At 70.2% G+C, this 54,585-nt stretch carries 57 protein-coding genes (1 of these 57 only partly in view); 25 read left to right on the forward strand and 32 right to left on the reverse strand.

Annotated elements, in window-relative coordinates; translation table 11 throughout:
• Window positions 1-66 precede the first annotated feature (66 nt).
• Entirely contained in the window at window positions 67-279 is a 213-nt protein-coding gene (locus AB0H84_RS24130) for a DUF397 domain-containing protein (RefSeq protein WP_344990835.1), read from the reverse strand.
• Window positions 269-1,096, reverse strand: coding sequence for a helix-turn-helix transcriptional regulator (locus tag AB0H84_RS24135; RefSeq protein WP_357608117.1), 828 nt, complete (start codon window positions 1,094-1,096; stop codon window positions 269-271). Before AB0H84_RS24135 ends, AB0H84_RS24130 begins: the two co-directional genes overlap by 11 nt.
• 195 nt (window positions 1,097-1,291) lie before the next feature.
• Between AB0H84_RS24135 and AB0H84_RS24140 the strand changes: the two genes are divergently transcribed.
• Window positions 1,292-1,741 (forward strand): ATP-binding protein, encoded by a 450-nt coding sequence (locus AB0H84_RS24140; protein WP_357608120.1) that lies wholly within the window; start codon window positions 1,292-1,294, stop codon window positions 1,739-1,741.
• A gap of 5 nt (window positions 1,742-1,746) precedes the next feature.
• Here AB0H84_RS24140 and AB0H84_RS24145 read toward each other — a convergent pair whose 3' ends face one another.
• From AB0H84_RS24145 to AB0H84_RS24195, 11 genes are all read right to left on the reverse strand, one after another.
• Window positions 1,747-2,961: a DUF418 domain-containing protein gene (locus AB0H84_RS24145; protein WP_357608123.1), complete on the reverse strand. Its 1,215-nt coding sequence runs from the start codon at window positions 2,959-2,961 to the stop codon at window positions 1,747-1,749.
• A 71-nt stretch (window positions 2,962-3,032) separates the two neighbouring features.
• Window positions 3,033-5,399 carry a hypothetical protein gene (locus tag AB0H84_RS24150; protein ID WP_357608126.1) on the reverse strand — a complete coding sequence of 789 codons (2,367 nt, stop codon included), beginning with the start codon at window positions 5,397-5,399 and terminating at the stop codon, window positions 3,033-3,035.
• A gap of 8 nt (window positions 5,400-5,407) precedes the next feature.
• Window positions 5,408-6,724 (reverse strand): hypothetical protein, encoded by a 1,317-nt coding sequence (locus AB0H84_RS24155; protein ID WP_357608129.1) that lies wholly within the window; start codon window positions 6,722-6,724, stop codon window positions 5,408-5,410.
• Window positions 6,717-7,520 carry a polysaccharide deacetylase family protein gene (locus AB0H84_RS24160; RefSeq protein ID WP_357608132.1) on the reverse strand — a complete coding sequence of 268 codons (804 nt, stop codon included), beginning with the start codon at window positions 7,518-7,520 and terminating at the stop codon, window positions 6,717-6,719. The genes AB0H84_RS24155 and AB0H84_RS24160 overlap by 8 nt, the downstream gene beginning before the upstream one ends.
• Complete coding sequence (locus AB0H84_RS24165) at window positions 7,517-8,458, reverse strand: glycosyltransferase family 2 protein (RefSeq protein WP_357608133.1); 942 nt, start codon at window positions 8,456-8,458, stop codon at window positions 7,517-7,519. Before AB0H84_RS24165 ends, AB0H84_RS24160 begins: the two co-directional genes overlap by 4 nt.
• A 12-nt stretch (window positions 8,459-8,470) precedes the next feature.
• On the reverse strand, window positions 8,471-9,304 hold the full coding sequence (locus tag AB0H84_RS24170; RefSeq protein WP_357608136.1) for a glycosyltransferase family 2 protein: 834 nt from the start codon (window positions 9,302-9,304) through the stop codon (window positions 8,471-8,473).
• 143 nt (window positions 9,305-9,447) lie between these two features.
• A complete protein-coding gene (locus tag AB0H84_RS24175; protein WP_357608139.1) occupies window positions 9,448-10,578 on the reverse strand; it encodes a GNAT family N-acetyltransferase in 1,131 nt (376 codons plus the stop codon).
• Entirely contained in the window at window positions 10,575-10,940 is a 366-nt protein-coding gene (locus AB0H84_RS24180; RefSeq protein ID WP_357608142.1) for a hypothetical protein, read from the reverse strand. Before AB0H84_RS24180 ends, AB0H84_RS24175 begins: the two co-directional genes overlap by 4 nt.
• 276 nt (window positions 10,941-11,216) lie before the next feature.
• Window positions 11,217-12,767, reverse strand: a complete 1,551-nt coding sequence (locus AB0H84_RS24185; protein WP_357608145.1) for a sigma-70 family RNA polymerase sigma factor — start codon at window positions 12,765-12,767, stop codon at window positions 11,217-11,219.
• Window positions 12,768-12,862: 95 nt separating this feature from the next.
• Window positions 12,863-14,635 carry a substrate-binding domain-containing protein gene (locus AB0H84_RS24190; protein ID WP_357608148.1) on the reverse strand — a complete coding sequence of 591 codons (1,773 nt, stop codon included), beginning with the start codon at window positions 14,633-14,635 and terminating at the stop codon, window positions 12,863-12,865.
• Between the two features lie 195 nt (window positions 14,636-14,830).
• The gene (locus AB0H84_RS24195) at window positions 14,831-15,469 is read right to left on the reverse strand and encodes a hypothetical protein (protein WP_357608151.1); all 639 of its coding nucleotides are present in this window, start codon (window positions 15,467-15,469) and stop codon (window positions 14,831-14,833) included.
• 111 nt (window positions 15,470-15,580) lie between these two features.
• Here AB0H84_RS24195 and AB0H84_RS24200 point away from each other — a divergent pair, with 111 nt between their 5' ends.
• On the forward strand, window positions 15,581-16,384 hold the full coding sequence (locus AB0H84_RS24200) for a DUF4184 family protein (protein ID WP_357608152.1): 804 nt from the start codon (window positions 15,581-15,583) through the stop codon (window positions 16,382-16,384).
• Window positions 16,377-17,186: an RNA methyltransferase gene (locus AB0H84_RS24205; protein WP_357608155.1), complete on the forward strand. Its 810-nt coding sequence runs from the start codon at window positions 16,377-16,379 to the stop codon at window positions 17,184-17,186. The genes AB0H84_RS24200 and AB0H84_RS24205 overlap by 8 nt, the downstream gene beginning before the upstream one ends.
• Window positions 17,187-17,194: 8 nt before the next feature.
• Here the strand turns inward: AB0H84_RS24205 and AB0H84_RS24210 are convergent, their stop codons facing one another.
• Window positions 17,195-18,007: a hypothetical protein gene (locus AB0H84_RS24210; protein ID WP_357608158.1), complete on the reverse strand. Its 813-nt coding sequence runs from the start codon at window positions 18,005-18,007 to the stop codon at window positions 17,195-17,197.
• Between the two features lie 125 nt (window positions 18,008-18,132).
• Here AB0H84_RS24210 and AB0H84_RS24215 point away from each other — a divergent pair, with 125 nt between their 5' ends.
• Window positions 18,133-18,765: a GNAT family N-acetyltransferase gene (locus AB0H84_RS24215; RefSeq protein WP_357608161.1), complete on the forward strand. Its 633-nt coding sequence runs from the start codon at window positions 18,133-18,135 to the stop codon at window positions 18,763-18,765.
• Between the two features lie 60 nt (window positions 18,766-18,825).
• A complete protein-coding gene (locus AB0H84_RS24220; protein ID WP_357608164.1) occupies window positions 18,826-19,263 on the forward strand; it encodes a group II truncated hemoglobin in 438 nt (145 codons plus the stop codon).
• Between the two features lie 3 nt (window positions 19,264-19,266).
• On the opposite strand, the gene AB0H84_RS24225 is transcribed toward AB0H84_RS24220, so the two are convergent.
• Window positions 19,267-19,557: a hypothetical protein gene (locus tag AB0H84_RS24225; protein WP_357608167.1), complete on the reverse strand. Its 291-nt coding sequence runs from the start codon at window positions 19,555-19,557 to the stop codon at window positions 19,267-19,269.
• Between the two features lie 131 nt (window positions 19,558-19,688).
• Here AB0H84_RS24225 and AB0H84_RS24230 point away from each other — a divergent pair, with 131 nt between their 5' ends.
• Together AB0H84_RS24230 and AB0H84_RS24235 are read left to right on the forward strand one after the other, a co-directional pair.
• Window positions 19,689-20,537 (forward strand): patatin-like phospholipase family protein, encoded by an 849-nt coding sequence (locus AB0H84_RS24230; RefSeq protein ID WP_357608170.1) that lies wholly within the window; start codon window positions 19,689-19,691, stop codon window positions 20,535-20,537.
• A gap of 351 nt (window positions 20,538-20,888) precedes the next feature.
• Window positions 20,889-21,095, forward strand: a complete 207-nt coding sequence (locus AB0H84_RS24235) for a cold-shock protein (RefSeq protein WP_357608173.1) — start codon at window positions 20,889-20,891, stop codon at window positions 21,093-21,095.
• Between the two features lie 105 nt (window positions 21,096-21,200).
• Here the strand turns inward: AB0H84_RS24235 and AB0H84_RS24240 are convergent, their stop codons facing one another.
• Window positions 21,201-22,253, reverse strand: coding sequence for a LacI family DNA-binding transcriptional regulator (locus tag AB0H84_RS24240; protein ID WP_357608175.1), 1,053 nt, complete (start codon window positions 22,251-22,253; stop codon window positions 21,201-21,203).
• 72 nt (window positions 22,254-22,325) lie between these two features.
• Between AB0H84_RS24240 and AB0H84_RS24245 the strand changes: the two genes are divergently transcribed.
• Genes AB0H84_RS24245 through AB0H84_RS24260 form a run of 4 tightly spaced genes read left to right on the forward strand, consistent with a single transcriptional unit; the run spans window position 22,326 to window position 25,317 of the window.
• Complete coding sequence (locus AB0H84_RS24245; RefSeq protein ID WP_357608178.1) at window positions 22,326-22,505, forward strand: hypothetical protein; 180 nt, start codon at window positions 22,326-22,328, stop codon at window positions 22,503-22,505.
• A 43-nt stretch (window positions 22,506-22,548) separates the two neighbouring features.
• Window positions 22,549-23,316, forward strand: coding sequence for an alpha/beta hydrolase (locus AB0H84_RS24250; protein ID WP_357608181.1), 768 nt, complete (start codon window positions 22,549-22,551; stop codon window positions 23,314-23,316).
• The gene (locus AB0H84_RS24255; protein WP_357608184.1) at window positions 23,309-24,688 is read left to right on the forward strand and encodes a hypothetical protein; all 1,380 of its coding nucleotides are present in this window, start codon (window positions 23,309-23,311) and stop codon (window positions 24,686-24,688) included. The genes AB0H84_RS24250 and AB0H84_RS24255 overlap by 8 nt, the downstream gene beginning before the upstream one ends.
• The gene (locus AB0H84_RS24260) at window positions 24,685-25,317 is read left to right on the forward strand and encodes an MBL fold metallo-hydrolase (RefSeq protein WP_357608186.1); all 633 of its coding nucleotides are present in this window, start codon (window positions 24,685-24,687) and stop codon (window positions 25,315-25,317) included. Before AB0H84_RS24255 ends, AB0H84_RS24260 begins: the two co-directional genes overlap by 4 nt.
• Here the strand turns inward: AB0H84_RS24260 and AB0H84_RS24265 are convergent.
• Window positions 25,287-26,123 (reverse strand): serine hydrolase, encoded by an 837-nt coding sequence (locus AB0H84_RS24265; RefSeq protein ID WP_357608189.1) that lies wholly within the window; start codon window positions 26,121-26,123, stop codon window positions 25,287-25,289. The genes AB0H84_RS24260 and AB0H84_RS24265 overlap by 31 nt on opposite strands.
• Before the next feature lie 52 nt (window positions 26,124-26,175).
• Between AB0H84_RS24265 and AB0H84_RS24270 the strand changes: the two genes are divergently transcribed.
• On the forward strand, window positions 26,176-26,433 hold the full coding sequence (locus AB0H84_RS24270; protein ID WP_357608192.1) for a YegP family protein: 258 nt from the start codon (window positions 26,176-26,178) through the stop codon (window positions 26,431-26,433).
• Here AB0H84_RS24270 and AB0H84_RS24275 read toward each other — a convergent pair.
• Window positions 26,413-26,928: a VTT domain-containing protein gene (locus AB0H84_RS24275; protein ID WP_357608195.1), complete on the reverse strand. Its 516-nt coding sequence runs from the start codon at window positions 26,926-26,928 to the stop codon at window positions 26,413-26,415. The genes AB0H84_RS24270 and AB0H84_RS24275 overlap by 21 nt on opposite strands.
• A 149-nt stretch (window positions 26,929-27,077) precedes the next feature.
• Between AB0H84_RS24275 and AB0H84_RS24280 the strand changes: the two genes are divergently transcribed.
• Window positions 27,078-27,326, forward strand: a complete 249-nt coding sequence (locus tag AB0H84_RS24280; protein WP_357608198.1) for a hypothetical protein — start codon at window positions 27,078-27,080, stop codon at window positions 27,324-27,326.
• On the opposite strand, the gene AB0H84_RS24285 is transcribed toward AB0H84_RS24280, so the two are convergent.
• From AB0H84_RS24285 to AB0H84_RS24295, 3 genes are read right to left on the reverse strand one after another with little or no spacing between them, the layout of a single operon-like run.
• A complete protein-coding gene (locus AB0H84_RS24285) occupies window positions 27,303-30,710 on the reverse strand; it encodes a BTAD domain-containing putative transcriptional regulator (protein ID WP_357608201.1) in 3,408 nt (1,135 codons plus the stop codon). The two genes, AB0H84_RS24280 and AB0H84_RS24285, sit on opposite strands and share 24 nt — an antisense overlap.
• 54 nt (window positions 30,711-30,764) lie before the next feature.
• A complete protein-coding gene (locus AB0H84_RS24290) occupies window positions 30,765-31,823 on the reverse strand; it encodes a lysylphosphatidylglycerol synthase domain-containing protein (RefSeq protein ID WP_357608204.1) in 1,059 nt (352 codons plus the stop codon).
• A gap of 49 nt (window positions 31,824-31,872) precedes the next feature.
• Window positions 31,873-32,691 (reverse strand): PIG-L family deacetylase, encoded by an 819-nt coding sequence (locus AB0H84_RS24295; protein ID WP_357608206.1) that lies wholly within the window; start codon window positions 32,689-32,691, stop codon window positions 31,873-31,875.
• Between the two features lie 38 nt (window positions 32,692-32,729).
• Here AB0H84_RS24295 and AB0H84_RS24300 point away from each other — a divergent pair, with 38 nt between their 5' ends.
• Entirely contained in the window at window positions 32,730-33,827 is a 1,098-nt protein-coding gene (locus tag AB0H84_RS24300) for a glycosyltransferase family 4 protein (protein WP_357608210.1), read from the forward strand.
• Here the strand turns inward: AB0H84_RS24300 and AB0H84_RS24305 are convergent.
• Together AB0H84_RS24305 and AB0H84_RS24310 are read right to left on the reverse strand one after the other, a co-directional pair.
• Window positions 33,803-35,266: a DUF2079 domain-containing protein gene (locus AB0H84_RS24305; RefSeq protein ID WP_357608213.1), complete on the reverse strand. Its 1,464-nt coding sequence runs from the start codon at window positions 35,264-35,266 to the stop codon at window positions 33,803-33,805. The two genes, AB0H84_RS24300 and AB0H84_RS24305, sit on opposite strands and share 25 nt — an antisense overlap.
• A 93-nt stretch (window positions 35,267-35,359) precedes the next feature.
• Window positions 35,360-35,734, reverse strand: coding sequence for a hypothetical protein (locus AB0H84_RS24310; protein WP_357608217.1), 375 nt, complete (start codon window positions 35,732-35,734; stop codon window positions 35,360-35,362).
• Window positions 35,735-35,866: 132 nt separating this feature from the next.
• On the opposite strand from AB0H84_RS24310, the gene AB0H84_RS24315 reads away from it, so the two are divergent.
• Window positions 35,867-36,961 (forward strand): NAD(P)/FAD-dependent oxidoreductase, encoded by a 1,095-nt coding sequence (locus AB0H84_RS24315; RefSeq protein WP_357608219.1) that lies wholly within the window; start codon window positions 35,867-35,869, stop codon window positions 36,959-36,961.
• A gap of 85 nt (window positions 36,962-37,046) precedes the next feature.
• Complete coding sequence (locus tag AB0H84_RS24320) at window positions 37,047-38,138, forward strand: aromatic ring-hydroxylating dioxygenase subunit alpha (protein WP_357608433.1); 1,092 nt, start codon at window positions 37,047-37,049, stop codon at window positions 38,136-38,138.
• On the opposite strand, the gene AB0H84_RS24325 is transcribed toward AB0H84_RS24320, so the two are convergent.
• Window positions 38,108-38,662: a DUF1707 domain-containing protein gene (locus tag AB0H84_RS24325; protein WP_357608222.1), complete on the reverse strand. Its 555-nt coding sequence runs from the start codon at window positions 38,660-38,662 to the stop codon at window positions 38,108-38,110. The genes AB0H84_RS24320 and AB0H84_RS24325 overlap by 31 nt on opposite strands.
• A gap of 183 nt (window positions 38,663-38,845) precedes the next feature.
• Here AB0H84_RS24325 and AB0H84_RS24330 point away from each other — a divergent pair, with 183 nt between their 5' ends.
• On the forward strand, window positions 38,846-39,769 hold the full coding sequence (locus AB0H84_RS24330; RefSeq protein WP_357608224.1) for an anti-sigma factor RsbA family regulatory protein: 924 nt from the start codon (window positions 38,846-38,848) through the stop codon (window positions 39,767-39,769).
• A gap of 81 nt (window positions 39,770-39,850) precedes the next feature.
• On the opposite strand, the gene AB0H84_RS24335 is transcribed toward AB0H84_RS24330, so the two are convergent.
• Genes AB0H84_RS24335 through AB0H84_RS24345 form a run of 3 tightly spaced genes read right to left on the reverse strand, consistent with a single transcriptional unit; the run spans window position 39,851 to window position 42,328 of the window.
• Complete coding sequence (locus tag AB0H84_RS24335; RefSeq protein ID WP_357608227.1) at window positions 39,851-40,747, reverse strand: hypothetical protein; 897 nt, start codon at window positions 40,745-40,747, stop codon at window positions 39,851-39,853.
• Window positions 40,744-41,784, reverse strand: coding sequence for a hypothetical protein (locus AB0H84_RS24340; RefSeq protein ID WP_357608229.1), 1,041 nt, complete (start codon window positions 41,782-41,784; stop codon window positions 40,744-40,746). Before AB0H84_RS24340 ends, AB0H84_RS24335 begins: the two co-directional genes overlap by 4 nt.
• Window positions 41,777-42,328 carry an RNA polymerase sigma factor gene (locus tag AB0H84_RS24345; protein ID WP_357608231.1) on the reverse strand — a complete coding sequence of 184 codons (552 nt, stop codon included), beginning with the start codon at window positions 42,326-42,328 and terminating at the stop codon, window positions 41,777-41,779. The genes AB0H84_RS24340 and AB0H84_RS24345 overlap by 8 nt, the downstream gene beginning before the upstream one ends.
• A gap of 188 nt (window positions 42,329-42,516) precedes the next feature.
• On the opposite strand from AB0H84_RS24345, the gene AB0H84_RS24350 reads away from it, so the two are divergent.
• Entirely contained in the window at window positions 42,517-45,732 is a 3,216-nt protein-coding gene (locus AB0H84_RS24350; RefSeq protein ID WP_357608234.1) for a S8 family serine peptidase, read from the forward strand.
• Window positions 45,733-45,777: 45 nt separating this feature from the next.
• Here AB0H84_RS24350 and AB0H84_RS24355 read toward each other — a convergent pair whose 3' ends face one another.
• Together AB0H84_RS24355 and AB0H84_RS24360 are read right to left on the reverse strand one after the other, a co-directional pair.
• Window positions 45,778-46,752 carry an aldo/keto reductase gene (locus AB0H84_RS24355; protein ID WP_357608237.1) on the reverse strand — a complete coding sequence of 325 codons (975 nt, stop codon included), beginning with the start codon at window positions 46,750-46,752 and terminating at the stop codon, window positions 45,778-45,780.
• A complete protein-coding gene (locus AB0H84_RS24360; protein ID WP_357608240.1) occupies window positions 46,749-47,099 on the reverse strand; it encodes a MerR family transcriptional regulator in 351 nt (116 codons plus the stop codon). Before AB0H84_RS24360 ends, AB0H84_RS24355 begins: the two co-directional genes overlap by 4 nt.
• A 215-nt stretch (window positions 47,100-47,314) precedes the next feature.
• Between AB0H84_RS24360 and AB0H84_RS24365 the strand changes: the two genes are divergently transcribed.
• Window positions 47,315-47,944, forward strand: coding sequence for a DUF998 domain-containing protein (locus AB0H84_RS24365; protein ID WP_357608243.1), 630 nt, complete (start codon window positions 47,315-47,317; stop codon window positions 47,942-47,944).
• On the opposite strand, the gene AB0H84_RS24370 is transcribed toward AB0H84_RS24365, so the two are convergent.
• Window positions 47,905-48,270: a hypothetical protein gene (locus AB0H84_RS24370; RefSeq protein ID WP_357608246.1), complete on the reverse strand. Its 366-nt coding sequence runs from the start codon at window positions 48,268-48,270 to the stop codon at window positions 47,905-47,907. The two genes, AB0H84_RS24365 and AB0H84_RS24370, sit on opposite strands and share 40 nt — an antisense overlap.
• Window positions 48,271-48,354: 84 nt before the next feature.
• Here AB0H84_RS24370 and AB0H84_RS24375 point away from each other — a divergent pair, with 84 nt between their 5' ends.
• The 6 genes from AB0H84_RS24375 to AB0H84_RS24400 all read left to right on the forward strand — a co-directional run bounded on the left by AB0H84_RS24375 (window position 48,355) and on the right by AB0H84_RS24400 (window position 53,822).
• Window positions 48,355-48,825, forward strand: coding sequence for a universal stress protein (locus AB0H84_RS24375; RefSeq protein WP_357608249.1), 471 nt, complete (start codon window positions 48,355-48,357; stop codon window positions 48,823-48,825).
• 99 nt (window positions 48,826-48,924) lie between these two features.
• Window positions 48,925-50,235 (forward strand): APC family permease, encoded by a 1,311-nt coding sequence (locus tag AB0H84_RS24380; protein ID WP_357608252.1) that lies wholly within the window; start codon window positions 48,925-48,927, stop codon window positions 50,233-50,235.
• 163 nt (window positions 50,236-50,398) lie between these two features.
• Entirely contained in the window at window positions 50,399-51,811 is a 1,413-nt protein-coding gene (gene metG, locus AB0H84_RS24385) for a methionine--tRNA ligase (protein ID WP_357608254.1), read from the forward strand.
• A gap of 60 nt (window positions 51,812-51,871) precedes the next feature.
• Complete coding sequence (locus AB0H84_RS24390) at window positions 51,872-52,849, forward strand: phosphotriesterase-related protein (protein WP_357608257.1); 978 nt, start codon at window positions 51,872-51,874, stop codon at window positions 52,847-52,849.
• Between the two features lie 41 nt (window positions 52,850-52,890).
• Window positions 52,891-53,256: an STAS domain-containing protein gene (locus tag AB0H84_RS24395; protein ID WP_357608261.1), complete on the forward strand. Its 366-nt coding sequence runs from the start codon at window positions 52,891-52,893 to the stop codon at window positions 53,254-53,256.
• Between the two features lie 152 nt (window positions 53,257-53,408).
• Window positions 53,409-53,822, forward strand: a complete 414-nt coding sequence (locus tag AB0H84_RS24400; RefSeq protein WP_357608263.1) for a hypothetical protein — start codon at window positions 53,409-53,411, stop codon at window positions 53,820-53,822.
• Window positions 53,823-53,865: 43 nt separating this feature from the next.
• Here the strand turns inward: AB0H84_RS24400 and AB0H84_RS24405 are convergent, their stop codons facing one another.
• Together AB0H84_RS24405 and ilvD are read right to left on the reverse strand one after the other, a co-directional pair.
• Window positions 53,866-53,988 carry a hypothetical protein gene (locus tag AB0H84_RS24405; RefSeq protein WP_357608266.1) on the reverse strand — a complete coding sequence of 41 codons (123 nt, stop codon included), beginning with the start codon at window positions 53,986-53,988 and terminating at the stop codon, window positions 53,866-53,868.
• A gap of 39 nt (window positions 53,989-54,027) precedes the next feature.
• Window positions 54,028-54,585: the 3' portion of a dihydroxy-acid dehydratase gene (gene ilvD / locus AB0H84_RS24410; protein WP_357608269.1), read on the reverse strand. 1,092 nt of this gene lie beyond the right edge of the window; only the last 558 of its 1,650 coding nucleotides appear in the window; the start codon falls outside the window, past its right edge — the gene reads right to left on this strand; its stop codon occupies window positions 54,028-54,030.

The raw sequence follows: 54,585 nt of genomic DNA on the forward strand, positions 1-54,585 counted from the left end.
AAGAAAGAGGGGCTCGGAAACGCGGATCGAGCCCCTCTTGCCTGTCTCATCCGGCCGGAAGTCCGGCTAGAAGGTGAACTCGCCCTTGCCCATGCCGTCTTGGAAGGCCGCCCATTCCGCCGCGGTGAACACGAGGGCGGGGCCGCCGCGGTCCTTGCTGTCTCTCACGGCGACGCGTCCACCGCTGAGGGGTGCGACCTCGACGCAGCTGCCGCCGTTGCTCCCCGATGCCCTGGCCTTGCGCCAGGCGGCCGTGAGCAGTTCGTTGTCAGTCTCCATACCTCTCCATCATCTCGCGAATGACTTTCTCGCTGACGTTCACCGGATGCGCCATGCTGCTCAGCGCATCCCACCGCACGCCAAGGGCCCGGACCTTGTCGATACGCGTGATCACCTCACCCGTTAGCGCGCTCTCCAGATAGGCGGCGTCGGGAGAGCCGTCCACCTGAGCGATTTCGAACGCACCCAGCAGGCCGGTGGTCATCCCCGCAGACAGGGGGACGATGCGTACGGTGATGCATGGATGCTTCATGACGGTGACCAGGTGCGCGAGTTGTTGTCGCATCACCTCTGCTCCGCCGATGGGTCGAAATAGCACGCTCTCGTCGATGAGTGTCGAATACATGGGTGGATTCGGCTGGTCGAACACGGCCTGACGCTTGAGCCGGACGTTGACGGCTTTGTGCACCTGCTCCCGCGTGGTGCCGGGCTCGCCGAGCAGAACCTGTTCGGCATATCTCTCCGTCTGGAGAAGCCCGGGAATCACCAGCGGCTCGGACGTCCGGATGGCGTGGGCCGCGGCCTCGATGCCCGGCCATGGTCTGAACCATGCGGGCCCCAGCTCCGTGTGGATATCGGGCAGGAGTTCCTTCAGTTCGCCGTTGAGCCCGAGAACGCGCTCGATTTCCTCCGTGAAAGCCTCGCTCGGCGTGCGCTTGCCCCGCTCGACGGCGCCGATCTGGCTCTCGCTGTAGGTGACTCCAGGGGCTGCGGCAAGGCGTTCCTGCGACAGGCCGTGACTTGTCCGGAATTTCCGCATTCGTGCGCCATACTCCGCTCGCGCCCGCAGGCGGGACTCCTGCCCGTTCGTCGTCATGTCATGCCCTTTTGCCTTCCAGCTCTGGCGCCCCTACAAAGCACACACACCATCGGCGGCACTTGGAGGAAAGTGGAGTCCTGTTCTCGCAACACAAAGTAACGGCACGACGCCATGCTGTGCAGAGGCTCCGGAGTTTTAGGCGCAAGCAATTCCCGCTGCGCAGACCGTTTCAACGCTCTTCGAGGTGATTCCATGCGGTCAGGAGGGACGGCGCCGACACGACTCCGGCGCGCCACACTGCACCAGGATCCGTACGCGCCTCACCGGGCCAGACTGGCCGTCAGATGCTGGCTGGGAACGACGCATCCGGCGCTGTACGACACCGAGCTCGTCGTCTCGGAGCTGGTGACCAACGCCGTCAGACACGCGCTCACGGGCCCTGGCCGCGACTGGGTGCGGCTGAGTCTGGACGAGGAGCCGGACCGCGTCCGCCTGGTCGTGACAGACCCCGGCAATCCCGGTTCCGAGCCGACGTGCAGGCCGCTCCCGACCGACTGGGACGACTGGCTTCCGCGCATGAGGCAGTCGGGCGGCATGGGCATCGCCACCATCGTCGCGATCTGCGGCGGCGTCTGGGGGACGTACCTCACCGAGCGGCAAGAGCGCGTGGTCTGGTGCCACGTACCGCTCCAGGTCCTTTGACGCGGTCACTCCGGCAGGGCGGCGGAGGAGCGAGGGGCTGGCGACACGCGGGCGGGGGTGGGCCTGCGCCAGTACGTGAGGTAGCGCAGCAGCCACTCCACCGGCCCGTACCGGTGGCTCCTGAGCCACCACCGGCTGTAGGCGACCTGGACGGCGAAGATGCCGAGGGCCATCAGCACCTCGATCGGCGGGCTGACCCGGTCCACGAGCCCCAGCCCGTACCCGGTGAAGATCAGCGAGCAGATCAGCGACTGCGCCAGATAGTTGGACAGCGCCATGCGGCCGGGCGCCGCCAGCACCCGGGCGGCGCGCGGCATGGACGGCAGCAGCCGCAGGAAGGTCGCCGCGTACGCCGCCGCCAGCAGCGGGGCCGTCACCAGATCCACGGCCTCGCCCCAGAACTTGTGCATCGTGCCGTGCCAGGCCGACATCGTGTAGACGTACGCGCCCCCGAGCCCGATCGTGAACCCCACCCATTGCACCGTGCGTAATGTCCTGGTGTGGGCGGAGACGTCGCGCAGGACGCCCAGCTTGCCGACCGCCAGGCCGATCAGGCACGCGGCCAGCACGGCGGGCCCCTGGAAGAAGACGCGGAACAGGATGATCAGCGACAGCTTCCTGAGGTGCTCACCGACGATCTGCCAGACGGAGGCCACCAGAGCGGTGTCCGACTTGGCGGCCTGCGCCGCCGTGTCGGCCACCGTGCCCGCCGTTTCCAGGCCCAGCATGGCCAGCAGGCCCAGCAGCACGAAGCCGAGCGCCAGCATCGCGGTCAGCAGCACCGCCAGCACCACCGCCGTCCTGGGCTGGATCTTGCGGAAGACCAGCAGGGCCAGGCCCACGGCGGCGTACGTCGTCAGGATGTCGCCGGGGAAGAGCAGCACGGCGTGCGCCAGCCCGAGCAGGAGCAGCCCGGCCAGCCGGCGCAGGAACATCGGCACGAACGGTCGCCCCTGCCGCGCCGCCGAGTCGACCTGGAGCGTGAAGCTGTAGCCGAACAGGAAGGAGAACAGTAAGTAGAACTTGTTCTCCACGAGCATGGTCACGACCCACCGCACGCTCCAGTCCAGTGAGGACTGGAACGCGGGCTCCGCCATTCCGGCCATGCGGTAACCGGAGGCGAGGAAGGCGATGTTGACGACGAGGATGCCCAGGAGCGAGAAACCCCGCAGGGCGTCCACAGAAGCGATTCTCGCGGCCGCGAGTCGTGCGTCGGGCATGGCGGGAAGTGTCTCCTGTGTCCTGAGATCGGGTTACATCATCCCGCACAAGCTGAAAGTTTCCTGTGAATTCAGTTATTTTGTGCGATGTAAATGAATCTCTCGACGATCACCGCCAGAGCCACCGCGAAAGCGGGGACCGCCAGGAAGAGCAGGCGCTTGCGGGTCCTGCGCCCGCGTTTCCGGCCGTTCAAGCAGATGATCTCGTAGGCGAAGAGCGCCACCCAGGTCACGCCCAGCGCGCCGATGCCCACCGGCGTCCAGGGCGAGGTGGGGTCGCCGCGCCCCTTGTACGGCCGGGGATCGGGGATCTCGGTGCCCCTGACGAACTTCTTCCAGGTGTAGAGCGCGGCGTCCTCGTTGGAGAACACCCGCTTCAGATCGGGCGAGGCGTCCAGCGCCGCGCGGAACCTCGTCCCCCAGTCCTCCGGGTAGCCGTCGTTGAGCTGCAGGTAGCTCACCTGCCCGCGGCTCACGATCAGGTACGAGTTCCGCGGCTCCTCCTTGAGCGCCTGGACCGCGTCCGCGACCTGCGTGGGGTCCTTGTGCACGAGGGCCTGAACGCCGAAATTGACCAGTTCGACGTCCCTTTCGCCCCACGGCAGGGTCGGCGTGACCTCGGGCCCCTTCTTGGGGACCAGGTAGAGCACCTTGGCGCTCGGCTTGTCGTGCTCGTAGATGTAGTGCAGGGCGGCCACCTCACCCGTGGTGACCCGCTCGAACTTCTCGTTGCCGTACCTGGCCAGCAGGAACGCGAACGCGAAGACCACCGCGAAGCAGGCCGCGAGCACCACCGAGAGCTTCCTGGTGAACTGCGGGTCGACGCGTACCTTCCTGGGGCGCAGCGGCTGGGTCTCCTCGCGCACGTCCACGCTGTCGGCCGGCAGGTTGGGGAAGAACGCGTACGCGGCCAGCAGGCACGCCCCGGGCAGCGCGAACATGTAGATCCGCAGCCCGATCTCGCCGCCGTAGCTCTGCAGCCCCAGCGCCAGCACCGGCACGCAGAGCAGGATCAGCGCCGACCGGTCGAACACCCCGCGCCGCCACCGCCTGACCAGCCCCGTGGCCGCCAGGCCGAGGATCAGCGCCAGGATGCCGAGCCGCGCCTTCAGCACCAGCGCGTGCGCGGGATCGCTGCCCTCGATCCGGTCGCCGGTGTTGCTGCGGATGTTCTGCAGGATCCGGCCGAGGCCGCCGAAGATGGCGTCGATCTGGCCGGACCAGAAGCCCACCGTCATGTAGCTGATCCAGGCCAGCACCGCCAGCCCGAGGAAGAACGGCATCGCCCAGGTCAGCGAGGTCCGCTTGAAGATCAGGAACGCCGTCACGACCCCGAGCATCATGAACGGCGTGATCTGGTGCGAGGCCACCGCCGCGACGAACAGCGCCAGCAGCATGAGCAGCATGAGCAGCTTGTCGGCCCGGAACGTGCCGGTGTTGGCCAGCTCGCCCGGGGTCATCGCGTCCAGCCTGCCGAGCAGCTTGCGCAGCCCCTTCGGCGGGACCGGCTTCCTACGCGGCTCGACCCGGCCGAACCATCTGAGCAGGATCGCCACGAACGCCAGATACAGCGCGAACGTGAAGCCCTGCGGCGAGAAGTAGTCCTGCCCGATCCACTGCACCAGCACGAACAGCAGCGCCGCGAACCACCGGGCCCGCGTGGTGGCCACGACCTGGCGCAGGATCAGCACGAAAGGGAGCAGATAGAGCAGGTTGGAGACGAGCGGCGTCCACTGCAGGATCGTCGTCAGGTCGGTGATGCCGGCCGCCTGCGTCACGAAGGCGAACAGCGCGAAGAAGCCGGGCCAGCCCATGCGGGCGTCGATGCTGATGGCAGACTCGCCGGTCCTGCTGATGAACTCCACGAAACCGGCATGGATGTACGCCGTGGGGAAGCGCGGCTCCGTCGCCACCAGGGCCCCGGCGCCGTGCAGGGCGAACGTGATGGCGGCGATCTGGAACAGCAGGAGGAACTTGCGGTCGCTGCTCTGGGCGACCGTGACGAAGAACGACACGATCATGATCAGGATGGCGAAGAACGCCGTCGGCGGGAGTGCCGAGATCAGGCCCAGGCCGTCGATGTCGTTCGGATCCACGCCCCGCAGCGGGCCCGGGGGGACCTTGAGGGCGAGGACGTACATGACCAGGCCCTCGAGGACCAGCACCGCGGGCAGCCACCTGGGGGCGCCGGCGACCAGCGCCCCGAGCCGCCCGCCCCGCGCGCGCGGCTCGGGCGGCGGGGCGACCTGCTGAGGCTCGGCTTCCGGTGGCGCTCCGGCGGGGGCGGCCTCGCTCGGCGGCGCCTCGGCGGGGGCGGCCTCGCTCGGCGGCGCATCGGCCGCCGCCGGTGGGTGCCCGATGTGCAAGGTGGCAGGCAGTCGTACGACCGCCGTCGTGTCCGCGTCCGGCTCGACGCCGTCGCCCTCGCGTTGCGTCACGTTGACCATCATGCGGCCCCGGCCGACCCGTGGGTAACAGCCTGTGTCCCTCTTTCGTCGAACCTGAGAATTCTGCGGAGATTCCCAAGGATCACAAGTCCCATGAGCACCTCACTGAAGAGCAGCCCGTACCCGACCGCGTTGACGCCGGCGTACGGGAACAGCGCCACGGTGGACACCAGCACGAGAACGGCCAGCCCGATCTGCACGGCCGCCAGCATCCGCGCCCGCGACTGCGCCCGCAGCGCGCTCAGATAGACCTCGATCAGCACCCGCGGCAGCACGGCCAGCGACATCAGGCGCAGCAGCGTCGTGCCCTCGGCCGCGAACTCGGAGCCGAAGACGGTCAGGATCAGCGGCGCCGCGGCAATCGCCACCGCGATGATCGGGGTGACGATCAGGAAGGCCCGCCGCAGTGCGTGACGGCAGTTCTCGGCCAGCCGGGCGTGGTCGAAGGAGCCCTCGACGGTGAGCGAGACCGCCATGTTCATGGCCAGCAGCTCGATCATGCTCGCGAGGGTGTGCGCCATCGAGAAGCGCCCGAACGTGGCCTCGCCCACCCGCGTGGCCACCACCACGGGCACCAGGTAGACGATTCCCAGGATCGACAGCGTCCCGGGGAAGTCCCCGGCGAGGAACCTGCCGACCTCGCGCAGCCGGGGCGGCTCCCGCTCGGCGCGGGACTCCCTGACGTGCCTGGGCACCACGACGCCGAAGATCAGCCAGTTCACCGGGATCAGCGCGAGCGCGGTCGGGATGACCCAGGAGACGAAGATGCCGCCCGACGGCAGCGCCCCGGCCAGCGCGACCAGCAGCCCCATCTTGACGATGCCGAAGAGCAGGTTGTTCACGGGCACGAACGGCGCCCTGCGCAGCCCGGTCAGCACCACGTCCTGCAGCGTGAAGACGGCCCACACCAGCACGGACGCCAGGAAGAAGAGCCCGGGCCAGAAGCCGCCGAGCACCGAGTACGTCTTCCCCCACATCGGCAGGGTCAGCAGGAACCCGAGCGCGGCGACCCCGCCCGTGGCGGCGGCCAGGCCGTACCCGCGCAGGATCAGCTCGGGGGTGCGGCGGCCGGCCACCGGCAGGAAGCGGGCCAGCGCGCCCACGAACCCCAGCGCGATCAGCGACGCGAACAGCCGCATCGCCGTGATCACCGCCTGCCCGCGGCCGAACTCCTCGGGCGAGTAGTGGTGTGCCGCCAGCAGCCAGTAGCCCATGCCGAGCACACCGGTGACGACGGTGTTCGCCATGAGCGCGTAGCCCTGGCGGAAGAGCGGATTACGCAGGTCGCCGAGGATCCTGCCCCAGATGCTAGACATTTCCGCGCACCCGCTGCAGCCCGTACCTCGTCCGGCGCACGACCGCGTACCCCTTGGTGAGGATGCGCTCGCGCAGGTAGATGAGGGGAACGGCGCTGCCCTCGACGGCGCGTCTGAACATGGCGATGGTCGTGCCCTTTCCGACCGTCAATCGGGGGATAGCGAGCATGTCGTGGCGGTCGGCGGCGATCGTGTTGTTCACGGCGCAGGCGGCGAAATATCCGGCCTTGCGGACTTCCTGGCGGACGCGGGCGCTGGAGTAGCCGTAGGGGTAGGCCATGGTGGCGACCGGCGCGCCGATCTTCTCCTCCAGCAGGCCCTTGTTCCTGCGCAGCTCCTGCCGGAGCTCTTCGGTGCGGAGCTGGTCGAGCTGGGGGTGGCTGTGGCTGTGGCCGCCGATCTCGATGCCGGTCTGCGCGGCCTCGCGGGCCTGGCCCCAGCTCAGCATCCGGTCGAGGGGGCGGCCCGCCGCGTCGCCGCCCGCGTCGGACACCCAGCCGCTGGTCAGGAAGACCGTCGCGGGGAAGCCGTGGCGCTCGAGCAGGGGCAGCGCGTGGCTGTGGAAGTCGGCGTAACCGTCGTCGAACGTCATCACGATCGGCTTGGCGGGCATCGACCGGCCGTTGTTGTGGTGGAGGGAGGCCACCAGGTCGCCCAGCGTGAGCGGGGTGAACCCGCTCTCCGCCAGGTACGCGAGCTGCTCGGCCAGGTCGGACGGCCGCACCGCGTGCGGGCTGGTCTCGTCGTTGGGGGTGTCGCTGACCGAGTGGTACATCAGGATCGGGATCCGGGTCATGGGCGTGCCGCCTTCAGCCGTGCGGAACCCACCACGTAACCCCAGGTCGTCCAGGCCAGCCCGACCACGATCGCGGCCGCCCTGCCGAGCCCGCCCAGGTCGCCCCGCAGCGCCTCGCCGACGCCGCGCAGGGCGCCGAGCGGCAGCGCCCTCAGCGCGTGGGCGCGCTCGCTGGCCAGGCCGTCCTGCGTGCCGACCTCCCGCGTCACCAGGGCCTTCGACAGCCCCTCCGCGTAGCATCTGGATCTGAAGTAGGCGAACCGCTCGCGCTGCCGGGACACCTTGTGCCCGATCACCGCGCGCGGCTCGAAGAGCATGACCGCGCCCGGCCTGCGCTGGCTCAGCCGGATGCAGAACTCCGTCTCCTCGCACCCCAGGGGGCGCGACTTGCGGCCCTGCACGCTGCGCCCGATCCCGCTGTGGAACCCGCCCACCTCGGAGACGACGTCACGCAGGAAGGCGGCGTTGCCGCCCATCACGTTACGGATCGGCGCGCGTACCTCGGGCATGCCGCGGTAGCTGCAGCCGACCGTCCAGTCGAACTCGTACGGGAACCACCGCGGGCGCCTCCCCGACGCCCACAGCGGCTCCGTCCGGCCTCCTACGCCCACCACGCCGGTTACCTGGAAGCCCTCCTCCAAAGCCTCCAGCCACCCGGCGTCGGCGACCGCGTCGTCGTCGAGGAACGCGACAATCTCACCGTTGGCCGTGGCCACGCCGGTGTTCTTGCCTCCCGACAGCCCCTTCTCGTGCGTGTTCGCCACCACAGTGGCCTGCGGGTACGCCCGCTTGAGTTTGAGATGCAGGTCGGGGTTGTGATCGACCACCAGGATCAGCTCGTATGCCGGGCGTGTCTGGCTCTCGACCGACTCGACTGCCTGCCTGATGTCCTCCCACCGTTCCTCGGTGTAGACGCAGATGACAACAGACGTGTTCACAAGTGTTTCCTTTTATGCGACGCCTCGGTCAGCGGCGGGAGTGGCGGTCGGCTCAGGCTGAAGTGGAGCGGGCTGGCGACGCCACTCCTTCAGGATGGTCTTGAGCACGCGGAGGCCATCTCGTACGGCGCGAAGGTTGCTCTCGCCGTGAATGCGGGTGCGTTCGTGACTCGGCACCTCGTGCACCTTCAGCCCGGCCTTGGCGGCACGCACGTTCATCAGCGTCTCCACCTCGAAGCCGTCGCAGTCGAGGTCGAGCACGTCGAGGTGGCGGGCCCAGAAGGCGTTGTAGCCGTAGCACAGATCGGTGTATCTGGTGCCGTACAACACGTTGACCACCGTGGTTAAGAACTTGTTGCCGAGCCGCCGGTTGAGCGTCAGGTCGTCGCTGCCGCCGCCGGCCGCGTAGCGCGAGCCCTTGACGAAGTCGGCGCCCGTCACCAGGGCCCCGACGAAGGAGATGATCTCGCGGCCGTCGGTCGAGCCGTCGGCGTCGATCATCACGATGATGTCGCTGGTGCACGCCGCGAAGCCGGCTGCCAGGGCGTCACCCTTGCCCCTGCCGGTCTGCGTGACCACTTTCAGGTTGGGCCGCAGCCGCCTGGCCACGGCTACTGTGTCGTCGACGGAGTTGCCGTCGACGAGCACGATCTCGTCCACCCACTTCGGGATCGTGGCGAAGACGTGCGGCAGGTTCTCTGCCTCGTTCATCGCCGGCACGACCACGCTCACCGTCGGGGAGATCGCCAGGTGCGGCGTGACGGGTGTGAAGCTGGTGGGCGGCGGCATCGACCGCAAGGGTGCTGCTTGCGGTTTGCCGTTGTGCTTGGCTATCTCGGGACTCATGGCGAGGGCGATCCTTCCGGGACCCCTCCCCGCCGCGATCCGGACGCGGCCACACCCGGGTGCCGAGGGAATGGCGAAGCCGGTGAACGATGCATCGAAAGGGTCCTGTGCTGTGAGGGTGTCTGCCGGGGACACGGAAGCGTTCAGCGTGCTCCCGTTGGTGCTTTCACTACGGGGTTGGGTGACTCTTGCTGCTGCATCGAGGTGCGCATTCGACCGAAGCCCTTGAGCACACGGTCGGCCGCCTTATAAAGAGACGGTCGCTCCATGACGATTGTTCGGGCCTTGTTGAAAGGAGTTCGGCCCATCCAATGGACCGCCGCTGCCGCGGAGGGTCTTGAGATGCGACCTTCGGCGACGTACAAGACTCCGCTCTTGAGCCAGTCTTTGTACTCTTTGCCGCCTTTGCCCATATCCACCATGTGCAGTCCGTCGTTCGCGGCGGCCTCGGCCATCTGGAGATGATGGACGATGCCCGGCGAATAACGGCTGAACTCGATGTCGTAGGCGGGGAACCACCCTACAAGCGTGGTGGCCGTCCGGAGGCCGAAATGCCCGGCAACCGGTACATCCCCGGCATAAAGCATGGTCAGGACGCCTGCGAAGTCCGATGACTTTTCGGCATGCATCATGTCCGTCAATTCGACGATCCACGGCTGGGCGAATCTATCCACCCGGCCAGTTCTTCGATACTGGTCGGACTTCCATGTCAGCAGCGTGCGCAGCACCTCGGGGTCGGCGGAGGCCCACTCGAAGCGCAGCTCGCCCTGCTCCCTGCCGAGCTTGCGCTCCTTGTAGCGGACGGTCTTGAGGTTTTTCGGGGAATTGGACCTGACCTGCTCGATCCAGGCGTCGAACCCGGAGGTGAAATCCATGACCGGGGCGGGCCGGACATCTTGCTCGTAGGGGGCGAAGGTGGGCTGTCCCGCCACCAGGTGGTCGAAGTCGAACACGCTGAGCTTGCAGGCCCGCAACAGCGCCCTGGCGTCGAGCTGCAGCTCGGGGGTCGAAATCAACCCGTGGCAGGTGGTGAGGAAGCCGCCGAGCGGCTTGCCGATGCCGAAGTTGTGCCGCTCGTGCGGGAAGAACCCCACGATGCCGTCGGCGCCGGAGATGACCGCCACCCGCACGTAATCGCGTACGCGGTCCATCGCCACCGCGAACTCGACCGAAAGGAATGGATTGTCCAGTCTCGAATCGGCTTTCTGCAGCTCCCGCCATCGGCTCCGCTCGGAGTCACCGAGCTCTCCCGGCCGTATTACCTGGATGTTCACCTGGCCCCCTGCCGCGTCTGCATGCTCTTCCCCCGGTACAACACGCGAAGCACGTACATGAACCCTCCGAGCACGGCGACCGTCGCGACGCCTGCCCGGGGCGACCACGCGCCGAACAGCAACATCGCCTGAGCGAGAAGCACGTTGAGTACGAGACTTGCCGCGGCCCCTACTGATAACGCGGCAAGGGGGTCACGATCGCGCAACAGTCCTACAACCGCCGCACCGGGAACGACCAGAAGGAACAGAGAGATTAGAAATGGGCGCAACGGGGTGTTTATGTCGAAAAGCGCCACAACTGCGCCGGCTATGCAGGCGAGAGCCACCAGCCACTTCAGTACCGTGCGCTGCTGCTTGAGCATGCCTCTCTCCTGCTCTGTTATCAAAGCACTACTGATCGCTATTTCATGGGACCAATCTGGGCCATGGGCCGTCAATGCCGACGCTTGGCGACGCACCCTGGTTTACCGCCATACAAAGATTTTCTCGTGGGGTTTCAGCACACAGTCAAGGGGTTTCGGCCTCGGGCCGTCTCCCAGGCACACCACAATGCCCTATGCGGACAGTCCTCTTCGAGTGAAGGGCCGAATCATCCATTTATGTCGGCTATAAATGCCGATCCACACAATGGTGATCTTTTAGCCGTCGAGATTCTCGGCGTCGTCCGCGGACGCGGTCTCGGAGGACGACGCGCTGGGCTCGGCTGAGGCCGTCGGCTCGCCGGTCGGCTCCGAGGTCTGCCCCGTACGGCCGTTCCAGGCCAGCGAGCAGCTCGCGGTGCCGCCGTTCGAGGTGAAGGTGACGCGGCCCCTGCCCGAGCTGTCCGGGTCGAGGACCGTCACCCAGATCGCCACGGAGCCGCCGGCCTTGATCGACCCGCTCGCCGGGAACACGTCCAGCCCTTGCGAGGCGGTCGCCACCCACGAGACCGCGGCGTTGCGGGCCCTGAGCCCGACCTTGGCCGCGCCGTCGATCGCCTGCGGGCACGACGTGCCGAGCCGGGCGCCGGGTGCCGGCCTGCGGCGGGCGGGTGTCGGGGCGGTCGCCTGCCTGGCGCTCGGCCGAGCCGTCGGGGTGACGCGGCCGGAGGGGGTGCGGCTGGGCGTCGGGGTCGGCGTGAGCTCGTCCTGCTCGTCCTGCTCGTCCGTGGGCTCGGGCGTCGGAGCGTCCTCCGCGGTGTCCTCCCCAGGGCTCTCCTCGACCGAGAAGGTGGGCGAGGGCGCGGCTCGCAAGGGGGTGTCGTCGGAGGAGTCGCCGCCGTTGATCGCGACCATGGCCCCCGTGGCGGCCAGCACGCACGCGCCCGCCAGCAGGACCGGCGCCAGGCGGCGCTGCCTGCGCCGCCGTGAGCGGGGCTCGGCGGCCACGGGGAAGCCGGTCTTGTCGAAGCTGTCCCCGCGATCGGTGATCAGGGTGCGGGTCTGGTCCCGCTCGGGGTTGACGCACGTGTCGATCACCCGGCGGCGCAGCGAGATGGGCGGGTACGCGACCGGCACCAGGTCCAGGAGCCGCCCCGCCGAGACCCGACGGTGCCGGCCCTCGGTGCACACCTCGCACCCGCCGATGTGCCCCGACAGCCGCCGCCGCAGCAGCGGGGTGAGCGGGGACTCGCAACCGTCCAGCATGGCCGACAGGTCAGGGCAGTGCGCCCGCCCTGTCCTGGCCAGCACCACGGCGGCGGCCGCGTTCTCCAGGTGGTCACGGGCCCTGCCGAGCCGGCCCACCGCCTGCCGCGAGGTCAGCCCGAGCACCGCGCCGACCTCGGCCGGCGTCAGGCCGTGGCGCAGCGACAGCTCCAGGACCTCGCGCTCGCTCCTGCTCAGCTCGCCCAGCGTCTCGTGGACCAGATCGGCCAGCTCGGGGTCGTCGTGCTCCTCCAGCACCGGCAGCGGCATGCCCTCCGCGGGCGTCCGATGCGCCAGCCTGGCGCGTACCTGGAACCTGGTCAGCGCGTACAGCCAGGCCCGCAGCCTGGCCGGCTCCTTCAGCCGGTGCACGCACCCCTGCGCGGTGACCAGGGCGTCGTGCACGGCGTCCGCGGCCACGTCGGCGGCGAAGGAACTGGCGTAGTCGTGCAGCCGCTCGGCGTACAGGTCGTACAGCTTGGCGGGAGCGTCGGTGTGCGCGCGGCGCAGAGCCTCGACCAGCTCATGCTCCTCGGCGCGACCGACGGACGGCCATCCGGGCACGGATCCCCTCCCCGCGGGTAGAACGGGCACTCAAGCCCCACGCGGAGAGGACGCGGCCGTGTCATGACCGGTTAACCCCCCATGCCCAACAGGTATTACCCGTCGCAGTTGGGGGTGCAGAGGCGGCGTTCCATGCCCTGGAGGAAGAAGTCGCGCACCTGGAGGATGTTCTTGGCGATGTACGCCTCGCCTCCCGTGGCCTTGGCCAGGGCGTCCATCTGCTGCTTGCCCTTCTCGGCCTCCGGGCCGAACGCGATCAGCAGGATGCTGACGGGCCGCTTCGGGTTGTAGGTCTTCTTCAGGAACTGCAGGATCTCGCCGTTCTTCACGCCGCCGTCCGGGTCGTCGTTGCCGGCGCCGTCCGTGAGGATGACCATCGTGTTGATCTTGTCTTCCTGGTACGTCTTGGTCATCTGCGTGTACGCGGCCTTGACCGTGTCGTTCAGCCCGGTGTCGCCCGTGGCCTTGGCCTGGATCGAGGCGAACGTCTTGACCAGCATGTCCTTGCGGAGCGTCCCGTTGATCGACTCGCTGAGCGGGCCCAAGGAGACGAGCTCCTTCCAGTCCTTGCCCTTTCCGTCCATATGCGTGGAGAACGTCCACAGGCCCAGCTCGGAGTCGGCGGGGAACAGGCCGAGGCCCTCGGTGGCGATCTTGTTGATGGCCTGCATGCGGGTCATCCCCGTACCGGGAACGGGCAGCGCCATCGTGCCGGAGACGTCGAGCAGCGTGAGCAGGCGGCTGCCGAGGTTCAGCCTGGACCAGGTCTGCACCATCCTGGCGACGGTCGCGCCGTCCGGCGGCTCCAGGGCCGGCGGCGTCTCAGGCGTGAACCCCTTGTCCTTCGACAGCGCGTCGCCCCCCTTGCCGTCGGTGCTGCGGAAGCCCGCCTCGCGCAGGACCTTCTTGGCCGACTCCGTGGCGAGGTCCTGCTTGAAGTCCGCCGCGGCCTTGAGCACCGACGGATCCTTGGTGAGGATCGTGACCGGGTAGTCGAGGCTCAGCGTGCCTTCCTTCGGATAGAGCGCGACCACCGGATTCTCCGGCTTCTTGGCGTTGTGGGCGTAGATGGCCTGCTCGGAGGCGACGCCGATGGGCACCCTGCTGCCCGACTTCACCGTGAGGCTCGCCAGCAGCGCCGTCGAGTCGGACGCGAGCTGCCCCGACAGCTCCTTCAGCGCGCCGACCAGCGCCTTGTCCTGCTTGGCCTCCTTCGCCGCGCCGGCGGCGGCCAGCAGCGCGGCCAGCCCGGCGGAGTTCTTCTGAGGGTCGAGGGCGAGCACGCGGACCTTCTTGCCCGGCCCGTCCACGTTGGCCACGTTCGCCGCCGAGATCATGGCGGTCCAGCTCGGCTGGAGGGTGCCGGTCAGCTTCGACGCGGACGACTTGGCCGCCGCCAGCACCACGGGCGAGACCGCGATCGAGCCGTCCACCTGCGGCAGCGCCTGGCCGGCCGGGGAGTTGCGCAGGCTCTCCATCAGGAGGCTGGAGTCCGCCACCCAGAAGTCGGCGTTGGCCTTGCCCGCGGCCACCGCGTTCGCGGTCCGGGCCGCGGCCTCCTTGGCCACCGTCACCTCGACGCACTTGCTGTCGATCGAGTGCATGGCCTTGTTGTAGCTACCTGCGATCTTGTTGAGCGCGGGCTGGATGTCGGGGGTCGCGACGACGCGCAGCGCCAGCTTGCCGCCCGAGCAGTCGTGATCGCGGTTGAAGATGACGAACGCGGCGACACCGAGGAGCACGGCCAGCGCGACGGCGCCGGCCAGCGGCACGATCACCCTGCCGCGACCGCTGCTGGAGCGTCTGCGGGCCGGGGGTTCGTGCGATCTGTATCCGCCGTCGAGCTCGTCTGTGCGGTGTCGCCCCACGATGTCCTCTTAGCTATGGTTTGAACGTTGTCGGAGACCCTAGCGGGAGATACTCCGCAATACTTCCGGAACGATACTCGGTGTGCTGAGTGTGGGAAAACAGCCCTTTTGGTGCGGTGACTACCGCCTGTAAGTGCAGTTTCCTCTTTGCGTGATGTTCCGCGAGAGGAAATCGTGACTGGCCGGATCGAGCGGCTAATGGCAGCAGTCGTGGCCGCGCCAGGCCCGTCCGCCCTCTCGTACGGCGACCGCGGCCAGCCCCACCGCCACGGCCGGATCGACCCACCACCAGCCCAGCGTGGTGAGCCACAGGCTCGCCAGCACCCCCGCCGCCATGGCGGCGCAGATGAGGTTCTGCGCGCCCTCTCCCGAGGTGGCCGCCGACGCCAGCCGCGCCCCGAGCCGCCGCTTGGCCACCCCCAAGACGGGCATGCTGATCAGGCTGATCGCCGTCACCGCGACCCCCAGCGCGCTCGGCGCCGACCGCTGTCCGGCGTCGAGGTCGTAGGCCACGTGGAGGACCAGGTAGGGCGCGAGGAGCCAGCAGCTCACCGCGACCGCCCGCCGGGCGGTGCGCTCGGCGCTCGGCGAGAGCGTGCGGGCGCCGGTGAACCGCCACACCACGATCAGGCTGGCCGCCGCCTCCACCAACGACGACAGGCCCCATCCGATCAGCGCCAGGGAATGCGCCGCGAAGCCGGCTGCCAGGCCGAGCGTGCTCTCCACGCCCAGCCAGACCAGCGTGGCCACCGAGAGGGAACGGGCGGCGCGAGCGGCGCGCAGCCAGTCGGCTGACGCGGCCGGATGCGCATGAATCCGCTGGTCAGGCACCATGACCCTCCGCACTCCCCGGCTATCCGGCCGTCGACAGCGATGTGTAATGTACCCACTACGTACCGTAACGTAGCGTCCGGGCAGCGAGGGATGGAGAACTTTGCCCGCATAATGAGCGCTGATCGCAACGGAGGGGGGCCCGGTTTGCCGTTCACGCCCAGTCACATGGCCGCGGTGGTACCGCTGATGTCGTCGCCGCGCGTACGCAGGTTCGCCGATCCGTGGGCGCTGGCGCTCGGGGCGATGGTCCCCGATCTGCCGATCTTCCTGCCGTTCCTGCCCGACTACGGCAAGTGGCACTCCTGGGTCGGCGTGGTCACCATCGACCTCGCCTGCGTCCTGCTGCTGTTGCCGCTCTTCCACGGCGTCTTCAGGGAACCCCTGATCTCGCTGCTCCCGCCGTCGCTCGCGGGCCGCGCCGCCGTCCTGGCCCCTTCTCGGCCCCAACTCGTCCCCATGGCCGTCGGAGCGGTGATCGGTGCGGCCTCCCACGTCTTCTGGGACTCCTTCACCCACTCCAGAGGCCCTGAGGAGTGGGGGGACTGGCTGTCGATCCGGGTGTTCGGCGTGATCCGGCTCTTCCGGCTGCTGCAGTACGTCTCGTCCGTGATCGGCCTGGCCGTCGTGCTGTGGTGGGGATGGCGCGGCCTGTCCCGGATGGCGGACAGCCCCGTGCCCGACCGCCTGCGGATCAGCCGGCGCGTGCGGGGGCTCGTCATGCTGCTGTGCTCGATCGGGACGATCGCGGGCGCGCTGCTCTGGCCTCTCGTGGACGAGCCCGCCCCGGAGCTCGGCATCCCCAGCGTGCTCACCAAGACGGGCGCGGGCACCTTGATCGGCCTGTGCCTGGTGCTGACCTGCTATGCGACGGTCTGGCAGGTCAGGCAGCGCATGGCACTATCGGAAGGTGCTTGAGTACGTAACCGACGCCGACGACCCCCGCCTGTCCGACTACACCCGGCTCAGGGACGTGGAACTGCGCAAGAGCCTGGAGGCCTCGCGGGGCCTGTTCCTGGCGGAGGGGGAGAAGGTGATCAGGCGCGCCATCGGCGCCGGCTACCCGATCCGCTCGGTCCTGACCACGCGCCGCTGGCTGCCCTCGCTCGAGGACGTCCTCGGGGACGCCCTCGTCTACGTGGTGAGCGACGAGATCATGTCGGGCATCGCGGGCTTCCAGGTCCACCGCGGCGCCCTGGCCTCGATGGAACGCCTTTCCCTGCCCTCCGTCGAGACCCTGCTGAAGGGGCACGCGCGGCGGCTGCTCGTCCTGGAGGACCTGGTGGACCACTCCAACGTCGGCGCCATCTTCCGGAGCGCCGCCGCCCTGGGCGTGGACGGGATCCTCCTGTCGCCCCGGTGCGCCGATCCGTTGTACCGGCGGGCGGTGAAGGTCTCGATGGGCGCGGTGTTCTCGATCCCGTACGCGCGCATGGACGACTGGTTCGGCGGGCTGGCGCGGCTGCGGGAGGCGGGTTTCCAGACGCTCGCCCTGACCCCGGATCAGACGGCCATCCCCATGGACGAGGTCAAGCTGGGTGACCGGGTGGCGCTGCTGCTCGGCTCGGAGGGCGACGGCTTGTCGTCGCACTGGCTGCACGAGGCGGATCAGGCGGTCTGCATCCCGATGAGCTCGGCGGCGATGGCCGCCGGCGTGGACTCGCTGAATGTCGTGGCCGCGGCGGCCATCGCCTGCCACGGGTTGATGCGCGCGAGCTGACTCGGGACCTACCGTGAGCACCGTCGCGTCCAGCGCTTGTTCCGGTAAACGTTGGTGCACTTGCGAGTGACATCGCCCAGGGTGTCGTCCTCCGTCTTGGTGCAGACACTGTTGACGGTCTCTGTGCAGCGGTTGGTCGCGACGCACTCACCGTTGATGGTGGTGGTGCAATACTCCTCCTCCTCTTCCTCCGCCTCGGGGGCATCGGGGTCCTCGTAATCCACGGCCGCCTTGGCCGCATCTCCGCCGCTCCTCCGCGCGCGGTAAGTCTCCCCGTACGGCTTCCGGAAAGAGCCGTCCTCGCCTTTCCCGCCGACCGGCGGAACGTGCCCGTCGATGCGGATGTAGTACCAGGAATGGTTTTTCTCGCCGTCATCGCACCTGATATCGGAGACCCTGATGCGCGTCCTTTTGACAACGCATATCTCGACGCGGGCGTCGACGTCGGTGAGCATCACCTTCGAGCCGATGCCGCCCTTTGCCGGAGCCCGGTACGAGTCCCCGGGCGGCTGCTTGAACGAGCCCCGCTTCGCCCGGGATCCGGTGGCGGGAATCCGGGCGTCCAGCGGGAAGAAATACCAGGTGAGGCCGGACTGCGCATCATCGCAGCCTCGATAGTTGACCCGAATCCGCGTCTTCTTGACGACGCAGATCTCGATGTATCCCTCGTCATCGTCGTCGTCATCCGCCGTCTCCTGGGACGGCTGCGGAACGGTGGATACTTCGGCAGGGGCGGGAGCGGGTGGCGTGACCGTGCATCCCGGCACCATCAATACGGGCGCGACGAAGAAGGCCAACCGTAATCTGGTCAGTACCAACATTCCTCACCATGTGAGAGGGGTCGTCGACCCGATCAACGACAGGGTCGAGGGTGTGGTTCCGGAATAATGTGCCCGCGCGGAAATAGGGATGATGCCGTCCGCGATGTTCGGAACAATGGGCCGGTATGCGTCACTGGCCCGTATTCGATCTGCGCCTGACCACCCCCCGCCTGGAGCTCCGGCTGCCCTCCCTGGAGGATCTCGACGAGCTGGCCGACCGCGCGCTGGAAGGCGTGCATGATCCGGCCCTGATGCCGTTCGGCGTTCCGTGGACCGACGCCCCCGCCGACGAGCTGCCGGCGAACGTCATCCGTTACCAGCTCGGCATCATGTCGCGGTGGCAGCGCGAGCGCTGGTGCTGCAACTTCGTCGTCGTTCACGAAGGGCGGGTGATCGGCACCCAGGACCTGTCCGGGCAGAGCTTCGCGGTCACCCGCGAGGTGCAGACGGGCTCGTGGCTGGGCCGCGCCCACCAGGGCCAGGGCTTCGGCACCGAGATGCGCGCCGCCGTCCTGCATCTGGCCTTCGCGGGGCTCGGCGCCCGGACGGCCGTCTCCAGCGCGTTCCTGGACAACGCCGCCTCGCTGGGTGTCTCCCGCAAGCTCGGCTACCGGGCCGACGGGCTGTCGGTAGACGAGGTACGCGGCAGGCGGGCGGTCCAGCAGCGCCTGCGCCTCGACTGCGCCGACTTCGCCGACCCGGTCCCGGTGAAGATCCACGGCCTGGAGCCCTGTTTGCCGTACTTCGGGTTTGTTTGACATGGGAAATGCGGAAAAGTGGGGCTGGCACGGCCTGCCGTCACCTGTGAGGCTGTAACCGTGAAGACGCTATTCGAGCACGCGGGGGGCGAAGAGGGCCTGCGCGCGTTCATCGAGATCTTTTACCGCAGCCTGCTGGCCGACCCGCTGCTCCAGCCGCTCTTCGGCGAGGGCAGGCCAAGTCATATCGACAACCTGACCGCCTTCACGGTGGAGACCTTCGGCGGTCCCGACACCTTCTCCAAGGAGATGGGCGGGTTCCCGCTGCTCATCGACGCCCACCGAGGTCTGAAGATCAACGAGGAGCAGCGGCGGCGGTTCGTCGAGCTGTACATGGCGGCGGCCGACCAGGCGGGGCTGCCCGGCGACGAGCCGTTCAGGGCTTCGCTCCGCTCTCACGTGGAGTTCGGCACGGAAGTGGCCGTCCAGAACTCCCACGCGGAGACCGACGACCAGCTCCACCCCCTGCGCGAGGTCCCGCGCTGGGACTGGGAGTAGGCGTCAGTGCCGGCCGTCGCCGAGCCAGTCGGGGTAGCCGTCGACGTCGTGGATGACCGGCGCGCTGACGATGGAGCAGCACTCGCCGGTCTGCCTGAGGTGCTGTTCGAGCGTGGCCGCATGGCGGTCGGTCGTGACGAGCGTGAGCTCCCAGGTGATCTCGCCGGGGCGCGTGGACGGCACTTCCGCGATGTCGATCGAGGCCGCCAGCCCGGCTCCGAGGATGGCGTGCGCGAGGGCGGCAGCTTGCTCGTGGCCCTCGACCGTGGCCCGGACCTCGATGAATTCCGCCATGGGGGATGCCTCCCAGATGCTGCGAAAGACCACCTTATCCACGGGGCCGGCCGCCGGTAAGCGGTTTCTGGATCAGGTAGCCCAAGTGATGGTGCGGTCCTGTCGTGGAAATTCGGTGATCAGGAGTGCGGATGACGACCAGAGCGGTGGTCCTGGGTGGTGGCGGGGTGGTCGGGGTCGCCTGGGAGACCGGTGTCCTGGCCGGGCTCGCCGCGAGCGGTGTCGACCTGCGGGAGGCGGACCTGGTGGTGGGCACGTCGGCGGGCGCGCTCGTGGGCGCGCAACTCGCCTCCGGGCTGGATCTCGAACGCCTGTACGCGAGGCAGCTCGAGCCCTCAGCCGGGGAGAGCGCGCCGAAGACGTCATCGCTGGGCCTGGTCCGGATGGTGTGGCAGCTGTCCAGGTCGAAGACCTCCCAGGAGTTCGGCGCGCGGATGGGGCGCATCGCGCTGGCCGCGAAGACCGCGCCGGAGTCGGAGCGGCGGGCGCAGGTGGCCGGGTGGCTGGGCGACGAGGTGCGGGGATGGCCGGACACGCGGCTGGTGATCGCGGCGGTGGACGCGGAGAGCGGCGAGCCGGCCGATTTCGACGCCGGTAGCGGTGTCGATCTGGTGGACGCCGTCTGCGCCAGCACCGCGAGCCCCGGTGTACGGCCGCCCGCCACGATCGGCGGACGCCGCTACATCGACGGCGGCATGCGCTCGCCGGCCAATATCCACCTGGCCGCGGGCTACGACCGCATCGTGGTCATCGCGCCGGTCACCCGGGGCGGGGGGATCATGCCCGGGGTGGAAGAGCAGATCGCGGATCTGGGCGACGGGGTGCGGGTCGCCCTGGTGACGCCGGAACCGCAGAGCTGGCGCGAGGTCACCGGGCGCTCGCCGGGCAACCTGCTGGACCCCGCCCGACGCGCACCGGCCGCCAGGAACGGCCGGGCGCTGGGGGTCGCGGACGAGGTGGCCGCCGTCTGGAACCCTTGACTCCTGGCTGATCCACCTTCAGATCGCCTTCGCTGACGCGCACGCGCTGGGCTGGGCCATGCCGGCCAAGTCGATCATCCCCGTCGGCGCTCCTCCGGCTTCCTGAAACCCCGCTGCCGGTCGATCGCCACGACGCCGTCCCAGCGGCGGGGGTATGCGTAGCACGCCTGCACGTGTGCTAAGTTGGATCTAGTTGCAGTTGTGGTACCCATAAAAACTTGTGTGCACCTGACGGTATGTAGCCTCAGGTGCATTGTTGTTTGCCCGTTCTCTCCGGGTGTGGGCCTATCGCGGCGACGCGAAATCCGTCCGATGCGGATTTCGGCTTTACACCTATCAAAGGAGATCAACATGGCTTCTGGCACCGTGAAGTGGTTCAACTCGGAAAAGGGCTTCGGCTTCATCGAGCAGGACGGCGGCGGCGCCGACGTCTTCGCGCACTACTCCAACATCGTCGCCAACGGCGGCTACCGCGAGCTGCGCGAGGGCCAGAAGGTGGCCTTCGACATCACCCAGGGCCAGAAGGGCCCTCAGGCCGAGAACATCGTTCCCGCCTGACCCTGACGCACCACGCAGCTGGGGCCCGCACCGTACGGTGCGGGCCCCGCTGCGTTGCTCTTGCGGTACTCAATGACTCGAGCTCTCGCTGCGCGGCCTGACCCGTCAGGTCTGAGGCGGGGGAGCGGTCGAGGCGCGGACGATCAGTTCGTACGGGAAGATCAGGCGCTCCGGCTCGGCCGCGGTCCCCGACAGCAGCAGCCGCCCCGCCGTCTCGCCCATCTCCTGCTTGGCCTGCCTGATCGTGGTGAGCCCCGCCTCCTCGGCCGCGCTGTCGGAGAAGCCCACCACAGACAGCTCCCTCGGCACCTCCAGCCCCAGGTCGGCGGCCGCGTCGAGGATCCCCAGCGCGAGCACGTCGGTGTTGGTGAGGATCGCGGTGGGCCGTGGGTCGCGACCGAGCAGCGCGTGTCCCGCCTTCCGCCCGGCCTCCCGCGAGTTACGCGCGACCTCGTAGAACGGCACGCCTGACCAGTCGATCCCGGCCTCCTCGCAGGCCTGCTGGTAGCCGCCCCGCCGGCGCCGCATGGCCTCGTACACGGCGCTCTGCTGACGCTCCTGGGAGGCCCAGCCGGTGTAGCCGTCCTCATGCAGCCCCACCATGGCCACGCCCACGCGCCGGTGCCCGAGCCGCAGGACGTGCCGTGCGGCGGTGGCCGCGGCGGCGGGCTCGTCGATCCCCAGGAACGGATGTCCGGGCACGTACGGCTCGTCCACCACCACGACGGGCAGCTTCCTGGCGAACACCTCGGCCAGCGCCGGATGCCCGTCGGCCAGCGACATCACGCAGAACGAGTCGACCACCGCGTCCCTGACCGTCTCGCTGCGCCGGTCGCCGTGCGGGATCGGCAGGATGAGCAGCCCCACCCCCGCGTCCTCGGCCGCCGTCGCCAGCCCCTGGAGGAAGCCGATCGAGTACGGGTCGGCGAACGCGTACGCCAGCGTCTCCGTGAAGATCAGCCCGAGCGCCCCCGCCCGCCCCAGCCGCAGCGAGCGCGCCGTCGGGTTGGGCCCCGCGTAGCCGAGCTCGTCGGCCACCTCCATGATCCGCTGCCGCAGCCCCTCGCTGAGCTGGTCGGGCCGGGAGAAGGCGTAGGACACGGTGGCCCGGGACACGCCCACCCGGTCGGCGATCGTCTGCAGTGTCACCCTGGCCATCGTCCCACCGTACCGAAGAGCTTGCCCCATCCTTCTTAATTGATTAAGGTCTTAATTGATTAAGGAGGAGTCATGGACGCTATGCAGGTCCTCGCGCACCAGACGGCGATGGGCTACCGGGGTTCGCTGGGCGACGCGCTCCCCGAGGCGCCGCGCAGACCGCACCGCCCCAGGGCGAAGGTGCGCGTACGGGTGGCGCACTCGCTCAGATGGACCGCCGACCGACTGGATCCGGCCTGCCGGACCATGTGAGGAAAGTGAGCCCGGCCTTCCTGAGGGCACCTGTGTCTGTGCCATGAGAAGCACAGGGATCGAACTCGAACAGCGCACGGCCAGGATCGGCGACTGGTCGGTGACCGCGTGGCGGCGCGTCCCGCCGGACGCGGACGGGAGCCCGCCGGTGGTCTGCGTGCACGGCGCGGGCGTGTCGAGCAGGGAGCTGCGCCCCCTGGTCGCCACGCTGGGGGAGCACCTGCCCGCCTGGACCGTCGATCTGCCGGGATTCGGGCAGAGCACGAAACCGCCGTACGCGCTCGGCCTGACCGAACTCGCCGACGCCCTGGCCGACTGGCTGGCGGCCGAAGGGCTTCCGCCCGCCTGCCTGGCGGGCTGCTCGTTCGGCTGCCAGGTCGCCGTGGACGTCGCGGTGCGTCACCCGGAGCGGGTGCGCTCGCTCGTACTGATCGGACCCACCGTGGATCCGGCGGCCCGGTCGTGGCCGCGGCTCATCGCGCGGTGGCTCCGCAACTCCAGGCGCGAGGACCCGCGCATGATGCCGCTCAACGCCGCCGACTACCGCGACGCCGGGCTCCGGCAGGTCCTGGCCGGCTTCGAGGCGGCGGTACGCGACCGCGTGGAGGACAAGCTGCCGCACGTGGCGGTGCCCACGCTGGTCGTCAGAGGAGAGTTCGACCGCTTGGCTCCGCAGGACTGGGCCGAGGAGGTCACCCGGAAGGTGCCCCGGGGCAGGCTGGCCGTCGTGCCGGGTGCGCCGCACACGGTCCCGTTCCGCGATCCGGCGGCCCTCGTGCCGCTCATCAGGGGGTTCCTGGCCGATGCATAAGTACGCCGCCTCTTTCGACTCGGCCACGGGCATGCTGCGTGCGCTCTCCCGCTACCTGCGCGGACGTGACTTCCCGTCGCTCGGGCAGTTCCCCGCCGCCGTCGAGCCGGTCGCCTCCCGCGTGCTGGGCGCGGCGAACCGGCTGCCGCGCCGCCACTCGGAGCGCGCGTACGCGCTGTCCGGGTGGAGCGAGGCGAGCGCGCCGGCGAAGCTGGCGAGACTCCGCGCGGACGAACTGGCCGAGTGGGTCGTCGGGCACTACCCGCGCCGCCGCTACCCGGTGGTCTTCGTGGGCTCCGCCTCCGGCGCGCTCGTCCACCTGGCCGCGGCCCTCGGCGCGCCCTGGCTGCCCCAGACCCTCCTGGTGCCGGTACGCCAGCGCGGCGGCCATCCGGACGCCCCCAAGGACTGCCTGAGCCGCGTCCGCCCGGCCGGTGAGGCCATGCTCGCCGCCAACCCCGACCTGATCCTGCACCACATGCACGACGCGAACCAGGACCGCCTGATGATTGCGGGAATGTCCTACTTCCGGATCAAGTGGCGGCGGTTGCCGGCGGCCTACCGCCGGTTCCTTGACGAATGTCTCGACGGCACGCTCGTCGTCTCCGACTGCGAGGTGCGCTGGCCGACGACCCGCATCGGCGAGCGGTACGTCTTCCAGCACGGCGCGCTCGGCGGCCTCTCCCCGCAGGAGTACCGCCTCGGGAGCCCGGAGATCGCCCGATACCTGGCGAGCCACGGCTCCCCGTACCGCAGCTGGGACGCTCCCGAGCCGGACGGCGAGAGCCCCGAGGCGGAGTGGGGGTTCGAGCCCGAGCTCATGGACGACCTGCGGGACGCCGCCGGCCGTGCCGGCAACGACGTCGCCGTGCTGCGGTTCCCGGATCCCGAGGCGCTGACCCCGGCGGTGGCCGACCTCTACCGGTCCTGGTACGCCTCCCGCGGCCTCCCGGGCGATCGGCTGCTGGTGGAGTCGTTCCTGCTGCTGGAGCCGTGGTGGACGCTGCGTACGGGATCGGTGCCGTACTGGATGGTCTTCAACTCCGAGCGCTCGCGCAAGGGGCTGCTGTCGTACCTGGACGGCGGGGAGCCGTACGACGAGATCCGGATGGCGCTCTTCTCGCACGGCGTCGAGTCGCCGGGGATCGCGCCGATCGACGCGTGGCAGGACGTGCTGGCAAGAGCCCGGAAGGTCGGGGTGTTCGCCGGGGTCGATCCCCGGGCGTTCCCGCGCGACTTCGCCGTCTTCGCCCGCATGCACCGGGATCTGTCCAGGGTGCGCACCACGTACCCGATGCCGCTGGCGCTGCCCCTGTCCCGGGTGGAGGAGGCGCTGGGGGCACGCGAGGACGTGAGCTGGACGGCCGCATGACGGCCCTGCGGCTGCGCCTGGTCGGCGTCGGCGCGATGAACTCCCCGCGCTACCGCCCCGCCGGGCTGCTGGCCCGCTGGCAGGGCCACCGCGTCCTGCTCGACGGGGGAGGCGAGGCCGCCGGCGGCGAGCGGATCGACGGCTGGCTGGTCTGCGACGAACGCGCCGAGCTGATGCCCCGGATCCGCCGTACGGCGCGGGCGCTCGGGATGGCCACCGGGGTGGCGGCCTACGAGGCCGCGGGCGTGGAGATCGTGCCGCTGCCGGTCACCCACACCTCCCACCCCACCTACGGCTACCTGATCAGGACGGAGCGGGCGAACGCCGCCTGGGCGCCGGAGTTCTGGACCTTTCCCGCCTGGGCGGCGGGGGTGGACCTGATGTTCGCCGACGCGGCCGGCTGGGACCGGCCGATCCGCTTCGCGGGCGGCGTGGGCGGGCACGCGAGCGTGCTCCAGGTCGCGAGGCGCGCGCAGGAGCTGCGGGTCGGGCGGCTGGTCTTCGCCCACATCGGCCGCCCCTCCATCCGGGCGATCGACCGCGGCGAGCGCCCGCCGTTCGGCGAGTGGGGCGTCGAAGGCCGCGCCTACTCCCTCGGTCAGCCGCCCGCGATCTGCTCCCCGGCGTAGTCCAGGAGCTGCTCGGCGGTCGCGAAGCGGCGCTCCTTCCGGTCGCCGAGCAGCACGCCCACCACGCGCTTGCCGCTCCGCTCCCCGGCGAAGAGCAGGCAGTATCCGGCGGCCTTCGTGTACCCGGTCTTCACGCCCAGCACCCCGTCGGCACGCGACAGCAGCTTGTTCGAGTTGCGCCAGGTGTGCGCGCCGTGCAGCGACGTCTTGGCCACCTTGTGGACCTTGCTTCCCACCACCGCCGCGAAGGTGGCGTCGTCCAGCGCCCGCTGCGCCAGCTTGACCTGGTCGACCGCGGTCGAGTAGCCGCCGTTGCCCGGCGTGGGCATGCCGTCGGGGTTGGCGTAGCGGGTGTCGGACAGGCCGAGGGAGCGGGCGGTGCGGTTCATCTTGGCGACGAACGCCGTCTTGCCCGGACCGTACTGCCGGGCCAGGGCGTTGGCCGCGTCCGCGCCGGACGGCAGCATGAGGCCGTACAGCAGGTCCCTGACCGTGAGCCGCTCGCCCTTCTTCAGCCCGGCCGTGGTCGCGCCGTTGCCGGCCGCGTACTTGACGTCGGTGGCGCTGATCGTGATCGTGTCGTCCAGCTTGGCCTCGCGCAGCACGACGTACGCCGTCATGACCTTGACCAGGCTGGCCACCGGAGTCCGGCGAGTCTCGCTCTTGCCGAAGTGGATCGTTCCGGCCGAGTCGACCACGTACGCGGACTTGGCCGCGACCTCCGGCGCGTCCGCCGCCGCGGCCGGGGAGGCGACCCCAACAACCAGCGCGAGTACGGCAGAGCCAATGAAACCCCCAATACGCATGCCAAACATGTTGGCAGGAGATCAAGGCTCTGTTTGCCGAACTACGCCATAAGTGCAGATCGGATGGGGTAAATCCACGCTGGACGAGGGAGGGCGGGCGGCCGTGGCGGGCAGGTTCATCATCGATGAGGACGAGCAGGGCGGCTTCCGCTTCACGCTCGTCGCGAACAACGGGCAGACCCTGGCCGTCGGCGGCGGGTACCCGACCAAGATCGCATGCGCGAACGGCATCGAGACCGTCCGCAGGAACGCCCCTGAGGCCGTCATCGACGACCGGACCGGGACGCGGCTAGGAGACCAGGGCCTCTGACGAGGCGGCGCGCCGCTTTCTCCGGCGCCGCACCACCGCCCAGGAGATCGCGGCCACGGCGAGCACGGCCACGACCGCCGCCGTGACGGGCGAGCGCGCGGCCAGCTCCAGCCACCCCCAGACGACCGCGGTAGCGGCGAACCACCACAGCGGCGCCCAGGTCAGGCAGCCCAGCGCGCTCGCGACCACGTACCAGGGGTAGGACACGCGCAGCGCACCCGCCACCCACGGCAGCGTGTGCCGCAGCATGGGCACCCAGAAGCAGCCGTAGACGGCCAGCGCGCCCCACTTCTCGACGACCTGCTCGATCTTCGCGATCCGCTCGCGACCCACCCGGACGCCCACGCGAGAGTCGTAGAGCTTCTCGCCCAGCCTGCGGCCGACCCAGTAGTAGACCTGGAACGCTCCGAACAGGGCGAGGATGAGCACGGCCCCGACCAGCCAGTGCGGCAGGCCGAACCAGGACGGCTTCAGAGGATCGGCAATGCCGCTCATCCGCACACCCCTCCCAAGCCTTAGGTCAGGCTTACCTTAGTTCAAGCTGCAAGTTTCCGCCACACCAGCTTGCAAGCCACGGCAACCAGGTGACAACCAGGACTCAACCACCCAGCCTCACTCTAGGGTGAGGCAGAAGGGGGTCGGACATGCCGGGGAGAGGCGCAGCGGTTCTGGCGTGCGGCGTCACGAACGCGGCCAAGCTGCTCGTGGCGTCTCTGGCGTTCACCGGCGCGTACGCCGGCGTCTCCGCCCACGACAGCGCCGGCACCGCGCCCGCACCTGTGACGACAGTCACCCTGTCGGCCCGTGAGCTGCCCGTCACCGAGCCACTGCCGGAGCGGCCCGTGGCGGTCAGCCGGTCGACGGCGCCCTCAAGAGCGTCCGTTGCCAGATGAGCTGCTGACCGACCGCTGCGCCGCCTCCACCCAGCGTGGCACGCCGACCCGCTCGGCCACCTCCAGCGCCTTCGTGTAGTGGTCGCGCGCGGCGTCGGGCTGTCCGAGGCGGATGGCGAGGTCGCCGAGCGTCAGCGCCACCGGCCACAGCGCCACCACGCCGGTGCCCGCGCCCGCCACCCGGTCGGCGAACGGCTTGAGCTTGTCGTAGCAGTCGACCATCCGCTCCCGGTCGTCGAGGAGCATGCCGGCCAGGGCCCGCCAGGTCATCGCCAGCTCGTAGAGGAAGTCGGGGCGCACCGGCGGACGGGTGGCGGCCACGGCCTTGGCGTCCTTCAGGTGCCCGGCCGAGGCCAGGGCCAGCGCGTACGCGTCGAGCGTCCACTTGGCGCCCTGCTGGTGCTTCTCGCCGAGCATGTCGACCATCTCGGCCGCCCGGCCGTCGACCAGGTGCAGGCAGAAGGCCGTGATCAACGGGAGGTCCTGGCGGCCCTCCAGCATGCCCGCCCGCGCGGTCATCCTGGCCGCCTCGCGATAGGCCCGCTCCGCGCCCGCGTAGTCGCCGGCGATCATCAGCCGCTGCCCCGAGTACCAGACCACGACCGCGGCGGGCGCCGACAGGTCGTACTGCTTGGCCAGGGCGTCGGCGGCGGCCGCGTGCCGGTCGGCGACCGCGAACTCGCCCCTGGCCGCCGCGCACTCCAGCAGCACCAGATGGGCCAGCGCCTGCGTGGCCATCTGCCCCGAGCGCTGCGCGACCTCCAGCAGCTCCCTGCCGATGCTCTCGCGGCTGTCCACCGCCGGGATGTCGTACGACTGCCGCAGCCGCCCGCTCAGCGCCGCCGCGATCAGCGTCGGGTCGCCGCTCTGCCTGGCCAGCTCCAGCGCCTCCAGGGAGGCCTGGCGCCCGCGCTCGGGCGAGGAGGAGCCCTCCAGCTCCAGCGCCAGCGTGGTCAGCAAGCTGGCCCGCAGCCGCTGCTCGCCCTCGGGCAGCTCCATGAGCGCCTTCTCGGTGACGTCCACGATCTCCCACGCGGTGCGGGTGAAGTCGCGGGCCATGCCCTTGTGCGGGACGGCCAGCGACGCCGCCACCTTCGCGGTGATCTCCAGGTCGCCCAGCGGCAGCGCGGCGTCCATGGCCTGGCGCCGCAGCAGCCGGGCGGCCGTCATGTCGCCGCAGAGGGCCAGCGCCCTGATCTGGCGGAGCATGAGGCGCAGGCGCTCCTTCGTGCGCTCCGGCGTCTGCGCGCCGCTCTGCTCGTCGTTGCGCGAGCGGTCGAACGCCGCGATGGCCTGCTCCCACAGCGTGGCCGCCTCGCGGTGGGCGAAGCGCCGCTCGGCCTGCTCGGCCGCGAGCCCCGCGTAGTGGACCGCCTTCCCGGCCGCGTCGGCCAGGAAGTAGTGGTGGGCCAGCGCCGCCACGTCGGACGGCCGCTGCCGCTCGATGACCGCCGCCACGGCCGCGTGCAGCCTGGTGCGGCGGAGCCTGGAGGCGTCGGAGTAGATCGTGTCGCGCACCAGGTCGTGGTCGAACCTGAGCTGCCCGGGACCCGGCTCGGTCACCAGCCCGGCCAGCAGCGCCGCCTCGACGGCCTCGATCACGGCGTCCGCGTCGCCGGACACGGCGATCAGCACGTCGAGATCGACGTCGCGCCCGATCACGGCGGCCTGCAGCAGGATCTGCTGCGCCCCGGAGGGCAGCCGCGAGATGCGCCGCCGCAGCACGTCGCGCACGCCGGAGGGCACCTGCGAGAGCACCTCGGCCGCGCTGGCCCGGTCGGCCGCGCCCTCGGAGTCGAGCAGGCGGACGGTTTCGCGGACGAAGAACGGGTTGCCGCCCGTGCGCTCGACGATCGACTCGACCGCGTCCTCGTCGATCTCGCGTACGCACGTCGCCTTGACCAGCTCGGCCACGGCCTTGGGGTCGAGCCCCGACAGGCTCACGCGCACCGGGCCCAGCCTGGCCAGCGCGGCCAGCACGTCGGACTGGCGGTCGTCGAGCTCGTTGTCGCGGCACGTCACCACCAGCAGCACCCGGCTGGTGGCCAGCAGGCTGGGCAGCGCGCGCAGCAGGGCGAGCGTCTGGTCGTCGGCCCAGTGCAGGTCCTCGAGCGTCAGCAGCACCGGCGCCCGGCGCGCGACCCCGGCCAGGTAGCCGCCGACCGCGCGGTGCAGCCGGAAGCCGCCGGACGCCTCGTCCTCGTCGGGGTCGGGGGCGGCGTCGTCGAGCAGCGGCGCGAGCAGCTGCGCGTATTCGCCCGCGCCGGTCGTGGCGGTGAGCGTGCGCAGGATCTCCACCCAGGCCCAGCCCGGCGGGGTGGCGCTGGAGTCGGGGCACGCGCCGGACGCGGCGATCCAGCCGTCGGCGGCGAGCCTGCCCTCGAGCTGGCGCAGCAGCGTGGTCTTGCCCGCGCCCGCGACCCCGGCCACGATCGCGACCTGGAACCTGCCCGTGCGCGAGGCGGTCGTGGTCAGTCTGGCCAGCTCGGCGTCGCGGCCGACGAACGGCTCGGGCTCCAGCGGCGGCGGCTCGACGGCCGCGGCCGGCCTGGGCGGCCAGGTGTCGGTGACCGGCGCGGGCCGCGCGGGCCGCGCCGGGACGGCGAGGTCCAGCTCCGGCGACTGGGCGAGGATGTCGGACTCCAGCTTGCGCAGCGCGGGGCCCGGGTCGATGCCGAGCTCGTCGGCCAGGATGTTCCTGGCCCGGCGCAGCGCGGCCAGCGCGTCGCCCTGCCGGCCGCACCGGTAGAGGCCGAGCGCCAGCAGCCGCCAGCCCTCCTCGCGCAGCGGGTGCTCGGTGGTCAGCGCCTCCAGGTCGGGCACGGTCTCGGCGTGCAGGCCCAGCCGCAGGCCGGTGTCGGCGTGCCGCTCGCGCGTCACCAGGCGCAGCTCCGCCAGGCGGTTGACCTCGGCCTCCGCCCACGACTGGTCGGCGAAGTCGGAGTAGGGGGTGCCGCGCCACAGCCCCAGAGCCTTCTCCAGGCGGCCGCGGGCGGACTGCGGATCGCCCTCCTCGAGATGCTCGCCCGCCGCGCGTACGAGCTGCTCGAAGCTGAGCGCGTCGACCTGGTCGGCGGCCACCCGCAACGCGTAGCCGGACGCGACCGTCACCAGCAGCCGGTTGGGCCCCCCGCGCGGGCGGCCGGGCTCCAGCACCCGCCGCAGGCGCGAGATGTAGACCTGCAGGCCCGACTGCGCGCCCTTTGCCGCGTCGTCGTCCCACAGATCGTAAAGAAGCGTGTCAACGGGCACGACCTGACCTCTGGCCACGAGAAGTCGGGCGAGGACGGCCCGCTGCCGCAACCCGCCGAGGTCGAGTTCGTCGTCGTGTTCGTACGCCTCGACTGGCCCCAGAACTCGGAACGCCACCATGTCAGCCGCCACGCTATGCGGGCCTAGGAATCACGCACAAGGTCTTTGATGGGTTTGGGATTGTCACTACTGGGCCTTCGAGATCGCGGACGGGGGCTCCGCGCCGGCGTTCCGGCCGTTGCGCCTGCGCAGCAGCGCCCATGCGCCCAGTGCCAGGCCGCCGAACGGGATCTCGATAGTGTAAGTCCAGAAGCCGAAGAGCAGTGCGGTGGCGATCGCGGGAGTGGCCGGCACGCCGAAGGCGGAGATGAGCAGCGCCGCCACGCCGCTCTCCATGATCCCCGCCCCGCTGGGCGTGATCAGGGCGCTGGTCAGGACCCTGGAGAGCGCGAAGACGGCGATCGACTCGGCCGGGCCTGGCCAGGCGCCGGTGGCGTACATGCAGGCCGCCATGATCGCCCACTGGAAGCCGAGGAAGAACACCATGCCGAGCGAGAGCCCGAGCCACCGGGTCCTGACGACGCCGGCGGTGTCGGCGCGCAGCTTGTGGAACGCGTCCGAGGCGTGGAACTTCAGCCGGAGCAGCCGGGTGACGCCGTCGAGCGCGCGGCCGAGCACGTCGGCGGCGCGCTCCCAGTAGAGGGCGACGGCCACGATCACGCAGAGCACGAGGATCGAGATGGCCCCCGTCCACCCGGCGTTGGCGACGGTCGCGTTGGGCGCCTTGCCCGCGGCCAGCAGCGCGATGATCCCGACGGCCGGCAGGATGAATCTGAACAACGTGTTCCAGATGCCGCTGACCAGCGTCATCACCACGATCGACCGGCTGGTGAAGCCCCAGCCCTTGGTCATCGCGAACGTCACCGCCACGCCGACCGCCCCGCCGAACGGCAGCAGGTTGCTGACCGCGCTGCCCGCCGCGTTGATGGTGAGGCCCTGCAGGTTGTTGAGGCCGGGCAGGGAGTTGGTCAGCACGAACGTGTAAGCCAGCAGGCTCAGCAGCCACAGCGCGCTCATCAGCGCGATCTCGCCGGCTCCGAGCGTGCCGAAGACCGCGCCGATCTGGTGCCAGGAGACGGGCTTGCCGGTGAGCGTGTGCACGATCTGCGGCAAATAGACCACGAGCAGCACGGCGAGCCCGAGCGACAGCACGGACAGGGCGATCTGGAGCCACTTGTTCTTCATCGGGGTCCAGTCTGACGGGTCGCCGGAGCGACATCGTCCTTCTGCGGGATTATTTGGGCCACCGGTCGAAGGGATGAGTCAGCCGGGCGCCGGGCGGCAGGTCGCGGCGTACGTACCACTCGGTGCCGAAGACGAAACGGTAGATCGGGCCGGGGACCTTCAGCATGACGGCGAGCGTGCGGTCGCTGTCGCCGCCGCTGGCCTGGGAGGCGTGCGCGGCCATGGACGCCCGCTTCTGTTTCGTATATTTCCGGACATTTACCCGGTGGGTGATCGTCTCGCCCGACGAGTACGCGCTCTCGAACGTCCGCACGTCGAACTCCGGCGGGAACTTGTAGAACCGGCCCGCCAGCCGCAGCAGCCTGACCAGCGGATCGCGGTTGACCGTCGCCTCCAGGACGATCTCCGTGCCGGCGATCTTCGCCGCCCGCTTGCCCACCCGGTGCACCTGCACGTGGTCGGGGTGCCCGTAGCCGCCCGCCGGATCGTAGATCGCCAGCAGGTCGGCCTTCTCCTCCTGCAGGATCGCGGCCAGTGTCTTGGCCGCCTCCTCCGTGTCGGCGTCGATGAAGGCGTTGTCGGGCCGCTCCTCGGCGATGCCGCCTTTGGGGCTCAGCCCGGAGTCGCCGTATCCGAGGCACTCCACGCGCGCGCAGCCGAGCATCGCGGCCGACTTGTAGAGCTCCTTGAGCCTGGTCTCGCCGAGCGCCTCGCCCGGCTCCATGTCGGCCAGGCCGCGTTCGCCCGCGGTGGCCACCACGAGCACCACGCGGTGCCCCTCGGCCGCGAGCATCGCCATGGTGCCCGCCGTCAGCAGGGCCTCGTCATCGGGATGAGCATGGAAGAACACAGCGGTACGTGGAGGCACACGCCCAGATTAGTCTGGGAGGGGTGCGGATCTTTCACGTGAGTGACTGTTACCTGCCGCGCCTCGGAGGGATCGAGGTCCAGGTGGCCGATCTCGTGCGGATGCAGCGCGAGGCGGGACACGACGTCTCGGTGGCCACGGCGACCAGGGGCGAGGAGCTGCCGGGCGTCCACCGGATCGTCGCCAGGATGCCGTTCGACCTGCCGGTGCACCCGTTCGGCGTGGGGCACCTCACGCGCCGCATCACCTCCCTGTGCCCCGACGTGGTGCACGTCCACACGGGTGCGGTCTCGCCGTTCGCCTGGATGGGCGTGCAAGCCGCCGCGCGGGCCGGGGTGCCGTGCGTGGTGACCGTGCACAGCATGTGGGACCCGGTCACGAGAATGGTCTACCGGCTGCTGCGGCTGGCGTTCGGCTGGCAGCGGTGGGGGCTGGTGGCCACCACGGTCAGCAGCGCGGCGGCGGTCCCGATCCGCGCCGTGGCCGGGCCCGAGGTGCCGGTGCGGGTGGTCTCCAACGGCCTCGACCTGTCGGGCTGGGCGCCCCCTGCCGGGAGCCCCGACCGCCGCGACGAGGTGCACATCGTCGCGGTCGGCCGGCTGGCGCCGCGCAAGCAGCCCGTACGCCTGCTGAAGCTGCTTCAGGCGGCCAGGGCGCTGGTGCCCGCCCAGATCCCCATGCGCGCCACGATCGTCGGCGACGGCCCGGCCCGCGGCCAGATGAGACGCTTTCTCGCCAGGCACGGCATGGCCGACTGGGTCTCCCTGCCCGGCCGCTACACCCGGGAGCAGATCGCCAAGGTGCTGGAGTCCGCGGACATGTTCGTGGCGCCCGCGCCGCGCGAGTCGTTCGGCATCGCGGCGCTCGAGGCGCGGGCCGCGGGTCTGCCCGTGGTGGCCAGGGCGCAGAGCGGGGTCGCCGACTTCGTCGTGGACGGCACGGAGGGGCTGCTCGGCCGTACGCTCGGCGACCTGGCCCGCGCGGTGGCGCGCCTGTGCACGGACTCCGGGCTGCGCGAGTCGATCGCCGCGCACAACCGCGCGACGCGTCCGGCCGCGGGCTCGTGGCCCACTGTCCTGGAGGGGTTCGAGCGGGCCTACGAGGAGGCGGTTCAGTCGCGCCGCAGCACCACGTAGCCGTCGCGCTCGAAGACCTTCGTGTACCCGTTGGCCTGCAGGCCCCCGACCACGGCGAGCTGCTCGTCGGGGGAGCCGAAGGGGAACTCCCAGCGCGCGGTGTCGGCCACGACCCATGGAGCGCCGTGCGACTTGGCCGTCCACAGCAGGACCGTGGTCCTGGAGCTGAGGGCGGGGCCGAGGGAGTTGACCGCCTCGACGGTGACCCCGGAGGGCACCTTGCTCGCGGCCTCCGCGGCGGCGGCCGCCTTGGGCTCGGTGTAGAACGCCGGATGGTAGAGCTGGTCCAGCGCGAACTTGGGCACCAGGGTGAGCGCGACCGCGCAGGCCGCCGCCGCCCAGGCCAGCTTGAGCGAGCGGTCGTCGGCGCGCTTGAGCCGGCGCAGCAGCCTGGCCAGCCCGTCCACGCCCGCGCAGAAGAGGATGATCACGGTGAACGCGCTGTACTGGAAGTCGGCCTGCCACCACTGGTCGCGGTCGGAGAGCATGCGTTCGAGCACGTGCGGCAGCGCCGCCAGGGACAGCGGCGAGAGCAGGCAGAGCATCAACGTCGGCCAGGCCAGCAGGAGCAGCGTGTCGACCTTGGCCTCCGCGCTGAACGGCAGCAGGAGCGCGGAGACGGGATCGCGGACGATCCCCATGAGCGCGTCGGGGAGGTTCTTCCCGAGGTGCCCGTAGCCCCAGTAGTCCGTGGCGTCTCCCCCGAAGACCGAGGTCACCAGGCCGCGGGCGACCAGCACGGCGCCGAGGCCGTACAGCACGCAGAGCGCGCCGCGCCACCGCTCGCCCATGACGACCAGGCAGAGCCCCACCCCGGCGACCATGAGCCCCATGTCCTCCTTGACCAGGAGGAGCCCGGACATTGCCAGGAACGCCGGCAGCGTCCGGCCGGCGTGGTAGCGCTCGATCATGATCGCGGTGAGCAGCGGGACGAACATCACCTCGTGCGCGTCGAACGCGACCGCCTGCGCCACGGGCCACGACAGCGCGTACGCCACGGAGAGCAGGTAGGCGGGCGCGACGCCCAGCACGCGCCTGGTGTAGCGCCACAGGAAGGGGATCGCGGCGGCGAACAGCGCCGCCTGCGCCACGATCAGCGACTCCGGCCCGTCGTGGATCCAGTAGAACGGCGACAGCAGCGCGTAGATCGGCGAGAAGTGGTCGGCGAGCTGGATGTAGTCCATGCCGCGGTCGGAGAACACGCCGCGCACCGGGATGTACGGCGGGCGGAAGTGCGCGTAGTTGCGCACCGCCTGGTCCACGATCACCAGGTCGAACGTGGTGGCCCGGAACGTGGCCAGCTTGACCAGCCCCAGCACGGCGTAGACCGCCGCGGAGACGAGCGCCAGAGCGCCCACGCGCGCGGGGTGGCCGGAGAGCCGGGTCTTCCACAAGGCGGCGGACGCCCCCGTGCGCGCCGCCAAAGTCTCAGCCGTCACGGGCAGCAAGACTAGAACGAATTCGCCCGGACGCGGCGCGGCCGCCGCACCGTCCTGCCCCCCACAGGTGGTACGGCGACCGCGGGCCTGACGTCAGGAGCAGGCGGACATGATCTTGGTCTGGAAGCCGGTCATCTTGCCGGTGAACTCAGACACGCTGCTCAGGTCGCCCTTCTCCAGGGACTCGAACCCGGCGGCCATGTCGTTCAGCGCGGCGGCGACGTCGCCGTCGTACTTGCCGGCGAGTTCCTTGGTCTTGTCCGCCGCGGTCTTCGAGGCCGTGCCGACGGCCTTCGCGTCCGTGGCGTTGCTAGTGACCGCGGTGCTCCACTCGGTGGCGATCTTGCTGGCCTCACTGGCGGCGGTGTTGCAGTCAACAGCCTGGCCGATGGCACCGCAGGCGGTGGTGAGGACGGCAAGGGTCAGCGTCGCGGCCGCGACGGCCAGGCGACGACGAGGGGGTGTCATTTCAAGCCCTTCGTAGGTTTAACGAACGAAGGGAACATTATGGATCAGCTCTTGACCATCACTTGCACCCCGCTAACACCGTAGGCATCAAGCCGGTGTAAAGCCGCGCGGATGGTGAAGGCGATGTCTCATATGAGAGTCATCGTCATCGGAGCGGGCGTCGCGGGGCTCGCCCTGGCACGCGGCCTGCTCCACGCGGGTCACGAGGCCGAGGTGTACGAGGAGGCGCCGGAGCCGCGTACGGCCGGCGGCTCCGTGACGCTCTGGCCCGGCAGCACGGCCATACTCCGGGAGCTCCGCGCCGACCACGCGGGGATCGGCCGGCGGCTGGAGACGCTGGAGTCCTGGGCCCCGGACGGGCGCAGGCTGCTCACCGTGGACCTGACCGCGGCCGAGCGCCGCTACGGTCACCCCGTCGTGCACGTGGCCCGCTCCGAGCTGGTCGAGCTGCTCGCCGACGGGGTGCCGGTGAGCTACGGCGTGCCCGCGGAGCACGTGGTCCCCGAGCGGGCGGAGGCCCGCCTGTCCGACGGCCGGACCGTCCGCGGTGACGTGCTCGTGGGCGCCGACGGGCGGCGGTCCGTGGTGCGCCGTGCCCTGTGGGGCGGCGATCCGGCCGAGCTGAGCGGCTGGGTCACGTGGCAGGGGTTCACCACCGCGCCCACCGCGCTGACGGTCGGGCGCAGGGCCGTGATGATCGCCGACACGAACGGGGTGTGCGGGCTGATCCCGGCAGGAGAGGGGCGGCTGCTGTGGTGGTTCGATGTCAGGTCGGCGCCGGGGCGGCCCTTCTGGGACGACGACCCGCACGTCGTGGGACGGCTGCGCGAGCGGTTCCGCGGCTGGGCCGACCCGGTGCCGGCCGTCCTGGAGACGATCGAGGAGCCGGGCTTCTTCCCGCATCACCGGCAGCCGATCCCCACGGTGTGGGGGAGGGGGCCCACCACGCTGGCGGGCGACTCCGCGCACACCATGCCGCCCGCCATGGCCCAGGGCGCCAACCAGGCTCTGGAGGACGCCTGGCTGCTCGCGCACTCGCTCGGTGACCTGCGTGCCTACGAGCGGCGGCGCTCCAAGGTGGTCCGCAGGCCCGCCCGGCTGGCCGCGGCCGAGCCCACCAACACCGCGCAGCGCCCGGCCGCGGGGCTGCTGCCCGACGGGTTGGTGACCAGGCTGTACACGGTGCTGTTGCGCAGGTACAGCACCTACCTCTTGACAGTGTCCTAGGGCCGACTGACGATGTCCGCATAAAGTCGCATATAGAGCAACTCGGTGCGTCATGCGCAACAGAGGGGGCCGGTTGTCCAGCTTGATGCCCACGCTTCCCGGCCGCTCGTACACCGACCCCGAGCTGTTCGCCGAGGAGCAGGCCAAGATCTTCGAGGCCCTCTGGTTCTGCGCGGTCAGGGGCGAGGACCTGCCGAGGCCGGGATCATTCAGGACGGTCCAGGTCGGCAGGGAGAGCGTGATCGTGGTACGCGGCCGGGACGATCGGCTGCGGGCCTTCCTCAACGTCTGCAGGCACCGCGGCGCCCGCCTCTGCCTCGAGCCGGAGGGCGAGGTCAGGAGGACGATCAGGTGCGCGTACCACGCCTGGTCCTACGACCTCGACGGCCGCCTGGCCGCCGCCCCCAACCTGGCGAAGATGCCCGACGTCGACCGCGTCGAGCACGGCCTGGTCCCCGTGCACCTGCGGGAATGGCTGGGGTACGCGTGGGTCTGCCTGGCCGCGGAGCCGCCCTCGTTCGAGGAGACGGTGACGTACGCGGCCACCGAACGGCTCGGCGACCCCGCCGCGATCGAGCGTTACCACGTCGACAAGCTCGCGCTCGGCCGCAGGATCGGCTACGACGTCAAGGCCAACTGGAAGCTGATCGTCGAGAACTTCATGGAGTGCTACCACTGCGCGACCATCCACCCCGAGCTGGTCGCCGTGCTGCCGGAGTTCGCGAGCGGCTACGCGGCGCAGTCCTTCGTGGGCCACGGCGCGGAGTTCGCCGAGCGGGTCGAGGGGTTCACCGTGGACGGCGGCCCGGGGTTCGGCAAGCTGCCCGACGTGTCGCGGGACCAGGACCGCCGCTACTACGCGATCACCGTCAAGCCGCAGGTGTTCGTCAACCTGGTGCCGGACCACGTGATCCTGCACCGGATGGTCCCGCTGGCGGTGGACAGGACCGTGGTCGAGTGCGACTGGCTCTATCACCCGGACGTGGTGGCCTCCGGCGCCGACCTGTCGCCGTCGGTCGAGCTGTTCCACCGGGTCAACGAGCAGGACTTCGACGCCTGCGAGCGGACCCAGCCCGGCATGTCGTCACGCGCGTACCGCGACGGAGGGGTGCTCGTGCCCAGCGAGCACCACATCTCGCTCTTCCATCAGTGGGTGAACCAGCGTTTGCGCGGATAGCGCACCGTCAGTCCGCCGTACTTCGTCCTGCCGCTGATCACGACGTAGAGCGCCCCGGGGCGCGGCCTGCCCGGCACGTCGGAGGTCGAGACGTGGCCGTAGTCGCTCCGGAACGCGTCGATGTTCGCCACTCCGCCCTCCGGAAGGATGATCTTGGCGGAGCCGTACGCGAGGTCGAGCTCGATGTCCACGACCGGGTGCGTGACCACGGCCTCGGACAGGTCCAGCTCGACGCTGCCGTACTTGGCGGTCGCCCGGAGCCGCCGGGGGACGGCCCAGTCGCCGGAGCGCTTGATGTGGCCGCTCTTCGACTCCAGCTCGACGACCTCCTCGACCTGCGGCTGGTCGACGGGGAGATCGTCGATCAGGCCCAGCAGGTCGCCGTAGGTCTTCGCGGTCAGAGCGATCTCAAGACGGTCCTCGAGCTCCAGCTGGGTGAGGCGGCCCTCGGTGAAGGCGTGCTGCAGTTGCTGTGCGGCGCGCTCCCGGTCATCGTCGGAAACCCGCATCTGCAAATCCCGCATGTCCTTGAGCATAGGGTTTTCAGCTCAGAACGGCAGGATCCGGCCGGACGGAGTGCGTAGATCCACAGGGAGTTGCCTGATTGCGGGGCGGGGGCGGCGGATGAGCCGCGTTCTGCTTCTCACACATACTAGGTACCCAACGGATTGCCTTGAAGTCATCAACGTTGGGTAGCGTGAAGCCTGATGTCGGCGGAACCATTTGTACATCCCGCGCTCCTCTACCGGGGCGACCGGGAATACGTGGCTGCCACCACCGCGTTCGTCCGCGCCGGGCTGGCCCTCGGCGAGCCTGTCGCGGTCGCGGTGCCGGCTGCGAATCTCGCGTTGATCGAGGCCGAGCTGGGTGACGACGCCAAGTCGGTGCTCCTGCTCAACATGCAGGAGGCCGGGCGCAATCCGGGGCGGATCATCCCCGGCGTGCTCCGCGAGTTCGCCGACCAGCACCCGCGCGTCCACGTCCGGATCATCGGCGAGCCGATCTGGGCCGGGCGCAGCGACACCGAATACGGTGCCGCCGCGCAGCACGAGGCGCTGATCAACCTGGCGTTCGCGGGGCGGCGGGTCACGATCCTGTGCCCGTACGACGTGGTGGGGCTGGCGCCCGAGGTCATCCAGGAGGCGGAGCGCACCCATCCCGTGATGTGGGACGTCAAGGGAGAGTGGCCCAGCCCCGACTACGCGCCCGAGCTGGTGATTTCGGGGCACAACCGGGCGCTTGAGGAGCCGGCCGAGTTCGTGTCACTGTACTTCGACCGCACCAACCTGTCGGACGCGCGCAGCCTGGCCGCCGCGCAGGCCGCGTCGGTGGGATTCTCCGGCGACCGGCTCGACGACATCCGCCTGACGGTGGCGGAGCTCGGCGCCAACAGCCTCGACCACGGGGGCGGGTCGGGGACCGTCCGGATCTGGGTGGCGGACGGGCGGCTGGTGTGCGAGGTCAGCGACTCGGGACACATCACCGACCTGCTGGCGGGGCGCCGGCCGGTCGATCCCCGGCACGCCGGGTCGCGGGGGTTGTTGATCGTCAACCTGCTGAGCGACCTCGTACGCGTTCACACCCGCGCGGGGGCGACCACGATCCGCGCGTACTTCGACATCCCGTCGTGACCCCGCCGGAGTCCCTGGGGGTCCCAGCAGCAATCACGCGCAGCCCTGACGTCGACGTCAGGGCTGCGGCGAAGACTCGGGTCAGCTCACGTCTGGAACGGCGGGCTTGTCGTCCGTCCAACCGGCCTTGAACGTCGTCACGCCGGACTTGCCGAGCACCGCCTTGCCGCCGTCCTTGAGGTCGGTGTACTCGGCCAGCAGCGTCATGGCCGTGGTGTCCACGAGGAGTTGCTGTTTGAGCACCGACCCCTCGCGGGACGAGACGGGCAGGGCGAGCTTCTGGCCGGAGCGGCCCAGCGGGTCCTTGCTCCGGCCGAGGTCGCTGACGCCCTTGGTGGTCTTGAGGACCTGGTAGGCGGCGGCCCTGACCTTGTCGGGTGCGGGGTTCACGTACAGGAGCTCGGCCGCCCGCTGGGCGACATATCGGTCGAGGTTGACCAGCCAGTCGTTCTTCGTGGCCTTCGGGGCGGTGGTCTTCGCCTCCTCGGCGGCCTCGTCGATCCAGGTGTTGACCTCGGCGGTCAGCTGCTTCCGCAGCGCCTCGGCCTCCGTCGGCAGCGCCTGGAGCTGCTGGTACGTAACATACCTCTCGCCCAGCCGGAACCCGTCGGGCCGCCCCTTGGTCTCCTGCACGGATCCCTTGCCGGGCTGGGTGGACAGGTGGATCTTCATGCCTTCCGTGCGGTAGTCCCAGGTGGTCGGAGATCCGTCGGCGCGCCAGGCCGCCTCGTCCTTCTTGGTCGCGGGCTTGGCTCCGAGCTCACGGAAGCCACTCCAGCTCTTGCCCTCTGGCGACAGCCACTCGGTGCTGACGCTGCGCTGGGTCAGGTAGTAACCGCTGCCGACCGCGTGAGGGTGGGTCTTGGTGTAGGTCGTCTCGACCCGCCAGTACGCCGCCTTCGGCGCATCGGCGGACGCCGGGACAGCGGCCACACCAGCGAACAGCAGCCCAGCGGCAACGGTAAGAGTGAATCTCATTCGTTCTCCTTCAACGGGTTGGCATCCGCCCAGCGGCTGTCCTGGATCGCGGTGTACGTCAGGAGCAGGCCGTCCGCGGCGGAACGGACTTCGATGGAAAGGGGTCTGCCGGAGGCGGGGTCGATCACCAACCGTGTCCTGGTCGGCCCCCGGTAGTTGGGTGGGGCGAACTCACCGGACTCGTACTCGACAGCCTGCCCGATGCGGCCGAGCACGTCGGTGACCTGCCCGGCGGCCTGGACACCGGGGGTCGAGGCGAGCAGCCGGTACGCGGCGGCCCTTGTCCGGCTTGTCACCGGCGCGAAGAACAGCAGCCGCGCGGCGGTGTCGATGACCGTGCGATCGTCGCCGCCGAACAGTGCCTTGAGCCCTTCTGGCGTATCCGGTACCTGGCTCATCTTGGTCAGCGGCCTGCCCGCTGTGAGAATGCGGAAGTCCCAATCCTCGGTGGACCAGGTTCGCCGCTCGCCGGGCGCGGAGCGTACGACGCCGGTATGACCCGCTTCCGAGCGCGTGGTGTACGTCCACGACGTGGGAGAGCCGTCGGCGCGCCAGGCCGCTTCGTCCTGCGGCGTCGCGGGCCTGATCCCCTGAGACATGACGCGGTACCAGGTACGGCCTTCGGGATCGGCCGGGATCCAGGTCTCGACCGACTCGCTCATGCGCAGAACGTACTGGCCACTGGGGTCGTGGAATTGCCGGCCGTTGATCTCGGTGCTGCCCCACCACGCGCCCGCGTCGGGCATGGCGGTGACCGAGGCGGCCGCGACCAGCAGGAACCCCTTTCCATCCGCGCCGGTGACCTGGTGATCGGTCGCGGGCGCGCCAGGGAACACCGACGGCGCGACGGCGATCGCGACAGCCGCCGCGGCAGCGGCCAGGCCGACGCCCACAGCGCTCCACCTGGCGGCCCTGCGGCCGTGCCGTACCCGCTGCTGGGCGAATGCGGCGTTGAGCCGTTCGCGCCCGGCCCGTTCGACCTCAGGCGACAGCGGCGGCGCGGGCAGCAGGTCCCTCACCGCCTGGTAATCATCCATCAGAGCCTCCAAGCAAGGGATTGGCGCCGCCCAAGGCGGCGCGGAGCTTTCTGCGTGCCCGTGACAGGCGGGACCCGACAGTGCCGTACGGAATGTCGAGTGCCTGGGCGACCTCTTCATGGCTCAGCTCACCCAGCGCGCTCAGCAGGAGCACGTCCCTGTCCCCGTCGGACAGCGTGCGTAGCTCGGCCGCGAGCCGCCCCTGTGCGCTCTCGGCGTCCAGACGGGTGACCACGTGATCCTCATGGCCGTGCTCGCTGCCGTCGCGTGCGCCGGCGCTGCGCTGCAACGCGGCCAGCCGCCGGACCTCCGTACGCCGGTGCAGGGCGATCACGTTTCCGGCGAAACCGTACAGCCAGGGACGGACCTGGCCGCGCTGGGGATCGAATGTCTCACGCTTCTTGAAGGCGGCCAGGAACACCTCGGCTGTGAGATCGTCCGCGGCCTGCCGGTCGAGCCGCCTGCCCAGGTAGGCGTGGATCTCGCCCACGTACCGGTCGTAGATCTCCCCGAACCGCTCGGGCGTGCGACGCGACAGCTTCACCAAAGCCTCGTCGCTGATCGTCCCCCGCGGATCGGCGCGATTTTCAGCCGTCGAATTGGCAGTCACATCTCTCACTCAACCGATGAGGCGTATCGCTTTCACGGCCGGTGAAAGTCGTTCCCGCTTTCGGTGGAGTACGGGTGATCCGTCGTGCGAAGCAGATCGCAGGACACCGGCTGGAGAAGAGTATGAGAAGCAGAATGTCGCTGGCAGCGGGCACCATGCTGCTGGCGCTCACCGCGCCCGGGGTGGCCGTGGCCGAGCAGGGGCCCTCGCCGGCCGCCGCCCCCGCCACCGTTACCCTGATCACCGGAGATCGGGTGACGCTGACATCTGCGGGCGGCGTCATGGTTACGCGGGCTCCGGACCGCAGGGGGATCTCCTTCGTCGTTGACAAGCAGGACGGACGGGTACGGGTCTTACCCAGCGACGCCGCCGCGCTGGTGCGCCAGGGCCGTCTCGATCCGCGGCTGTTCGATGTGACGACGCTCCTCGCGTTCGGCTACGACGATCGCCGGGAAAGCCTGCCGCTCATCGTGACCGGCTCGAAGCAGGCGCGCGCCGCCGGGCTGCGGACAGAGATGAGCGAGGGAGGCGCCCAGCCGACGCAGGAGTTGAGCGCGGTGTCCGGCCTGGCCGTACGGGTCGCGAGGCCGGACCTGGCCCGGTTCTGGAGCAGCATCGGCGGTGGCGCGCGGGCCCTGTCCGGCAGCGTAGGGATGATCTGGCTGGACGGCCTGCGCAAGCCGGCGCTGGACAGCAGCGTCAAGCAGATCGGCGCACCAGTCGCGTGGCAGCGCGGATACACCGGAACCGGAGTGAAGGTGGCGGTGCTCGACACCGGCGTGGACGCCACGCACCCCGACCTGGCCGGCCGGGTGAGCGCCCAGGCGGACTTCACCGGATCCGCCGACACCATCGACCGCAACGGGCACGGCACCCATATCGCCTCCACCATCGCCGGCAGCGGCGCCGCCTCCGGCGGGACGTATCAGGGCGTCGCGCCCGGCGTCAGCCTCCTGGTCGGAAAGGTATGCGTGAGCCTCTGCGAGGAGTCGGCGATCCTGGCGGGCATGCAGTGGGCGGGCGAGCAGGGCGCGAAGGTGGTCAACCTCAGCCTGGGCGGCGCCGATACTCCTGAGGTCGATCCTCTGGAGGCGGCGGTGGCGACGCTCACCCAGCGCCACGACATGCTGTTCGTGGTCAGCGCGGGCAACAGCGGCAACGAGCGCTCGGTGGAGTCACCGGCCAGCGCCGATGCGGCCCTCGCTGTGGGAGCCGTCACGAAGTCCGATGAACTAGCCGATTTCTCCAGCAGAGGGCCGCGCGCCGCTGACTCGGCGCTCAAGCCCGAGATCACCGCGCCGGGAGTGGGCATCGTCGCCGCCCGCGCCAAGGACTCGCCGCACGGCGAGGGCTCCTACGTCGCCATGTCGGGCACCTCCATGTCCACCCCGCACGTCGCCGGGGCCGCCGCGATTCTGGCCGGGCAGCACCCGGAGTGGAGCGCGGGCACGCTCAAGGCGGCGCTGATGGGATCGGCGTCGCCGAACCCGGCAGTGGGCGTCTTCGACCAGGGCGCGGGCCGGGTCGACGTGGGACGGGCCACGGCCCAGGCCGTGACCGCCGAGCCCGGCGGCGTCGGCTTCGGCGTGCAGCAGTGGCCGCACGACGACGACGAGCCCCTCACACGGCAGGTCACGTACCGCAACCACGGAGCCGCGCCGGTGACGCTCAAGCTGTCCGTGGAGAGCCAGGGCGACGCGAAGCCGTTCACGGTGAATCCCACCACCGTGACGGTGCCCGCGGGCGGGGAAGCCGACGTCTCGGTCGCCGCCGACACCGCGGCAGCCCCAGTGGGATACCTCGGCGGCTACCTCGTCGCCGCCGGCGGTGACGTCCGGGTGAGCACGCCGCTGGCGGTGGAGAACGAGAGGGAGACCTACGCGCTGACCCTCGAACACACCGGCCGCGACGGCACTCCGACCGCCGACTACCTCACCACGCTGCACCGGACCGACTCCCCCGGCATCGCCGAGGAGATCACCGTGCGGGAATCCGGCGACGGCGCCGTCACGCTCCGCCTGCCCAAGGGCAGCTGGATGATCAGGAGCCTCCTGTTCGACGGCGACCACACCACCCAGCTGATCCACCCCGGCCTCGACCTTGCCGAGAACCAGACCCTCGACCTGGACGCCCGTCTGGGCAAGCCGATCTCGGTCACCGTGCCCGACCCGTCGGCCGCACAGGTCGGCGCCCAGGTCACCTTCAGCGATGGGAAGTTCTCCTACCCCCTCGTCGCGGACCGCTTCGAGAACCTGGCGACCGCGCAGCTCGGCCCCGAGCGGGCCTACGACGGGTCACTGACCCAGATCGCCGGGACGTGGGCGTCGCCCGGCGGCTCCCGCATCTACCGGCTCGCCTGGTTTCACCAGGGCGGCATGGTCACCGGGTTCCGCCGCGAGGTGGCCGGCCGTGACCTGGCGGCCATCCACACTGCCTATGCCGCCCACCTGACTGGCGGCAGGGGCCGCGCCGCCGTCGCCGCGCAGCTGCCCGGCGGCCCGATCTCCGGCCTCCTCACCGAGACCACGTTCACCACGCCGTCCGTGCGCATCGAGTACGTGAACGCTGACGGCGGGGCGAAGTGGCGGCGCTACCTCTGGGAGGACGGCCCCGAGAGCGGTGAGACCGCCTTCGAGTCAAGCCTCACCGGCTACACGCCCGGTCGCGCCTACCGGGAATCGTGGAACCTGGGCGTCTTCGCTCCCGTCCTGGCGGGGGGCGAGGACTCCGGCGGGCTGACCCGTTCCGGGGACTCCATCCGGGTGGACATACCCATGTACGGCGACGGCGCCGGTCACGCCGGCTGGTCGGCCACCACCAGGGTGCGCGTCGTGCTCTACCGCGACGGCAGCTTGGTCGCCGAGCACTCCGCGCTGGGAGGGAAGGGGTTCCGCGTCCCACCGGGCGCAGCGGACTACCGGCTGCTCGTGGAGACCGAGCGGGGCGCACCCGCCACCCTGTCGACCCGCAACTCGGCCGTCTGGACATTCCGCTCCGAGCACACCGAGGATGACAACCCGCTGCCGGTCTCCGTCGTCCGCTTCTCGCCCGTCCTGGATGCCCGTAACACCGCACCCAGCGGCGAAACCTACCGGGTGCCGGTCCACGTGGAACGACAGCAGGGCTCGACCGCCGAAAAGGTACGCGACCTCACCGTGGAGGTCTCTTTCGATGACGGCGCCACCTGGAGCCGAGCCCAGATCCGCAAGGGCCGGGTCACGGTGAACCACCCGGCTGCGGAGGGGTTCGTCTCCCTGCGTGCCAAGGCCGCCGACACTGTGGGCAACACCGTCGAGCAGACCGTCATCCGGGCCTACCGCATCGCACCTCGGAACTGACCGCAGGCCGTGGGACCACCCGGCCGTCGAGCCGTGCGGCCGGGGCTATGCCTCGATCTCCGACATGTCCGGGTAGCGGGTGCCGGTGACGGCGTCGGCGGGGATGGCGCGGACCAGGGCGTCGAGCTGGTCGGAGGTCAGCGTGATGTCGGCCGCCGCCGCGTTCTCCTCCAGGTACGCCAGCCGCTTCGTCCCCGGGATCGGCACGATGTCGTCCCCCTGGGCCAGCACCCAGGCCAGGGCGAGCTGCGCCGTGGTGATCCCGGCCGCGTCCGCGATCTGCCGCACCTCCGCCACCAGCGCCGCGTTGCGCGCGCCGGCCTCGCCCGCGATGCGCGGCATCCACCGCCGGAAGTCGTCCTCGGGCAGCTCGTCGACCGGCGGCAGCTTGCCGGACAGGAGGCCGCGGCTGATCGGCGAGTACGCCACCAGCGCCACGCCCAGCTCCCTGGCCGCGGGCAGGATCTCCGCCTCCAGCCCCCTGGTGAACAGCGAGTACTCGCTCTGCAGGGCCGCGATCGGGTGCACGGCGGACGCCTTGCGCAGCGTGTCCGCGCTCACCTCGGAGAGCCCGAGGTGGCGTACCTTGCCCTGCCCGACCAGCTCGGCCATCGCGCCGACCGACTCCTCGACGGGCACGTCCCGGTTGCGCCGGTGCATGTAGTAGAGGTCGATGTGGTCCACGCCTAGGCGCTGGAGCGAGGCGTCGCAGGCGGCCCTGATGTATTCGGGGCTGTTCTCGATCGAGCGCGCGCCGTCGCCGCGCTTGACGCCGAACTTGGTGGCCAGCACGACCTCGTCCCGCCGATCCCTGATGGCCCGGCCGACGAGCTCCTCGTTGGCGCCGCGCCCGTACATGTCGGCCGTGTCCAGGAAGTCGATGCCCAGGTCGAGGGCGCGATGGATGACGGCGATCGACTCCTTCTCGTCGCCGGGTCCGTAGAACTCGGACATGCCCATGCAGCCGAGCCCCAGCGCCGAGACCCGCGGGCCGCCCTTTCCGAGAATGCGCTTCTTCATGCCATGTCCCCGTTACGGTTGATCTTGTAGTCGAGCACCTTGAGGTCCTCGGTCAGCTCGGCGATCTTCGACCTGACCCGCTCACGGTGCAGCTTGAGCAGTTCGCGGCGCTCGCCGGCGGTGTGCTTGCCCATGCGCCGCAGCTCCGCGTACCGGCACATGTCGGCGATCGACATGCCGGTGGTTCGCAGCCTGGTGAGGAACTCCAGCCACCGGAGGTCCTCCTCCGCGTAGTCGCGGTGCCCGTTGTGGTCGCGGCCCACGGAGTGGATGAGCCCGATGCGCTCGTAGTAACGCAGCGTGTGCGCGCTCAGTCCCGACCGCTGGGCGGCCTCCTGGATCGTCATGTCTCCAGATTCGCCCTTCGAGTGCACTCCAAGTCAAATCGCGGTCGTGCGCCCCGTACGCACCCTGAGGGGGGAGTCCCTACCGAGGGTCGTCTCCGCCCAGGTCAACCGGCACTTCTCAGGGGCGTGCAGACCTTGGTATTAGGGGATGGTTCAGGGCCGTTTCGGGCCGATCTCCGATACTCCGCGAGCCCGCATTCCTCGAGCTTTAGGGCATGAAGGAATTGCTTGTCAGTGGATTCGCGGCCATCGGCACCGGAAGCGGCGCCATGCTCGCCTTGCACGCCGAATCCAACCTCGACCCGTTGCACAGCGTCATCAGCGAGTACGCCTTCCAGTCGTCCGGCTGGCTGCTGCCCGCCTCGCTGACGTTGTTCGCGGTGGGCTCCGCGCTGATCGCCGAGGCGCTGCGCCGGGCCGGGATGAGCCGCTGGATCGTCGCGCTGCTGCTGACGTGGGGGGCGAGCATGTTCCTGATCGGCGCCTTTCCCACCGACCGGCCGGGCGTGCCGCTGTCGTTGTCCGGGGGCATCCACCGGTACGCCGCTTTCGCCGCTTTCCTGGTGATGCCCGCGGCGGGAATGTTGCTGGCCAAGGCGAAGATCAGGTACGCCAGGGCGGTGCGCATTCTCAGCGCCGTGGCCCTGGGCGCCCTGCTGCTGGTCGTGGTCCCGTACGTGGTGCGGATGTTCGGCATCCCGCTGAGCAACGACGACATCCCGGCCGGGCTGACCCAGCGGCTGGTGGTCGTCACCGAGCTGGGCGTGCTGGCGCTGGCGGGGCTGTCGATGCTGATGCCGCTGGCTCAGCGCTCCCAGGGCGGTTCCTCGCCCATCTTGGCGTAGTAGCCCGCCAGGTGCTCCTTGACGGATTCGATGTCCTTCTTCGGCAGATCGATCCCGCCCCGGGCACCCTCCATGACCGCCGCCGCCGCGAACACGGCCCGCGGCACCGCCTTCAAGTCCCCGCCCACGACGTCGGCGATCGGCAGCTTGTACGCTCCGAACTCGTCGGCGTTGTCGGCGTCGTACCAGATAAACGCCTTGCGGTACTTCTCGTTGGGGCCGTCCTCCGCGCCGGCCCACTTGCGCACCCGCTTCTCCGCCTCATCGCCGTCCCACTCCCGGTCGCGCTCGGCGAGGGGCAGCTTCTGGAATCGCGTCACTGTCATGAAGGGCGGCCTACCCCTGAAACAGGCGTGAAACGGTCCGTTCGGGAAAGAGGTAGGCCCTGACCTCGTAAAGGAGTGGCTGCGATGACCATCTTGATCGCGTACGACGGCTCGGCGGACGCCAAGGCGGCGATCGCCCTGGCAGGGGAGCTCATGCCGGGGGAGTCGGCGGTCGTGCTGACAGTGTGGGAGCGGGTGGCGATGACCACGGCCAGGGCCTCCGTCGGGCTCATGATGGCGGTGGACCAGCTGGGCGAGGAGGACAAGGCGGTCGAGGAAGCGATGCGGGACCTCGCCCACCAGGGCGCGGACCTGGCGCGCCAGGCCGGGCTGGACGCCACCCCGCGGTGCGACGTGGACTCCGTCGCCGTCTGGTCGACCATCGTGGACGTGGCGAACGAGATCGACGCCAAGCTCATCGTGACCGGCACCCGTGGGCTGGGCGGGATGCGCTCGCTGCTGCTCGGCAGCACGTCCGACCGGGTGCTGCACCACGCGCGCCGGCCGATGCTGGTGGTGCCCGCGCCGGAGAAGAGCGGGGAGCAGAGCACGTAGCCCGGGGTCGCCGGTAAACGTTCACCTGGGCGCCGGTGTGGACTGTCGGTGGGATGCGGCAGAGTAGGAGCCTCCTGAAGCAGGGGAGGAGGCGCAGACGTGCCCGAAGAGCTGTCGCGGCGGCTCGGCACCACCGACGCGGTCGTCGTGGGCCTGAGCGCGATGATCGGCGCGGGCGTGTTCGCGGCGTTCGCGCCCGCCGCGGTCGCCGCGGGCCGCTGGCTGCTCCTCGCGCTCGCGCTCGCCGCCGTCGTGGCCTACTGCAACGCCACCTCCTCCGCCAGGCTGGCCGCTCTTTACCCGGAGTCGGGCGGCACCTACGTCTACGGCAGGCGGCGGCTCGGCCCGCTCTGGGGCTACCTGGCGGGCTGGGGTTTCACGGTCGGCAAGACCGCCTCGTGCGCGGCGATGGCCCTCACGTTCGGCGCGTACGTCGCCCCCGGGCTGGCGCGGCCCCTCGCCGTCGGCGCGGTCGCCGCGCTGACGGCGCTCAGCGTGTACGGCGTGCGGCGCTCGGCGGGGCTCGCCAAGGTCATCGTGCTCTTCGTGCTGGCCGTGCTCGCCGCGGTGGTGATCGCGGGCCTGTTCGGCGACGACACGGTCACGTTCGGCTGGTTCGCCTACGCGCCGCTTTCCGAGCACGGTCCTGCGCTCGCCAAGGCGCGGCAGGACCTCGGGCTCACCCCGCTCGGCACGGAGCACGTCGACGTGTGGGGCGTGCTGCAGGCGGCCGGGCTGCTGTTCTTCGCGTTCGCCGGTTATGCCAGGATCGCCACGCTCGGCGAGGAGGTGCGTGACCCGGCCCGCACCATCCCACGGGCGGTCGGCGTCGCGCTGGGCATCGCGTTCGTCGTCTACACCCTGGTCGCGCTGGCCGCGCTGCGCGCACTCGGGCCGTTCCTGCTGGCCAGATCGCCGGCGCCGCTGGCCGAGGTCGTCAGGCAGGCCGGGGCCGCGTGGCTGGTGCCGGTGGTGGGGGTCGGCGCCGCGGCGGCGGCGCTCGGCGCGCTGCTGGCGCTGCTGCTCGGCGTCTCGCGCACCGTGCTGGCCATGGCGCGCGAGCGCGACCTGCCCGGCGTGCTGGCCGCGGTCGATCCGGTGCGCCAGGTGCCGAGGCGGGCCGAGCTGGCGGTCGGAGGCGCGGTGATCGTGCTGCTGCTGGTCGCCGACCTGAGGGAGGCGATCGGGTTCTCGTCGTTCGGCGTGCTGGTCTACTACGGCATCGCCAACGCGTGCGCGCTCACGCTCGGTCCCGGCGAGGGCGCGCCGCCGAGGCTCGTCCCGGTGGTCGGGCTGGCGCTGTGCGCGCTGCTGGCGGCGACGCTTCCCCTGACGTCGGTGCTCGCCGGGCTCGCGGTCTTCGCGGCCGGCCTGGCGGTGTGGCTCGTACGCCACCGCGCCGGGCGCTGACGCCGATATGGGTGGCAGGGGCGGGCCGCAGGCCGTTAGCATGAGCGTCATGACGACGTGCCCGGTGATGATGGCCCCCTAGGGGGTTTCACCGGCGACGTCTTGCTGAGGCCCTGTGACCCGGGGCCTCTCGTCGTGTTCGGGGCCCCTTTGGAGGCAACCGATGTACATCACGACGACCATCCCCTACGTCAACGCCCGCCCCCACGTCGGGCACGCCTTGGAGCTGGTGCAGGCCGACGTGCTGGCCAGGCACCATCGGCGGCGGGGCGAGCCGGTGCGGTTCCAGACGGGCACCGACGACAACTCGCTGAAGAACGTGCTGGCCGCCGAGGCGGAGGGCGTGCCGGTGCGGGAGCTCGTGGACAGGAACGCCGCCGCGTTCGAGGGGCTGCGCGGGCCGCTGGACCTGTCGTTCGACTCGTTCATCCGGACGAGCGCCCACCCCGGGCACCGCGCGGGGGTCGAGCGGATCTGGGAGGCCACGCGGCACGACCTCTACCAGCGGCATTACGAGGGGCTCTACTGCGTGGGCTGCGAGCAGTTCTACCCGGAAGGTCCCTGTCCCGACGGGCATGAGGCGCCGTTGCAGCACGTGTCCGAGGCGAACTGGTTCTTCCGCCTCTCCCGGTACCAGGACGCCCTGAGCGAGCTCATCCGCTCGGGACGGCTCAGGATCGAGCCCGTCGCGCGCCGGAACGAGGTGCTGGCGTTCGTCGAGGCGGGGCTGGAGGACATCAGCATCTCCCGCTCCGCCGCCCGGGCCCGCGGGTGGGGCATCCCGGTGCCCGGCGACCCGAGCCAGGTGGTGTACGTGTGGTGGGACGCGCTGGCCAACTACGTCACCGCGCTCGAAGGCGACGACTACCACCGCTGGTGGGTCTCCGAGCCGCGCAAGGTGCACCTGATGGGCAAGGGCGTGATCAGGTTCCACGCGGTGTACTGGCCCGCGATGCTCCTGTCCGCCGGGGAGCCGCTGCCCACGGGGATCTTCGTGCACGACTACCTCACGGTGGACGGCCGGAAGATCAGCAAGTCGGCGGGGAACGCGGCCGATCCGCTCGCGCTCGTCGACGCGTACGGGGTCGATGCCGTGCGGTGGTGGCTGCTGCGCGAGGTGCCGCGCGTGGGCGACGCCGACTTCACCGAGGAACGCCTGGTCGCCAGGGCCGACGAGGACCTGGCCAACGGGCTGGGGAACCTGGTCAACCGGGTCGCCACCATGGTGCACCGCTTCCTGGACGGCCATGTGCCCCCTGCCGGGGAGAGGCTCGTCGAGGTGTCGGTGGACGAGGCGCTGGAGGCGTTCGACTTCCGGCGGGCGGCGGTGGCCGTGTGGGCGCTCGTCGAGGAGGCCAACAAGTACGTCGAGCGCACCCAGCCGTGGCGCCAGACGCGGGCCCAGCAGGAGGTCTCGCTGGGGACGCTGGTGGGCGCGTGCCGGGAGCTGGCCGTACAGCTCGAGCCCTTCCTGCCGACCGCGGCGGCGCGCGTGGCCGCGGCGGTGAGCGGTGAGCGGCTGCCCGGCCCGCAGCCGCTGTTCCGGCGGCTCGCCCGCGCCGGGGCAGGTGGTTGACGGGGGTCGTGGACGAGCCTAGGTTGAGCGCCTACAGCCCAGTCGGGTACGGAGGCGCTCATGCCCACTGTCGACACCGTCCGCGGACCCGTGGACGTCGACCGGCTCGGGCAGACGCTCATGCACGAGCACGTGTTCGTCCTCTCCACCGAGCACCTGGACAACTACGGCAAAGGTGCCTGGTGGGACGAGGAGCACCGCGTGGCGGACGCGGTCGCCAAGCTCGACGCGGTGGTCGCGAAGGGCGTGCGGACGATCGTCGACCCGACGGTGTGGGGCCTCGGCCGGTACATCCCGCGCATCCAGCGCGTCGCCGAGCAGGTGCCGGGCCTGAACATCATCGTCGCCACCGGCATCTACGCCTTCGAGGAGCTGCCGCACCAGTACGCGTACCGCGGCCCCGGCCTGTTCCTCGACATGCCGGAGCCGATGATCGACGACTTCGTCCGCGACCTGACCGAGGGCATCGCCGACACCGGCGTCAAGGCCGCGTTCCTGAAGTGCGTGGTGGAGCAGAAGGGCCTGACGCCCGGCGTCGAGCGCATCTGCCGGGCCGTCGCGCAGGCGCACGTACGCACCGGCGCGCCGATCACCGTCCACACGAACGCGTTCACGCAGAGCGGCCTGATCGCGCTCGACCTGTTCGCCAAGGAAGGCGTCGACCTGGCGAAGGTGGTGGTCGGGCACGCGGGCGACAGCAACGACCTCGACTATCTCATGCGCCTGGCCGACACCGGCGCGACGCTGGGGATGGACCGGTTCGGCCTCGACGCCTACAACTCGACCGCGCAGCGGGTGGCCACGGTCGCGGCGCTCTGCCAGCGCGGATACGCCGACCGCATGGTCCTCAGCCACGACACCGCCTGCTTCATGGACTACTTCGGCGGCGCCTGGGACGGGGCCCGCTCAACGCTCGCACCGAACTGGCGCTACGATCACATTCACGACGATGTCTTGGCCGCACTGCTGGACTCGGGTGTGACCGACGACCAGATTGAGCAGATGCTGGTGTTCAACCCGAAGCGCTACTTCTCGTAAAGTAGTTGGATCGGTCGAGCAACGCGGGTAGGTGGAGCTGGGTGACTTCGGAGCAGGCCTTGTCGATAAGCCTCGGACTCCAGGGACCCTGCGTCATCGCGCGGCTGACGGGGGACTTCGACTTCGGGTCCGCGGCGGAGGTCCGCGACCGTGTCACCAAGGCCCTCGACCTCACCCAGCCCCCGATGCTCGTCATCGACATGCAGGCCGTCAGCGTCTGCGACTCCTCCGGCCTTTCCGTGCTGGTCTACCTGCACAAGGCCGTCACCGCCTCGGGCGGGCGGCTGCTGCTGGCGGGGCTGAACGGCAGGTGCAAGCACCTGTTCGCGATCACGGCGCTCGACAAGTTCTTCGACATCCGCAGCACGGCCGAGCTGGCCATCGCCGAGCTCAACGAGACCGAGTAGCCCCACGGGATAAGCCCGATATAAGCGGATAACCGTTTCGTATCGGATCTTCTTGGCGAAATGTCGGGATGACCGGTTTCCTGATAGTAGTCGGACAGGCACGAGTCGCTGCCGACGGGGGGAGCGACCGCCATCCACCGCAGGGGGCAGACATGCTCAAGAGGCTTGCCGGTACGGCCTTAGTCGCGGCCACCGCGACCACGCTCATGGCCGCGCCCGCCGGGGCCACCACGACGGGCACGACCACCACGGCCAAGGCTCAGCTCATCAGCACCAAGGTCTACTTCGGCCGGTGCAAGGACACCTGCCAGATCAAGGTCCGGATCAGGAACAAGTCGTACAAGACGCTCTTCAACGTGAAGCTCAACGCGCGTCTCAAGGTCAACGGCCGCAAGGTCGGGTCCTGCTACGACTACGTCGGCACCATCCGCCCCCACAAGATCAAGTGGGCCTCCTGCGTGGTGCGCACCGCGAAGCTGGTCGACGCCTGGAACGACTGGGTGGACCAGGTGGACGACTTCGACACGTACGCCAACACGTACGTCTCGTACAGGTACTACCGCTGAGTGACAGCCAGGGGCCGGGCCGACCCCCGGCTGGGCCCCTGGCTCACGCGGTGACGAGGAGTGCCACCCCGATCAGCACCACGACCGGGACGAGCCACATCACGGCCTCGACAGCGAACTCCTTGTACATCGCGTAAGTCTCCTTATGAGGTCCGGCGAACGTCACTGCGCAGCATAGCGGCCCGGGTGAGCTGCCTGATCCCGCTCAGGCGGTGACCGCGCCGTCCGAGGCGGAGCCGACCGTCGCCATGTACTTGGTCAGCACCCCCCGCTCGACCTCCCGCTCGGGCCGCTTCCACGAGGCGCGGCGGAGCTCCAGCTCCTCCTCCGGCACCACCAGCTCGATCGTCCCCGCCGCGCTGTCGATGACGATGGTGTCGCCGTCGCGCACCAGCGCGATCGGCCCGCCGTGGTACGCCTCGGGCGCCACGTGCCCGATCACGCGCCCGTGCGAGACCCCGCTGAAGCGCCCGTCGGTCACCAGCGCCACCGAGCTCCCGAGGCCGCGGCCGACGAGCGGGCCCGTGATCGAGAGCATCTCCTGCATGCCCGGACCGCCCGCGGGGCCCTCGTAACGCAGGACGATGACGTCGCCGGGCACGATGCGCCCTTCCTGGATGGCGACGTAGCAGTCGTTCTCCGAGTCGAACACCTTGGCCGGGCCCTCGTGGCGGAAGTCGTCCTTGCCGCCCAGCTTGAGCACGCAGCCGTCGGGCGCGAGCGAGCCCCGCAGGATGGCCAGCGCGCCGCGCGGCTTGAACGG

The organism is Nonomuraea sp. NPDC050786 (genome assembly GCF_040654115.1).
In the GTDB taxonomy this organism is placed as follows: domain Bacteria; phylum Actinomycetota; class Actinomycetes; order Streptosporangiales; family Streptosporangiaceae; genus Nonomuraea.

Excerpts from the sequence above, each read along its gene's own strand:
- AB0H84_RS24280 (WP_357608198.1), top strand. The coding sequence starts at position 27,078 with ATGCCGGGGAGAGGCGCAGCGGTTCTGGCGTGCGGCGTCACGAACGCG.
- AB0H84_RS24330 (WP_357608224.1), top strand. The coding sequence starts at position 38,846 with ATGTCGGCGGAACCATTTGTACATCCCGCGCTCCTCTACCGGGGCGAC.
- AB0H84_RS24370 (WP_357608246.1), bottom strand. The coding sequence starts at position 48,270 with ATGACAGTGACGCGATTCCAGAAGCTGCCCCTCGCCGAGCGCGACCGG.
- AB0H84_RS24320 (WP_357608433.1), top strand. The coding sequence starts at position 37,047 with ATGCCCACGCTTCCCGGCCGCTCGTACACCGACCCCGAGCTGTTCGCC.
- AB0H84_RS24315 (WP_357608219.1), top strand. The coding sequence starts at position 35,867 with ATGAGAGTCATCGTCATCGGAGCGGGCGTCGCGGGGCTCGCCCTGGCA.
- AB0H84_RS24145 (WP_357608123.1), bottom strand. The coding sequence starts at position 2,961 with ATGCCCGACGCACGACTCGCGGCCGCGAGAATCGCTTCTGTGGACGCC.
- AB0H84_RS24340 (WP_357608229.1), bottom strand. The coding sequence starts at position 41,784 with ATGGATGATTACCAGGCGGTGAGGGACCTGCTGCCCGCGCCGCCGCTG.
- AB0H84_RS24255 (WP_357608184.1), top strand. The coding sequence starts at position 23,309 with ATGCATAAGTACGCCGCCTCTTTCGACTCGGCCACGGGCATGCTGCGT.
- AB0H84_RS24135 (WP_357608117.1), bottom strand. The coding sequence starts at position 1,096 with ATGACGACGAACGGGCAGGAGTCCCGCCTGCGGGCGCGAGCGGAGTAT.
- AB0H84_RS24390 (WP_357608257.1), top strand. The coding sequence starts at position 51,872 with ATGCCCACTGTCGACACCGTCCGCGGACCCGTGGACGTCGACCGGCTC.
- AB0H84_RS24275 (WP_357608195.1), bottom strand. The coding sequence starts at position 26,928 with ATGAGCGGCATTGCCGATCCTCTGAAGCCGTCCTGGTTCGGCCTGCCG.
- AB0H84_RS24265 (WP_357608189.1), bottom strand. The coding sequence starts at position 26,123 with ATGCGTATTGGGGGTTTCATTGGCTCTGCCGTACTCGCGCTGGTTGTT.
- AB0H84_RS24325 (WP_357608222.1), bottom strand. The coding sequence starts at position 38,662 with ATGCGGGATTTGCAGATGCGGGTTTCCGACGATGACCGGGAGCGCGCC.
- AB0H84_RS24260 (WP_357608186.1), top strand. The coding sequence starts at position 24,685 with ATGACGGCCCTGCGGCTGCGCCTGGTCGGCGTCGGCGCGATGAACTCC.
- AB0H84_RS24400 (WP_357608263.1), top strand. The coding sequence starts at position 53,409 with ATGCTCAAGAGGCTTGCCGGTACGGCCTTAGTCGCGGCCACCGCGACC.
- AB0H84_RS24355 (WP_357608237.1), bottom strand. The coding sequence starts at position 46,752 with ATGAAGAAGCGCATTCTCGGAAAGGGCGGCCCGCGGGTCTCGGCGCTG.
- AB0H84_RS24310 (WP_357608217.1), bottom strand. The coding sequence starts at position 35,734 with ATGACACCCCCTCGTCGTCGCCTGGCCGTCGCGGCCGCGACGCTGACC.
- AB0H84_RS24130 (WP_344990835.1), bottom strand. The coding sequence starts at position 279 with ATGGAGACTGACAACGAACTGCTCACGGCCGCCTGGCGCAAGGCCAGG.
- AB0H84_RS24140 (WP_357608120.1), top strand. The coding sequence starts at position 1,292 with ATGCGGTCAGGAGGGACGGCGCCGACACGACTCCGGCGCGCCACACTG.
- AB0H84_RS24360 (WP_357608240.1), bottom strand. The coding sequence starts at position 47,099 with ATGACGATCCAGGAGGCCGCCCAGCGGTCGGGACTGAGCGCGCACACG.
- AB0H84_RS24335 (WP_357608227.1), bottom strand. The coding sequence starts at position 40,747 with ATGAGATTCACTCTTACCGTTGCCGCTGGGCTGCTGTTCGCTGGTGTG.
- AB0H84_RS24250 (WP_357608181.1), top strand. The coding sequence starts at position 22,549 with ATGAGAAGCACAGGGATCGAACTCGAACAGCGCACGGCCAGGATCGGC.
- AB0H84_RS24375 (WP_357608249.1), top strand. The coding sequence starts at position 48,355 with ATGACCATCTTGATCGCGTACGACGGCTCGGCGGACGCCAAGGCGGCG.
- AB0H84_RS24155 (WP_357608129.1), bottom strand. The coding sequence starts at position 6,724 with ATGTCTAGCATCTGGGGCAGGATCCTCGGCGACCTGCGTAATCCGCTC.
- AB0H84_RS24200 (WP_357608152.1), top strand. The coding sequence starts at position 15,581 with ATGAGCGCTGATCGCAACGGAGGGGGGCCCGGTTTGCCGTTCACGCCC.
- AB0H84_RS24240 (WP_357608175.1), bottom strand. The coding sequence starts at position 22,253 with ATGGCCAGGGTGACACTGCAGACGATCGCCGACCGGGTGGGCGTGTCC.
- AB0H84_RS24350 (WP_357608234.1), top strand. The coding sequence starts at position 42,517 with ATGAGAAGCAGAATGTCGCTGGCAGCGGGCACCATGCTGCTGGCGCTC.
- AB0H84_RS24160 (WP_357608132.1), bottom strand. The coding sequence starts at position 7,520 with ATGACCCGGATCCCGATCCTGATGTACCACTCGGTCAGCGACACCCCC.
- AB0H84_RS24225 (WP_357608167.1), bottom strand. The coding sequence starts at position 19,557 with ATGGCGGAATTCATCGAGGTCCGGGCCACGGTCGAGGGCCACGAGCAA.
- AB0H84_RS24245 (WP_357608178.1), top strand. The coding sequence starts at position 22,326 with ATGGACGCTATGCAGGTCCTCGCGCACCAGACGGCGATGGGCTACCGG.
- AB0H84_RS24180 (WP_357608142.1), bottom strand. The coding sequence starts at position 10,940 with ATGCTCAAGCAGCAGCGCACGGTACTGAAGTGGCTGGTGGCTCTCGCC.
- AB0H84_RS24365 (WP_357608243.1), top strand. The coding sequence starts at position 47,315 with ATGAAGGAATTGCTTGTCAGTGGATTCGCGGCCATCGGCACCGGAAGC.
- AB0H84_RS24235 (WP_357608173.1), top strand. The coding sequence starts at position 20,889 with ATGGCTTCTGGCACCGTGAAGTGGTTCAACTCGGAAAAGGGCTTCGGC.
- AB0H84_RS24195 (WP_357608151.1), bottom strand. The coding sequence starts at position 15,469 with ATGGTGCCTGACCAGCGGATTCATGCGCATCCGGCCGCGTCAGCCGAC.
- AB0H84_RS24210 (WP_357608158.1), bottom strand. The coding sequence starts at position 18,007 with ATGTTGGTACTGACCAGATTACGGTTGGCCTTCTTCGTCGCGCCCGTA.
- metG (WP_357608254.1), top strand. The coding sequence starts at position 50,399 with ATGTACATCACGACGACCATCCCCTACGTCAACGCCCGCCCCCACGTC.
- AB0H84_RS24170 (WP_357608136.1), bottom strand. The coding sequence starts at position 9,304 with ATGAGTCCCGAGATAGCCAAGCACAACGGCAAACCGCAAGCAGCACCC.
- AB0H84_RS24215 (WP_357608161.1), top strand. The coding sequence starts at position 18,133 with ATGCGTCACTGGCCCGTATTCGATCTGCGCCTGACCACCCCCCGCCTG.
- AB0H84_RS24290 (WP_357608204.1), bottom strand. The coding sequence starts at position 31,823 with ATGAAGAACAAGTGGCTCCAGATCGCCCTGTCCGTGCTGTCGCTCGGG.
- AB0H84_RS24230 (WP_357608170.1), top strand. The coding sequence starts at position 19,689 with ATGACGACCAGAGCGGTGGTCCTGGGTGGTGGCGGGGTGGTCGGGGTC.